Below are 54573 nucleotides of genomic sequence, written 5' to 3'. Positions count from 1 at the left end.
GCAACCACGCGCAGGGCGTCGCGCTCGCGGCGTCGCGAGCGGGCGTGAACTCGAAAATCGTCATGCCGGAGTACGCGCCGATTTCGAAGGTGAAAGCCACCGAGCGCTACGGGGGCGACGTGGTCCTCTACGGCAACGACTACGACGAGGCGCAGGCCAAGGCCCACGAAATCGAGGCGGACGAGGGCCGGACCTACGTCCACGCCTTCGACGACGAGTACGTCATGGCCGGACAGGGAACTATCGGCCTCGAAATCGCGGAGGACTGCCCCGACCTCGACACCGTGGTCGTCCCCATCGGCGGCGGCGGCCTCATCTCCGGCATCTCGACGGCCATCAAAGCGCAGTTCCCCGACGTCCGCGTCATCGGCGTGCAGGCCGAGCAGGCCTCCAGCGCCGCGGACTCGTTGAACAAGGGGTCGATTCAGACCATCGACGAGGTCGACACCATCGCCGACGGCATCGCCGTCCGCAGAATCGGCGACAAGCCCTTCGAGGTCATCCGCGAGCGCGTCGACGAGGTCGTCACCGTCTCCGACGAGGAAATCGCCGTGGCGCTGACCTACCTGCTCGAACGCTCGAAGACGCTGGTCGAGGGCGCGGGGGCCGTCGCGCTCGCGGCGCTCGTCTTCCAGAAGTTCGACTACGAGGAGGGCGAGGTCGTCGTCCCCGCGCTGTGCGGCGGCAACATCGACATGAACACGCTGACGACCGTGGTGATGCGCGGCCTCGTCGAGACGGGTCGGTACCTCAAGATTCGGACCGAACTGAAGGACCGCCCCGGCTCGCTCGAACAGCTCATCGAAATCATCGCCGCGGAGAAGGCGAACATCTACGCCGTCAGGCACGACCGCACCTCCCGGAAAATCGCGCTGAACGCGACGGAAGTGGAAATCGACCTCGAAATGCGCGGGCCCGACCACGTCGATTCGCTCCTCGGAGAGCTCCGCGACGCGGGCTACGACGTGGAAGTCCTCGACTGACCGCGTCGCCGAGAGCGGTCGGGAACCGGGTTCGAGACCGGCCGCTCAGACGAGTCCAGTGACACCGATAAACACGAGGAGCGCACCGATGCCGCGGGAGAGCCAGACGGGAGCGTCGGACTCGCGGGACTCTTCCGAGGGCGAGCGGCGGAGGAACTCGAACCCGAACGCGTGGACTCGCGCGGGGAAAACGAGGTACGCGACGCCGAGAACCACGGCTCCGGCGTACCCGGCCTGCCACAGGAGGTTCATGTTCTAAATCCGAACTGTCCGGACATATCTTCGTCGATTCGTGGAATCCGACGAACGCCGCTTTTGGCTCTGTTGAAATCCCCAGCCACTGATAGTTTTTCGAGGCCGTGCTGAACAGAGGGCGCGAATCGGCCGTACGTGTCAGGGATGATTCTTGAGACCCTTATCTCCCAGTACATCCTATTCGACGTACCGATGGCCAGCACGGAACACGAGTATGACGGCTACACCCCGATGGACTACGATGCGGACTGCGAGGCAGACGAGGTGTACCAGAGGTGTCTGTCCTATTTCCTCACGCACGCACCCATCGAGGGCGATGATACCGTAGTCGATATCGGTACGGGCACAGGTATCGTCGCGCTCGAACTTGCGTCGAAGTGTGACCACGTGTTAGGACAGGACATCTACGACGAGTGGCTCCGATACGCTCGTGAGAAGGCTGAGCGTCGCAGTATCGAGAACGTCTCGTTTGACCGCGGGTCGTTTCGTGAACCGAACGTTGAGGAACCGGTGGATGTCGTCGTTGCGAGCTACGCTCTGTACATGGCCTACAACGAGGGTGGTGAGGACGAATTACGCGCTGCCATCGACGGACTCACGGCGTTGAATCCGCGTTGCATGGTCGTGGCCGACAAGATGCACTTCGGGCCGGTGCAGTCCCCAAGCGATTACGAGACACTGCCATCGATGGGAACCATCGCTAATCTCCTCGCAGGTGCAGGCTTCACGCTCGCCGATGTCGAGATTATCACTGATTCGGTCGGTGTCATCATCGCCACCCGATGAGTGTGTGCTGAACTCATCTTGTATGTTGCGCGCACTTCCTGTCACGGTCTGAGGATTTCAACAGAGCTCCGCGTTTCTACCCGGACGATTATGTCGAATTCGGGCGGGAGACCCCGCCTACGATGATTTTCAGTTCGTGGGAAGCATGCGGGGATTGACTCTCCCCCAATACGAAGGCCTTTAACAAGGAAGTCCCCGCTTCCCGGTTCGCCTCGGCGCCAGCGACCCCGCACCCAACCATGCTCGACCCAGTCATCGCCAGTCGGCTGCAGTTCGCGCTCACGACCATCGTCCACATCATCTTCCCGGTGATGAGCATGGGCCTCGCGCCCTTCCTCATCTACTTCACGTGGAAGGATATCCGAACCGACGACCCCGTGTACGAACAGCTCAGGCGGTTCTGGACGAAGATTTTCGCCGTCTCGTTCGTCGTCGGCACCGTGACCGGCATCGTCCTCGAGTTCGAGTTCGGGACGAACTTCGCGGCGTTCTCGACGGCGGCCGGCGAGCTGTTCGGCGGCCCGCTCGCCACCGAGGGGATGATGGCGTTCATGCTCGAAGCGACGTTCCTCGGGGTGTTCGTCTTCGGCCGCGAGAAGGTCTCGGACGCCCTGTACATGGTTTCGGCCGTCGCCGTCGGCCTCGGTACGTGGCTCTCGGCGGTGTGGATTCTCGTCGCCAACTCCTGGATGCAGACGCCGCGAGGATACGAACTCGCGCGCGAAAGCGGCCAGCTCGTCGTCTCGCTCGTCGACCCCATCGCGGCGTACGCCAACCCGCGGTTCCCGTGGATGTTCGTCCACATGCAGAACGCCGCGGTGCTGTCGGTCGCGCTGTTCATGGCCGGCGTCGCGGCGTACCACGTCTGGCAGCGCGGCATCGACGCCGACGACGACCGCGAGGGCGCGCGCTTCTGGCGGAAGACGCTCAAAATCGCGCTCGTCGTCCTGCTCGTGACCGCACCGTTTCAGGCGATTCACGGCGACGCCTACGGCCGACACGTCTACGAGACCCAGCCGCAGAAGTTCGCCGCCATGGAGGCCGTCTGGGAGACCGACAGCTACGTCCCGGAGTACATCTTCGCCATCCCGACGAGCCTCGAACACATCACCGACCCGCGCGCCAAGGAACTGCTCGGCATCGGGATTCCCGGCGGGGCGTCGTGGCTGGCGAGCGGGGGTGACCCCCAAGCCGAAATCACCGGCTTGAACGAGTTCGACACGGAGGCCCCGCCGGTCGCAATCGTCTTCTGGTCGTTCCGGCTCATGGTCGCCGCCGGCTTCTGGTTCATCCTGTTGGCCTTCTGGGCGGCCTACCGCTGGTGGACCGACGACCTGTACGACGACGACCTGTTGCACAAGGCGTTCGTCGGGTCGTCGCTCCTCGGCATCTTCGCCGTCGAGGTCGGCTGGATAGTCACCGAGGTGGGCCGACAGCCGTGGGTCATCCAGGGCGTCCTCAAGACGGCAGACGGCGTCTCACCGGGGCTCACCGGCTTCGAGGCGACGCTCACGCTCGTCGGCTTCGCGGTCGTGTACTCCGGCCTGCTCGCGCTCTACACCTACGTGATTCGCCGCATCATCCGCGAGGGACCGCCGAGCGTCGACGAGACGGCGGCGGGCGCGGAGACCGCTTCCCCCGCGGGGGTGACCGGCGATGACTGACTACGGCGCGTTCGCCACCGACCCGCTCTTCGGCCTGCCGCTGCAGGAGCTGTGGTTCGGGCTCGTCTTCTTCATCCTCGGGATGTTCCTGTTCCTCGACGGTTTCGACTTCGGCGTCGGGGCCATCTTCGCGACCCGCGACGACGACGAGGAGCGCGAGACGCTGCTCGCCGCCATCGGCCCCTTCTGGGACGGCAACGAGGTGTGGCTCGTCGTCTTCGGTGGCGCGCTGTTCGCCGCGTTCCCGGCGGTGTACGCGAACCTCTTCAGCCGCCACTACCTGCTCATGTTCGCCATCCTCGGGGCGCTCATCCTCCGCGGGCTCGCCCCCGAGATGTACGAACAGCGCCACGACGAGGCGTGGCAGACGTGGTGGGGTCGGGCATTCGTCGTCGGCAGCGTGAGCGCGCCGTTCCTCCTCGGCGTGTTCGCCGCCCACTGGCTCCTCGGCGTCGAGTCGCTCCTGTCGCTGCCCGGCGTCGTCGTCGGCCTCGCCGTCGTCGCGCTCACCGTCGTCGCCGGCGTCGGCTTCCTCGCCATGAAGACCCGCGGGAGCCTCCAGCGCGACGTGGCCGACTACGGCCCGCGCGCGATGGCCGCCTACCTCGCGCTCGTCGTCGTCACGCTCGGCTACCTCGTCGCCGTCCGCCCCGACCTCGGCGTCCTCGCGCCGATTCCGCTGGCGCTCGTCGTCGTCAGCCTCGCTGCCGCGGCGGGCTACCTGCTCGCGCTCCGCGACGGGCGCTACACGCTCGCGTTCGCGACCGTGCCGGTCCTCGTGTTCGCGTTCGTCGCGCTCGTGGCGACGCTCATGTTCCCCTTGGCCGACCCCGCGACCGGATTGACCGTCGCGGACGCCATCGTCTCGGTGCTCCCGCTGAACATTATGAGCGTCGCGTCGGCGCTGTTGTTGCCGCTCGTGTTCGCCTACTTCGGCATCCTCTACTCGACGTTCAGCGGGCCAATCGAAACCGGCGAATCGTACTCCTGACCGACTGCAATCGACCCTTCCCCCACAACCAATCCACCCATGGCTACGCTCCCCAACACAACCCCAACCACCGAATCGCTCACGAAACCGCTGACCCTCCTCGGCCTCGGACTGGTCGCCGTCAGCGTCGCCGTCGCGGGGTTCGCACTCCAAGACGGCGACGTGGTCACCGCCCTCGGGATGGGACTGTTGTTCGCTTCGGGCGTCCTCACGACCGGCATCAGCCTCTCCGGGAAGTCGGTCTAACTGACGGGCTGCGACCGGCTCGCCCCGCCGCGGACCCGGTCGTTCCACCCTATTTTATCACGTCGTGGCGAAATCCACCGCGTATGAAGCGCGTCATCGAGACCGACGAAGCGCCGGCCGCGGTCGGTGCGTACAGTCAGGCGACGACCAACGGCTCGCTGCTCTACACGGCGGGGCAGATTCCGCTGACGCCGGACGGTGAACTCCTCGACGACGAGGACATCGCGACGCAGACGACGCAGTCGCTCGACAACGTGATGGCCATCCTCGCGGAGGCCGGCGCGGACGCGAGCGACGTGCTGAAGACGACGGTGTTCCTCGCCGACATCGACGACTTCGAGGAGATGAACGAGACGTACGCGACCTACTTCGACGAGGAGCCGCCGGCCCGCTCGGCGGTCGAGGTCGGCAACCTGCCGAAGGGCGTCGGCGTCGAAATCGAGGCCGTCGCCGTCGTCGACGAGGAGTAACGTGGCCCGCCGCGTCCGGTCCGCGCTCGCGTGGGGCGCAGCGAGCCTCCTCCTCGTGGGCGTCCTCGCGCAGGGCGCGGTCCTCCTCGGACTCGGCATCGACGTGTCATTCGGGGCGGTCGCCGCGGTGGCGGTCGCGTCCGGCGTCGCCGTTGGGTCCGTGACATACGTCATCGAACCGCGACTCGAACGGAAAGGAAGGGCTTAAATTATCCAGGCGGGAACGTTGCGTTGTAAGCCAGGATGGCCGAGCGGTAAGGCGCACGCCTGGAAAGCGTGTTCCCTCTGGGATCGGGGGTTCAAATCCCTCTCCTGGCGCTTCTTCCGAACTCAACTCACGTAGCAGCGCGTCTCGTCGCGCTGCGGACTGCGAGTTCGGGAGAACGCCTCTGAGGATTTGAACCAGGGAGCGAAGCGAACAGAGTGAGCGGAGTGACTGAGATTTAAATCCCTCTTCTGGCGCTTCTCTGCAAAGCCACATCTGCGACCCAAACCCCCGCCGAAAACACCAACCCAAACCCCCGCCGTTCGCGCCCGAAGCACATAGCTTCTCTCTCAATCGCCGGCCGACGAGAACCGTCGCCGAAGTCTATCGCCCCGCCCGCCAAGGACCACTTACGTCGAAACTGGCAGGGCACCCCCAGTTCGACGCGACCCGAGGCACTACCACAGACCCAACCTACGGCACCGCCACAGAAGCGACCGTATCAACTGTTCGGACAAAACATTCATCCCCATGGGATACGATACCACGATTGACAATGCCTGACACCAAGACCGGCCGCGAGAAGAAGGGCCTCAACAAGCGGACCCAGCTCACCGAGCGGCTGTACGAACGAGAGTTATCGGTGTTAGACGGAGACGACGACGAGCCCCCGCTCGACGCCGCGAACGACGACACCGACGGCGAGTTCCTCGCGGACGAACTCCCCGACGACGACTGACGGCGCGACCGCCGACCACGCGAATTTTTATCCGGCGCAGCAGAATGTGTGAGCGTGCACCACCGCGCGAACTACGCGACCGTGTTTATCGGGTCGCACCTCCACCCCGAAGGAGAGACGCTGGACCTCGACTGGGCGGACGACGCCGGAAACGAGACGGCGACGTTCGAGTTCGACGTCCCGACCGACGACCCGCGAGAGCCGTACCTCGGTATCCAGGCGTTCGACGTGGGCGAGTACGGCCACGAGATTCAAATCAACGGCGACTCGCTTTCGGGGTTCGACATCCCGCCGAGCGACGGCTGGCAGTACTGGGTCGACACCGTGACCGGCGCGAGCCTCGTCGAGGGCTCGAACACCATCCGAGTCGTCCGCGACGACGGCGGCGACGACGCGTTCGCCGTCGGAACGGTGACGGTCCACTGGAAAGAGCCGGTCGAAGAATAGCGTATAAAGAGGCTCGGCCGGGACAGAATTGTGGTGTGAAATGACGTACCACAGTAAATCCCCGAACACCCGAGAGGACGCATCTGTCGCACGGTAACCGGGATAACGCGGCGAACGCGCGGAGTTCAGTGCTCGATTCGTCGGCGAAGCCTTTTTATAGAATCACAAACAATCAAGGCCTGTCTATGAGCCAGCGAATGCAGCAGGGTCAGCCGATGATCATCATGGGCGAGGATGCACAGCGCGTCAAGGACCGCGACGCGCAGGCGTACAACATCCGCGCCGCACGAGCAGTCGCCGAGGCGGTACGTTCCACACTCGGCCCGAAGGGGATGGACAAGATGCTCGTCGACTCGATGGGCGACGTCACCATCACGAACGACGGTGTCACCATCCTCAAGGAGATGGACATCGACAACCCGACGGCCGAGATGATCGTCGAGGTCGCCGAGACGCAGGAGGACGAAGCCGGCGACGGAACGACGACGGCGGTCGCCATCGCGGGTGAACTCCTGAAGAACGCCGAGGACCTCCTCGAACAGGACATCCACCCGACGGCCATCATCCGCGGCTTCAATCTCGCCTCCGAGAAGGCGCGCGAGGAGATCGACGACATCGCAGAGCGCGTCGACCCCGACGACGAGGAACTCCTGAAGAAGGTCGCTGAGACCTCCATGACGGGCAAGAGCTCCGAGCTCAACAAGGAGCTTCTCGCGGACCTCATCGTCCGCGCCGTCCGACAGGTCACCGTCGAAGCCAACGATGGCTCCCACGTCGTCGACCTCGAGAACATCTCCATCGAGACGCAGACCGGTCGCTCGGCGTCCGAGTCCGAGCTCCTCACCGGTGCCGTCATCGACAAGGACCCCGTCCACGACGACATGCCGGTCCAGTTCGACGAGGCCGACGTGCTGCTGCTCAACGAGCCCGTCGAGGTCGAGGAGACCGACATCGACACGAACGTCTCCATCGAGAGCCCCGACCAGCTCCAGAAGTTCCTCGACCAGGAGGAGGCTCAGCTGAAGGCGAAGGTCGACCAGATCGTCGACTCCGGCGCTGACGTGGTCTTCTGCCAGAAGGGCATCGACGACCTCGCACAGCACTACCTCGCAAAGCAGGGCATCCTCGCGGTCCGCCGGACGAAGAAGTCCGACATCCGCTTCCTCAAGAACATCACCGGTGCGGCGGTCGTCTCCGACCTCGACTCCATCGAGGCCGCCGACCTCGGTCGCGCCTCCATCCGCCGCGACGAGGCCGACGAGCTGTTCTACGTCGAGGGCATCGGCGACGACGTCCACGGCGTCACGCTCCTGCTCCGCGGCTCCACCGACCACGTCGTCGACGAACTCGAACGCGGCGTTCAGGACGCCCTCGACGTCGTCGCGTCGACGGTCGCCGACGGTCGGGTTCTCGCCGGCGGCGGCGCTATCGAGGTCGAACTCGCCTCGCGCCTCCGCAACTACGCCGATTCCGTCTCCGGCCGCGAGCAGCTCGCGGTCGAGGCGTTCGCCGACGCGCTCGAACTCGTCCCGCGCGTCCTCGCGGAGAACGCCGGTCTCGACTCCATCGACACGCTCGTCGACCTCCGCGCGGCCCACGAAGAAGGTCAGGTCCGCGCCGGTCTGAACGTCTTCACCGGCGAGGTCGAAGACGCGTTCGACGCGGGCGTCGTCGAGACGGCTCACGCGAAAGAGCAGGCCGTCGCCTCCGCCTCCGAAGCCGCCAACCTCGTCCTCAAGATAGACGACATCATCGCGGCCGGTGACCTCTCCACCGGCGGCGACGACGACGAAGAGGGCGGCGCACCCGGCGGCATGGGTGGCATGGGCGGCATGGGCGGTATGGGCGGCGCGATGTGAAGATCGGCTAACGACTTCACACCCCCATCACCCGACGCCTGCACCGCGCGACGAATCTCTCACTTTTTGACGAAGACGGCTGTCGAACCTCCGATGAGCCGCGGCTGGACCGTTCGAACGACGGCACGCGGCGGAGACCAACCGACGAGCGTCATTGCACCGCTCCCCGACGGGCGGACGAGCGCCGACCACGTGGCGCCACCGACTGCTTAGAAGTTGGATAATTATCTCACTTTCCAAGTTACACTTGCAGTTGTGTTCAGAAATGGAACGAACTAAGTAGCAGGTACGGCAACGTGTCTCTATGCGCAAGACGCTGCTGTTGAACAAGGACGACGTTCACGAGAACGTCCAGATGCCGGAGCTCATCTCGGCCATCGAGGACGCCTTCGCCGCCTACGAGTCCGGCGACGCCCAGATGCCGCCGAAGTCCTACATCGACCTGCCGCAGTACAACGGCGACTTCCGGTCGATGCCCGCCTACCTGGACGCGGGCGACTGGGACGCCGCGGGCATCAAGTGGGTCAACGTCCACCCCGACAACGGCGACAAGTACGACCTGCCGACGGTCATGGGCACGATGATTTACTCCGACCCCGAGAACGCCTTCCCGCTGGCGCTCCTCGACGGGACGGAGCTCACGATGCTCCGCACCGGCGCGGCCGCGGCCGTCGCCACCGACTACCTCGCCGTCGAGGACGCCTCCTCGATGGGCATCATCGGCGCGGGCGTCCAGTCGTACACGCAGCTTCGCGCCATCAGCGAGGTCCGCGACATCGAGGAAGTCGTCATCTCCGACCTCGACGAGGAGCGCGTCGCCGATTTCATCGACGCCTTCGAAGACCAGTTCGACATCCGCGCGGGCTCCATCGAGGAGGCCGCCGGCTGTGACGTGCTGTCGACCGTGACGCCCGTCGAGTCGCCCATCGTCCCGCGCGACGCGGTCGGCGACCACACCCACATCAACGCGATGGGTGCCGACGCCGAGGGCAAACACGAACTCGCAGACGAGGTGCTCTTGGACGCCAAGCTCGTCATCGACGACCACGCCCAGACCACCCACTCCGGCGAAATCAACGTCCCGTACAATCAGGGCGTCCTCACCGACGACGACATCTACGGCGCAATCGGCGACATCGTCCTCGGGAACCTCGACGGCCGCACCGACGCCGACGGCATCAGCGTCTTCGACTCGACGGGGCTCGCGATTCAGGACGTCGCGGCGGCCCACGTCGCCTACGAGCACGCGTTCGAGAACGACAACGGCTACGCGTTCGACCTCCTCGGTCTCGCCGAGTAAGGTCGCCCGACCCGACGCTGCTGGCATTCACCGTTCTCTTTTGCGGTCCGACGCCCCGTGCTACGGGCTCGGCCCTCGCTGTGCGTTGAGGTAGCCGAACACCTTCGAGAGCACGTAGACGATGGCGATGAAGGGCAAGAACGGAACCATCAGGACGACGAGGATGAGAAACATCGTCCACCCGATGGAGTCCATCTCGCTGTTCGCCCGCGGTCGAGTCCCCGGCGTAACGGTGTGGTAGGCCTTCTGTGCGAGGCTCAGCGAGTCGTCTTCGCTCATGAAATAGTGTTAGTTCGGCGAGACGATAAACCGAACGCCGGACCGCGGGGTCGACCTCACCAATGTCGGTACTTCGCCCGCTCTTCGGTCGCGCCGCAGTCGGGGCACTCGTAGGTCCGCCTGTCTTCGAGGTCGGTCCGCTTTTCGTCGTCCACGCGATACATCTCGACTTCGCATGCCTCGCACAGCATGTGTTAATTATCGTATGTGATACCGTAAATCTAGGGGAGCGCCCAGATACTCGGCTCAGTGGGCGTTTTTAGCAGTGCTCGTAGCTGCATATCAGCGCTGAAAAATAGAATTCGGTCGTGCCGCGGCGCGCCCGGCTATTCGAGGTGGACCGCGGGGCGGAACGGAATCGCTTTCGAGGCGCGGTCGGCGGGGTCGACGATGTCGGGGTCGTCCTCGGCGAACACCTCGACGTCGGCGTCGAACTCGCGAGCGAGGAAGTCGGCGGCGCGCTCGTAGGTGCCGGCCTCGTCCAGTTCGAGCTGCGCGCGGAGCGTCGATTCGTCGCGCCCGCGGGTCTGGTCGACGAGGTCCTGCACGAGGTCGTTCACGTCGTTGCCCTTCTCGCGGAGGTCGGGGTCCTGCATGACCTGTCCCATGATTGCGCCGACGTTGTCGCCGTTGTCGACGACCGTCTCGAACACGTCGCGCTTCCAGTCGGCGGCGACGTAGACCCGGATGGTGTCGGGGTCGGAGTCGGTCACGTCGATGATGTCGCGCACGTCCTCGGTCAGGCGTTCGACCTGTCGCTCTTCGAGTTCGACCGACTCGTCTTCGAACTCGGCGTCCGGTTCGGGCCACGGCGCGTCCTCGGCGGGCGTGCCGGTCAACTGCTCGTGCAGCTCGTTCGTCATGAACGGGATGAACGGCGCGAGCAGGCGCAGGCGGGTTTCGAGGACCGTCCGGAGCGTCCACTTCGCCGCGGGGCGGTCGAGGTCGGTCCGGCGGCGGTACCACCGCAGCGACTCCTCGAAGTTGTAGAACGCCGCCTGACTGGCCGAGCGCGTCTCGGACTCGTCCATCCCGGTCGTCACGTCGCGGACGGTGTCCTGCAGCTTCGACAGGAGCCAGCGGTCGACCGTCTCCAGTTCGGGCCGCTCGTCCGGTCCGGGGTCGGCGATAATCTCCTGCGCGCGGTTCCAGAACCGTTCGAGCTGGTCGTGAACCGAGCCGACGAGGTCGTCGCGCCAGTCGTAGTCCTGCCACGGCTCCGCGGAGTTGAGCAGGAAGAAGCGGACGGTGTCCGCGCCGTACTCGCCGATGGCCTCGCCGGGGAGGACGACGTGACCCTTCGAGGACGACATCTTCTGGCCTTCGAGCAGGCCCATGCCCATGATGACGATTCCCTGGGGCCACTGCGGCTCGTCGAACAGTTCGCCGTGGTGGAACTGGTAGAACGTCAGGTGGTTCGTGATGAGGTCGTTACCGGAGAACCGGTAGTCGACGGGGTACCAGTAGTCCCACTCCTCGCGCAGTTCGAGCGCTTTCTCGGGGGCGTCGTCGACCGCGTCGGCCCCGTAGAACAGCGCGTCGAAGAAGTCCTGCGTGAGTTCCTCGGTCGGAATCTCCTGCAGGCGGTGGGCGATAGTGTAGTACGCCATGTAGATGGTCGAGTCCGAGAGGGGCTCGATGACGAACTGGTCGTCCCACGGCAGGCGGGTGCCGAGGCCGTAGTTGCGGATACACGGCCACCCGTTGAGCCAGTCGATGGTGTGGTGGTACTCGTCACGGGTGTTCTCGGGGATGGCGTCCAGCCCGTCGGCCACGTCGTGGGCGAGTCGCTTCCAGTCCTCGTCGTCGTACGAGAGGAACCACGTGTCCTGTTCGGCGACGACGACGTCGCCGCCACAGCGGCAGACGACCTCCTCGGAGAACTCCTGCATCACGTCGAACTGGCCGGCCTCGATGCCGTCGGCCTTGTAGTCGTCGCGGACCTCTTCGACGAGGCCGCCGGCGTAGTCGCCGTAGAACTCCTTGAGGCGACCCGCGTGGAACTCCTTGTTGTAGAGGTCCTTCGTCGCCTTTTCGAGGGCCGGGTCGTCAGAGGATTCGATTCCGCGGTTCTCGACGGCCGACTTCGCGGGAATCTCGCCGTACGTGTCGTCCTCGGAGTCGATGTCGAGAATCGGAATCGGTTCGATGTCGGCCACGTCGGCGGGGTCGATGCCGAACGATTCGAGGTAGTCGGCGTCGGCCTTGGCCTCCTGCAGCGCCACGTAGTCGTCGGGGCTGTGGGCCGGGACGGACATGACGACGCCCGTCGCGTTGTCGGCGTCGACGAAGTCGGCCGGCAGGACGAGCACGTCGTCGCCGGTGACGGGGTTTTCGACCGTCTGGCCGACGAGTTCGGCACCCTCGACGGTTTCGAGAATCTCCACGTCGCGGGCCTGATATTCGAGTTTGTCGGCCGCGTACTCGGAGACGAACCACGTCTCGCCGTCGACCTCGGCGACCACGTAGGTCGCCTCGGGGTCGATGTAGGCGTTCGTCACGCCGCGGACCGTCTCTGGGCGCAGGGTCGCCATCGGGACGACCACGTCGCCGCCGGCTCGCTCCCAGCCGAAGCGGACCAGCGTGTACTCCTGGAACTCCGCGTTCTCGCCTTCGAGCAGGTCGTGGGTCGTGACCGGCTGTTCCTCGTTCGTACAGAACTTGACGGGGTGAAGGCCCTTCTCCAGTCGCCCGCGCTCGCGGAGCGTCCGGTACTGCCACTCGACGAACTTCGAGTAGCGCTCGTTGTTCGTGGTGAACTCGCGCCGCCAGTCAACCGACAGACCGAGCGACTGCATCCCCTTCTTGTAGTGTTCCTCGATGAAGTACCGCGCCCAGCCCATGGGCGATTCGAGGTCCGAAAGCGTGTCCTCGGGGACGTTGTAGGTGTCGGTCAGAACCGAGAGCTGTTTCTCCTCGCGGTTTTTCAGGCGCTCGACCGCGCCGATGATGGGGGTTCCGGTGACGTGCCACGCGATGGGAAACAGGACGTTGTCGCCCTGCTGTCGTCGGTAGCGAGCGTACACGTCGGGAACGGTGTACGTCCGCGCGTGCCCGATGTGCATCCCGCCGCTGGGGTACGGATAGGGCACCGTCACGAACGTCGCGTCGTCGGCGTCTGCGTCCGGGTCGGCCTCGTATCGGCCGGTCTCGGACCAGCGCTCCCGCCAACGCGCTTCGAGTTCCTGCGGGTCGTAGTCCATATCCGTGGTAGTGGTACCCCGGCCTAAAATAACTCCTATACTCGACTTGTGTGGCTGTCTGATTGCGGCAGATGTTGCCACACGATGGCACGAGACGAACGGGAGAGACTGGCCGAGAAACGGCGTCGGGGCCTCGTTTCGCCAGAATCGAGACCAGTACAGAACTGACGACGCAAATCGCGACCGCAACGCGCCGACGGGCGGGCGGGCAAAGAAGCGAAAGCGGGAACGAAAGCGGCGAACGACCCGCCAAGAGAGAGCCTGTCGCGGGCGGCGCGTCGGGGACTATCGCGGGCGGCGACGCCGGCTCAGTCGATGTCGATGCGGCGAGAGTCGTCGGGTTCGACGTCGCGCTTGGGGAGGGTGACCGTCAGGACGCCGTTGTGGTAGCCGGCGGACGCGCCGTCCTCGTCGACCGACTCGGGGAGGCGAATCGTGCGACGGGCGGACTCGTGGCGGCGCTCGCGGCGGAGATACTCGCCGTCGGCGCGTTCCTCGTCGAGTTCGCGCGTCGCGTCGACCGTCAGCGTGCGGTTGGCGACCGACAGGGAGATGTCTTCTTTCTCGTAGCCCGGGAGGTCGATGGTGACGACGATTTCGCCGTCGTGGTCGGTGACGTCGATGGCCATCTCGTGGCGGACCTGCGCCATCATGCCCGAGCGGTCGAACTGCCGTCCCATCTCGTCGAACTGGCGGGACATTCGTTCGAACAGTTCCTCGAAGTCGTCGAAGGGGTTGGTACGTCGCATCATGTGTGTTTTCACCGAGGCATATGGACGCCGTCTGAGGAGATAATCGTTTCCGGAACGTGGATAGCAGTTCGCACGCTACAGCCCCCGAAACATCCGCATTCAAAAGGTGAGCCGCATCACTCGATGTCGATCTGCGTGGAGTCGTCGCCCGCGGGTTCGGCCTTCGGGAGCGTCACGGTCAGGACGCCGTTTTTGTACGACGCCGTCACCTCGTCGCGGACGACCTTGGCTGGGAGCGTAATCGTCCGGGAGACGGACCGCTGGCTCCGCTCGCGGCGGACGTACTGGTCGTCGTCGACCTCCGACGATTCCTCGTGGTCGGCCGCGATGGTGAGTCGCCGCCCGCTGACGCTCACGTCGAGGTCGTCCTTCTCGAAGCCGGGGAGGTCGGCGACGACCTCGATGGCCTCGTCGTCGTCGACGACGTCGAGGGAGATATCTTGGAACCGACCGATACCGGACTCCTCGAACGACCGGCCCATCCGGTCGAACAGGTCTTCTATCTCGTCGAACGGGTTTCGCTGCATACGCGTCCGAGTACGTCGCCGACGGCAAAGAAAGATGTGCTCAGACCCACATATCGAGAGCGTCCGGCCGGACCGCGGAACGCGGGCCGCGGGTGTTCAGTACAGCACGTGCCGCGTGTCGTACGACCCGAGGACGCGAACCCAGCCGTTGCGGGCGATGCCCTCGACCTCTTCGAGCGCCTCCTGCATCCGTTCTTCGTAGAGGCCGGCGTCGGCGTCGATGTGGAACAGGTAGTCGCCGAGGCGGTTGCCGCTCGGGCGCGACTCGATGCGCGAGAGGTTGATGTCGCGTTCGGCGAACGCTTCGAGCAGTTCCAAGAGGAGACCGGGGTAGTTGGCGTTGGGGTAGACGACGAGCGAACTCTTGCCGCCGGCGTCCGAGCGGGCGGACTCGGGCGCGATGACGAGGAACCGCGTCGCGTTCGACGACTGGTCCTGGATGTCCTCGGCGATGATTTCGAGGTCGTCACCCACGTTGTCGGGGTGACCGATGCCCGCGACCGACGGGTCCGCGCGGGCGCGTTCGACGCCGCGGGCCGTGCTGGCGACGGCTTCGAGCTTCGCGTCGGGGTAGTTCTCTTCGAGGTAGGACCGACACTGCGCGAGCGCCTGCGAGTGGCTGGCGACGACGTCGAAGTTCGCGCTCTGGGCCAACAGCGCGTGGCGGATGGGCGTGACGATCTCCTGGACGACGCTCACGTCCGAGTTCGCCACGGCGTCGAGGCTCTCGGTGACGCTCCCTTCGATGCTGTTTTCGATGGGAACGACGCCGCGCTCGAACGACCCGTCGGCGACCGCTTGGACGATAGAAGTGACCGATTCTCGGAAGGCGACGTCGTCGGCGACCGCGCGGGCGGCGCGATGGGAGTACGTGCCCGCCGGGCCGAGCGTGACTGCCTGCATGCCACCCCCTTCACGAAGCGGCGACAAAAGACCGTCGGGGCAGGCAGATTCGGCCTATCGCTCCGCGCAGAACTCGACGAAGTTTCGGAGGATGGTCAGCCCGGTCTCGCCGGACTTCTCGGGGTGGAACTGCGTGCCGAAGACGGTTCCCTCCTCGTTGGCGACGACCGCGGGGAACTCCACGCCGTAGTCGGTCGAGGCGACGACCGCGTCCTCGTCGTCGGGGTCGGCGTAGTACGAGTGGACGAAGTAGGCGTACTCGCCGTCGACGCCCTCGACGAGCGGGTGGTCGCGCCGGACGTTGAGTTCGTTCCAGCCCATGTGCGGGACCTTCTGTCCCTCGTCGAAGCGGACGTTGCGACCGGGGATGAAGTCGAGCCCCTCGACTTCGCCCTCGCCCGCGTGGTCGGCCTCCTCGGAGGAGGTAAGCAGCATCTGCATCCCGAGACAGATACCGAAGATGGGCGTCCCGTCGGCGGCGGCCTCGGCGAGCGGTTCGCGGAAGGGGCCGGCGTTCTCCATGCCCTCGGAGAACGCGCCGACGCCGGGGAGGACGATGCCGTCGGCGTCGTCGAAGTCGGCCGGGTCGTCGGAGACGACGACGTTCGCCCCCGCGCGTTCGAGCCCGCGCATGGCGCTCCGGAGGTTTCCGAGCCCGTAGTCGACCATCACCACGTCGGCGAGGGTCTCTTCGGGCGACTGTGTCGTGCTCATGCGTACACGTGCGAGACCGGGAGGCAAGTGAGTTTCCGTCGCGGCGACGGTCGCCCGATGACCGCGGGACCGACCCGGCATCACAAAATCGCCCGACTGTTCTATGTTTACTCACAGAGTACGCAATATGACTTTATATCTATGTATCTATACGGAGAAAGAATAGGAAGATTTAACCTCAGTGTGTCTGAGTGTTCTGACGAATCACATGTCTTCCCGACGGAGTTTCCTCAAGCAGACCGGCGCGCTCGGCGCGCTCGGTGTTTCGGGGTTGAGCGGGTGTATCGGCAGCGTCACGGGTGGGTCGGACTCGGTCAACTTCCTCCTCACGCCGTCCGAATCGGACGTCGACATCCAACAGCAGTATCAACCGCTGTTCGAGTACCTCGAGTCCGAGACGGGCGTGACCGTCGAGTCGTCGGTCGCCGCGGACTACGCCGCGGTGTACCAGGCGTTCAAATCCGGGCAGGCCGACCTCGCCGACTCCTCGCCGACCATCGCCATTCAGGGCGGCAACGAGGACGTCACCGAGGTCATGGGTATCCGCGTGGCCTACGGCGCGGCGAAGTACTTCTCCATCATGACGACGACGCCCGACAGCGGTATCGAGGAACTCACCGACCTCGAAGGCGAGACCATCGCGTTCGCCGACCGCCTCTCGACGAGCGGGTCGCTGTTTCCGCTGTACATGTTGAATCAGGCCGGCCTCGACACGGGCAACGCCCCCGACGGCGAGCCCGTCGACTTCACCGGACAGTGGTCCGACCACGCGACCGCCCGCGAGACGCTCGTCAACCGCGACGAGGTCGTCGCCGCCGGCACGGGTGCGTTCTCGACCGCGCCGCACGTCCCGGAAGACCAATTCCCCCAGCAGTTCCTCGACACCTCCGCCGAGAACGACGGCGACCTCGGAACCGCGGACCCCGAACTCCAACTGCTCGCGGTCTCTGACCCCATCCCCCGCGCGCCGATAATCGTGCGTTCCGAACTGGAGTCGGAGATGAAGTCGTCGATGACGGACGCGCTCACGAGCGTCACGCAGGACGACCTCATCAACGAGGACCTCGGCGAGGACCAACAGCTCTGGTTCACCGGCGTCGAGCCGGGGACCGTCGAGGACTACCAGCCGATTCAGAACGTCATCGACACGCTCGGAATCTCTCTCGGACAGTAATCAGCTCACGAACAATTCCATTGCAGTATCATTTTGGCGGTGCCGCGCCCACGAACCGTAGACGCGGGAAGTCCGCCCACACACTATGAGTACCATCGAAGTACGTAACCTCACGAAAGCGTTCGGCGACGTCCGGGCGTTGGACGACGTCTCTTTCACCATCGAGGACGGCGAGTTCGCCGTGCTCCTCGGGCAGTCGGGGGCGGGAAAGTCCACGCTCCTTCGCTGTCTGAACGGCCTGACGAACCCGACGTCCGGCGAGATTCGAATCGACGGCGAGCCGGTCAAAGGCCCGCGCGACGACGTGGCCATGATCTTCCAGCAACACTACGTGTTGGGACAACTCAGCGCCTACGGCAACGCGCTGACCGGCGCGCTCAACCGCACCTCGTTCTTCCGTAGTCTCGTCGGCTGGCACGCGGAGGAAGACAAGTTCGAGGCGCTCCGCGCGCTGGAGACGGTCGGACTGCTCGACCAAGCGAACCAGCGGACCCGGAGCATGAGCGGCGGCCAGCAACAGCGCGTCGGCATCGCCCGCGCGCTCGTCCAGGGGCCGAACCTGCTTTTGGCCGACGAACCCGTCGCCAGCCTCGACCCCGCCAGCGCCGAGACGGTGATGGGGTACATCCGGAGCGCGGCTGCGGAGCGCGACCTCTCGACGCTCGCGAGCCTCCACCAAGTGAACCTCGCCCGCGAGTTCGGCGAGCGGTTCCTCGCGCTCCGCGACGGAGAACTCGTCTTCGACGGCTACCGCGAGGACCTGACCGTCGACGTCATCGACCGCATCTACGGCGACGTCCAGACCGCGGACATCCGCGAGGGGACCGAGGTGAGCGCATGAACGGCGGCGACGCGGCCTCAGACGGGGGCTCGCGAAACGGCGAGGACCGACCCCGCGACGCGCGAACCGACGGCGGCACCGAAGCCCGGTCGGGGACGCTCGACCGCGCGCTCCGAGACCTCACCCTCACGAAGCGCATCAAGTGGGGAATGGCGTTCGCCATCTCGGTCGTCTTCGGCTTCTTCTTCTTCGAGGCGCTCTCGGAGGTCGGCTTCTCGGTCGCGGAAATCCTCTACTACTGGCCCGAGTTCCAGGAGGCGCTCGGGGACTTCTTCCCGCGGACGACGCTGTTCGGTCTCCCGTTCGTCGACTTCGGCTCCTACTGGCAGTTCATCCAGGAGCGGGACCTGTTCGGCGCGGCCATCGTCACGCTGGCGATGGGCTTCGCCGGAACCGTCCTCGGCATCCCCGGCGCGCTCCTCCTCGGCGTCCTCGGCTCCGAGCGCGTGACGCCCTACCCGTTCAACTTCATCTTCCGCGGCACGATGAGCGTCATCCGCGCCATCCCGGCGCTCGTCTGGGCGCTCATCTACATCCCGCTCGGCGGCGTCTCGCCGTTCACGGCGACGCTCGCCATCGGGACCGACACGATGGGCAACCTCGGCCGCCTGTTTACCGACGCGCTCGAAGAGGTCGAAGACGGACCGATAGAGGCCATCGAGTCGACCGGCGCGAACCGCCGGCAGACCGTCGTCTTCGGGATGCTCTCGCAGGTCTTTACGCCCTTCATCGCGTGGACGATGTACATCCTCGAAATCAACACGCGCATCGCCGTCACGATGGGGCTCATCGGCGGCGGCGGTATCGGCTACGTCCTGCAGACCCAGCGGAGCCTGTTCAAGTACACGAACATGATGGCGACGATTCTCGTCATCTTCGTGCTCGTCGTCTCCGTCGAGTTCGTGAGCCAGCGCGTTCGCTCGTACATCCGCGGCGAAGAAGAAGAGGGTATGAGCGTCCTCAAACTCGTCATCGAGTTCCCCCAGCGGATGGCCCGCTCCATCTGGGAGTAACTCCGGCGACCCAACCGAGACGGTCGCTCCCGCGGTACGGTTTTTATCGGTTCCCCGCGTCTCACAGCGTAGCCCATGCCGTCGTCGCCGCGTTCCGTTCCCTCGCCGCCGCACTCCGCCGCTTCGGGGTCGCGTCTCGCCGCCTCGCCCGTCGCCCTCGCCGCGCTCGTGGCCGCGAACCTCGTCCCCCTCGTCGGCGTCGTCTGGTTCGACTGGAGCCTGAAGGCGCTGCTCGTCGCTTACTGGCTCGAAAGCGGCGTCGTCGGTCTCCTGAACGTCCCCAAGATTCTCGCCGCCAGCGGCCGCGGCGACGGCGGGTCGAGCATCAACGCCACCATCAACGGTCGGCGGGTGGACCTCTCGCCGCCCGAATCGCCCCGCGACGGCTTTCACTTCTACCCCACGAACGCCCCCATCGCGGGCTTTTTCGCCATGCACTACGGGATTTTCTGGGTCGTCCACGGCGTGTTCGTCTGGTCGTTCGACGCCTTCGCGGGCGGGGCAGCCGGCGCGGTCGGCAGCGTCCCGCTCGGCGCGGTCCTTCTCGCGGCGGGTGCGACGGTCCTCAGCCACGGCGGGTCGTTCGCCGCCAACTTCGTCGGCCGCGAGGAGTACCGGAGCGTCTCGCCCGGCACGCAGATGTCCGAACCCTACCGCCGGGTCATCGTCCTCCACCTGACCATCATCCTCGGCGCGTTCCTCGTCGCCGCCTCGGGCGCGCCCGCCGCGGCGCTCGTCGTCATGGTCGTCGTCAAAACCGCGCTCGACGCGGGCGCGCACCTCAGAGAACACGCCCGCGCCGAAAAACGGGCGGAACGGCCCGAAGAACCGGCGGGCGAGCGAATCGAAGTCAACGACGCCTCGGCCTGAACGTCGGGGTGGACGGGCGCTCTCGCGGGCTCAGAAGTCGCCGAGGCTGGCCTGTCCGTCCGAGGAGTCGGAGAGTCCCGAGAGGTCGGCGGCGCGCGCGATGGTCTCGAAGAAGCCCTCGCGCTGGCTCCGGTCGTAGAGCGTCGCCGCCGGATGGACAGAGAGGAGGACGCGGTAGGAGGCGTCGCCGACGCGGGCGTCCACGACCGACCCGGACTCGCTCGTGATGGCGACGCCGCGGTCGAGCAGGTGCTGCGATGGCACTTTCCCGAGCGTGACGATTAGCTCGGGGTCGACGAGTTCGAGTTCGCGGGCGAGATAGCCCCGACAGTTCGACAGTTCGTCGCTCGTCGGGTCGCGGTTGTCCGGCGGGCGGCACCGCACGCAGTTGGTGATGCGAACGTCGGCGCGGGCGAGGCCGGCCTCGCGGAGCGCGTCGTCAAGCACGGAGCCGGAGCGACCCACGAACGGCTCGCCGCCCTCGTCTTCCTTCGCGCCCGGCGCTTCGCCGAGGAAGAGCAGGTCGGCGTCGTCGGGGCCGACCCCGTTGACGATGCGACTCCGCGAGTCGACGAGTTCGGGGCACTGCTCGCAACCCGTCACGCAGAGGCCCTCCATGTGTTCCATACTCGGTTCGAGGGCGGGGACGGCTTAATCCCCGGCGAAGCGTCGCGCCGCTCGGGCGGCCATCCGGGCCACGCGAATCGGTTCGGGACGGCCGCCGGTCGGGGTGAACCCGCGGACGACCCGCGCGGCCTCGTCGTCGTCGCAGCCGGCGGCCCGGACGAACACCGTCTCCCCGTTCACATCGAGCGGGCGGCGGGGCGGGGCCGCGCGGTACGTGGCGAGTCGTCGGTCGAGCGCCGCGCCCGAGAACTGCTCGGCGAGCGCGGGTTCGAGCCCCTCGCTCTCCTCGAAGGAGACCGAGACCACCGGGCGGTCGAGGTCCGCGGCGAGGCGCTCGACGTCGACGAGGTTGAACCACGCCGGGGCGATGCCGGAGACGAGCAGGTAGCGCACGTCTTCGCGGCCGAGCGAGGCGTACAGCGAGGCGATGGCGTCGGTCGCGTCGTCGCCGCCGACGGTGCACGTCTCGAAGGCGAGGCCGTCGACGACCCGGTCGGCGCGGACGACCGCGCCGCAGAGGACGCTCTCCGGAGACGGGTCTGTCGAAAAATGAGCGTCGTCAGCGTCGTCTGTGGGTGCGCGCGCCGCCCCGGGGGAAGATTCCGCGACCCCGAGGGCGCGAGACCCAGGCTTCACTCGTCTTTAATCTCCTGGAGCCGGTCGAGGAGTTCGTCGTTGGACGCGCCGATTTCGAAATCGACCTCGCCCTCGTGTTTCTCCTCGCTCGTCGTGACGCCGTCTTCCTCGTCGAAGTCGACGTTCTGGTCTCCTTGTTCGGACTCGTCGTAGCTCCCAAATCCCATACAGTCATACGTACACGACCGAGCCCCAAAAAGGATTTGTCGCGCGAGTTCGACGTTTGAGGGCGAGTTGCGGTGTCGCGGGGAACGTCTCGCCCGTCCGACTTTTTCCGTTCGGGCGCGTACGCGGAGGTATGGAAGTCATCCCAGTCACCGCCGACGCCGAGACCTTCACCTGCAACGCCTACCTCGTCCTCGGCGCGCGAACCGTCCTCGTCGACGCCGGAACGATGCCCGGCGTCGAGGAGGTCGTCGCCGAGCACACCGACGACCTCGACGCAGTGGTCGTCACCCACCAGCACTCGGACCACGTGGGCGAACTCGACGCGGTGGTCGAGCGGTTCGCCCCGGACGTGTACGCCTACGCCGACCACCCGCTTCGAACGCACGAACTCGAAGACGGCGACCACGTCGAGATGGGTGACGAGACGTTCGAGGTCATCTACACGCCGGGTCACGCCGACGACCACGTCTCGCTCGTGAGCGGGCGGTCGCTGTTTTCCGGCGACGTGTTCGTCTACAACGACGGTGCGTTCGACGACGGCAGTTTCGGTCGCACCGACATGCCGGGACAGTCCCGCGAGCGCCTCATCAGCAGCCTGCACACGCTCCTCGACCGCCTCCCGTCGACCGTCGAGGCGCTGTACGCCGGCCACGGCGACCCCTTCGAGAACGAGATCGGGGGCGACACCGTCCGCGACGCGCTCGAACGCGCGCTCGAACGCGCGGAGCGCCGCAAACCGAAATACCCGGAGGCCTGAGATGGCGACCGACACGACCGGGGGCGCGGGCGGCGACCTGACGCGACTGCACTACGTCGGCGTCGGCCTCGCGGCCGTGACCGGCGTGATTCACCTCGTCCTCGGGGCGGGCGCGCTGGCCGCGAACCTCGCCGATCCGCTCGGCATCGCGTTCATCGGGGCCGCGGCGGGCTTCGCCGCCGGCATCGTCGGCGTCCTGCGCGGCGACGAGCGCCTCCGCTCGCGGGTGGTGTTGCTCGGCATCCCCTTCACCGTCGGACAGGTGGTCCTCTACGTCGCACTGAACTGGCCGAATATCTTCGGAATCGGCGGCATCGTGGACAAGCTCGTCCAGCTCGCGCTGCTCGCGGTGCTGGTCGAACTGTATCGGCGAGACGCCTGAGAGAGAAGCGTGCGGGCTTACGCGGCGCGGCGTTCCTTCGACTTGGGTCGAAGGTGCTTGTAGCCGCACTTGCGGCACTGCTTTGCCTTCTGGGGGTTGCGCGCGTTGCACCGCATGCAGATCTGCTTCTCGAGCGTCCGCTTCGTCGCAGCGTCACTAGCCATGCATACGAGTCCCCCCGCCGGTCGTATAACGCTTGCGAGACACACCGCCGGCGCTCGCGGGGCTCTCGGCGGCCATCTGGATAGGTCGGAAAACGCGGCGGTCCGCGGCGCGCTTACGCGCCGGCCTGGCTCAGCGCCGATTCGATGTCGTCGCGCTGGGTGACGCCGACGAAGCGGTCGACGATGCCGTCGTCGTTCTCGACGATGAGCGTCGGGAGCGAGCGAACCTGATACTGGTTGGCAACGTCCTGTTCCTCGTCGACGTCGACCTTGACGAACTCGACGTTCTCGTAGTCGTCCTCGAGGTCGTCGAGAATCGGGTCCTGCGTCTTACAAGGGCCGCACCAGTCCGCGTAGAAGTCCAAGAGTCGAACAGTCATCGTATCCCGACGCAACTTGCCTGCCCCCGCGCATAAGGATTACTCATGGGCCCGCACCTCTCCGGTTGTGCTTCCGGTCATCCAAAACGGATTCCGACCCGTCGACCCCCAAGACGGCCGCGAGCGGACTCGTCCGATGAGCGCGATTTTTCGGCCGCGTCGAGACGCGTTCCGAGCGCGAGCCGAAACGTTTACGCGGCGGACGCACGGACGGTGGAACATGAGCAAGGGCCAGAACAGCGGCGGTCTGATGTCGAGCGCGGGCCTCGTCCGCTACTTCGACGCGGAGGACCGCAACGCGATTCGAGTCGACCCCAAGACCGTCGTCGCCACGGGAGCGCTGTTCGGCATCGGCATTCTGGTGCTGAACGCGCTCGCGCTCTGAACCGCGCCGACCGCCGAACGGACGCTTTTTGTCCGCGGCTTCCCGAGACCCCTCCATGACTACGCTACGCGCCGGCGTCGTCGCCGTGCAGGGCGACGTGTCCGAGCACGCCGACGCCGTCGAGCGGGCCGCCGCGGCCCACGGCGTCGACGCCGAAATCGTCGAGATTCGAAGCGACGGCCTCGTCCCCGACTGCGACGTGTTACTCATGCCGGGCGGCGAGTCCACGACCATCTCCCGGCTTCTCGAACGCGAGGGCATCGCCAACGAGATTCGCGCCCACGTCGACGCCGGGAAACCCGTCCTCGCCACCTGCGCCGGCCTCATCGTCGCCTCCCGCGACGCCAAGGACGACCGCGTGACCACGCTCGACCTCCTCGACGTGACGGTCGACCGCAACGCCTTCGGCCGGCAGGTCGACAGCTTCGAGGCCCCGCTGGACGTGGCCGGCCTCGACTCGCCGTTCCCCGCGGTGTTCATCCGCGCACCCCTCATCGACGAGGTCGGCGACGGCGTGGAGGTGCTCGCCGAGTGGGACGGCAACCCGGTCGCCGTCCGCGACGGCCCCGTCGTCGGCACCTCGTTCCACCCCGAACTGACGCCCGACAGCCGTATCCACGACCTCGCGTTCTTCGACGAACTGGCGGTCGAAGTCGACGCCTGAGCGGAGCGCTCGACCGGCGGCGCGGACTCCCCGACGGGGGTGCCGCCGGTCACCGGAACCAGAGGGTCTTTTTCCGCGCCCGCCCGTCGTGCGACCATGGACGCCGACACCCCGACCGACGAGGTCTTAGACGAACTCTTTGCGACTATCGAGTCGCGCAAGGCGGAACTCCCCGAGGACTCCTACACGACGACGCTGTTTACCCACGAGAAAGGCGAGAACTACGTCCTCGAAAAGCTCGGCGAGGAGATGACGGAGACCATCCTCGCGGCCAAGGACGACGACCGCGAGGAACTGCTCTACGAGAGCGCCGACCTCGTCTACCACCTGCTCGTCCTGCTGTCGATGAAGGACGCCTCGCTCGACGACCTGCGCGAAGAGCTGAAAAACCGCTTCTGAGACGGTTGACCGCGACCGCGATTGCGACGCCGCCGCCATTCGCCGCTCGCCGCCCGCAGTTCCCGGACGAGACGGCCCGATTGCAAAGCACCAAGAGCGTGCATCCACGATAGCGCACTCTCTCGATGCACGTCTCCCGAACCCGCGTCCGCCAGTTCGCTCCCGCGCATCTCACGCCCCACCGCGCCGCGACCGTCTCCCGAGGGTCGGCCGCGTGAGTCGGCTGTTCGGCGGCGACGAGCCGTCAGTCGAGTTCGTCGCCGGGAGCCTCATCGCGGGCGTCTTCTTCGGCGGCGTCGGCGCGGGCGTCGCCTTCCCGACGCTGCCGACGCTCGGTCCCATCATCGGTATCACGCCGTTCGTGGTCGGTCTCATCCTCTCGGCGAACCGGTTCACCCGACTGGTCGTGAACACGCCCGCCGGGCAGATACTCGACCGGATGGGGACGCGCCGGCCGATGATAGCCGGGTTCGTCGTGCAGGGGCTGTCGCCGTTCGGCTACGTCCTCGGGCTAAATCCCGGCCCGATTCCGCTCGACAGCGCGACTATCTTCCTCCTGTCGCGGGCCTGCTGGGGCGTCGGCTCGGCGTTCGTCTTCGTCGGCGCGTTCAGCACCATCACGCACGTCACCTCGGGCGAAAACCGCGGGAAGTGGGTCGGCTACATGCGCGGCGGCCAGAGCCTCGGGTTCCCCGCGGGCCTCGTCGTCGGCGGCCTCGTCACCGACGCGTTCGGCTACGCCACCGCGTTCGCCGTCGCGGGCTGTGCGGGCCTGTTCGCCGCCCTCGTCGCCATCTCCGTCCTCCCGGACGTGAAGACCGACGTGACGGCGGCGAGTTCGCTCCGCGACGTGCCGCGACTGGTCGGCTCCGACATCCGCATCTTCACCGTCGGCACCGTCAACTTCGCCGTCCGCTTCCTGTTTGCGGGCGTCCTCCTCTCGACGGCCGTGCTGTACGCGACGGCGAACGATATCTCGCTCGGCGGGCTCTCCGGGGCCGGCGTCAGCGGCGTCGTGATGGCCGTCGGCGTCGTCGCGTCGAGCGTCACGACGCTCGTCGTCGGGCGGTACTCCGACCGTCTGTCGAACCGCGCGGCGCTGACGCTGCCCGCGCTGGGCGTCCTCGCGTCCGGGTTCGCGCTGTTGGCGCTCGTGCCGACGCTCCCCTCGACGCTCGCGGGCGTGGCGCTCATCGGCATCGGCGTCGGCGGGTCGAACCCGCCGCTGTTAGCCTATCTCGGCGACCTCAGCCCGGCCGACGACGTGGGCAAACTCGGCGGCGTCTACAACGTCTTCGGCGACTCGGGGTCGACGCTCGGCCCGCTCGTGGCCGTCCCGCTGGCCGAAGTGGTCGGCTTCCGCGTCGAGTACCTCGCCTGCGTCGCGCTCGTCGTCGTCGTCGGACTGCTCGTGGCGCGGACGCTCTACGGGGAGGCGGCGACGGTGCCGCGGTCTGAACTGTCGTGAGAAATCGCGCCGGGTGCGGGTCGGACGCCGCTACTTGAACTCGATGCCGAGGTCGTGCATCCCGTCGTTGTTCTGTGCGACGTTGATGAGAAGCGGCGTCACCGCTTCGATTTCGGCGGCGTTGGCGAGGCCGCCGCCGTCGAGCGCGCGGAGGCCGTCGATGCCCTCGGCGAGCAGGCGCACGGTCTCCTTTGCGTCCTCGTCGTCGGCGACGAGCAGCGTGTCGATGCCGAGGTCGGCGTCGAGGTCGGCCAGTCGACCGGCCGCGAGGTTGTGGAACGCGCCGACCACCGGCACGTCGTCGGGGGCCGCGTCGGCGACGAGCGCCGTCACGCTCCCTGCTTTCGGCGGGTGGTAGTGGAAGCCGTCGTCGTCGCGCTTGATGCCCGCGGCGGGCGTGACGAGCACGTCTCCCTCGGACAGGGAGTCGGCGACGGCCTCGACGGTGTCGGAGACGTGGTACGGCGGCACGGCGAGGACGACCACGGAGGCGCGGTCGGCGGCCATCTCGTTCGTAAAGCCGTTTACCTTCACGTCGCGGCCGCGGCTTGAGAGTTCGGTCTCGTACTCGTCGGCCTTCGCGCGGGCCTTGTCGGGGTCGCGCGACCCGACGATGACCTCGTGGTCGGTGTGGTAGGCCCAGCGGAGGGCGAGGCCCTCGCCGATGTCGCCGGTCCCACCGAGGAGTGCGATTCGCATACTCACACCTCCGGACCGAGCCGACCTAAAGGGTTGTGCGACCGGTCGGTTCTGCCTGTGTCCGCGAGGAGAAAGCGCTATGAGTTCAAAAAACTGCCACGAAAGCGTGAACGAACCGAGGTACGTTCAGGCGCTGACGCTGTGGTTCGTCGTGCTGATTTTCATGCAGACTGCGCCGGGTATCGACGGGGTTCTCGGAACCGCGCTCGGTGTCTTCTGTATCGCGCTGGTATGGGTGCTTCCGGTGTACATCGCCGTCAGGCTGGTCGACGACCTCGGCGCGCGGTTCGAGAGCCGGTCCGGCTGAGGCGTCAGGCGTCGTCGTCGGACTCGACGAGCGCCTGTACCCGCTCGAAGCCGTCGCGGTAGACGAGCCACCACGCGACCACCGGAGCCAACAGCAACAGCGGCCCGACGAGGAACAACTGCGTGAACGGGTCCGGCGGGAGGAGGTACGTCCCGACGACGACCACGAGCGCGTCGAGCGCGAGCAGCGTGACGACGAAGGCGCGGAGGTGTCCCATCAGCGGCCCTCCGGCGGCGAAACGGGAGTCGGAGTCAGCGTCGGAGCCATCAGTCGAGGAGGTCCGGAACTTCGTTCACGTCCTCGACGACGGCGGTCGCGCCGATTTCGGAGAACTTCTGTCGGCCGTCGTCGCCGGTCAGGCCGCCCGAGAGGACGCCGACGCCGTAGTAGACGCGGTCGGGGTCAGCGGCATCGGCGTTCAGCGCCGTCTTCACGTCGTCGAGGGTGTCGCCGACGAAGACGACCGACTCGGCTCCGAGGCGCTCCGCGACCGTCACGAGCGCGGCCGGGTGGGGCTTTCCCTCCTCCCAGTCGTCCATCGTGAACCGGTGGTCGTCGGCCACATCGAGGGCGACGCGGTCGAGCGCGATGTCGGCCTCCGCGCTGGGCCGGCCGGTGACGACGCCGAGTTCGCGGTCGCCGAGGGCGTCGAGCGTCTCCTGACGGAGGAGCACGGGTTCGTCGTGGATGTAGCCCGGGGCCTCGAACGGCGGGTCGCCGCCTTCGAGGTCGCGGTAGCGGTCGCTTCCGAGATAGAGCGCCTGAAACGTCTCGCGGAGCGCCTCGGGATCCCACTCGTCGAAGACGACGCTCGGGTCGGAAAATAGGGCTTCGACGGTCGCCTCGGCGGCGGCGAGGCCGCCGCCGCGGGCCTCGATGTCGTCGGTGAACTCGGCGACCGACAGGTCGGTCTCGCGGGCGGCGAGGACGTACAGCGCCGCCGCGTACGTCAGTTCCCAGTCGTTGTTGAAGCCGCCGGCGTCCTTGAACAGTTGGACCTCGTCGCGGGAGATGGTCGTGCCGTAGTGTCGGTCAACTGATTCGACGATGGCGCGCCGGTAGGAGTCGGCGACGTCGACGAGCACTCCGTCGATATCGAAGACGACAGCGTCCGCGTGCATACCGGAACCGCGCGGCGAGCGGGCAAGTGCCTTACTCTTGGGGCCGGGCGGGCTAGTCCCCCCGGGCGCGCTGGCCCCGCCGTCCGCGCTCGGCGACGTACAGCGTGTCGCCCGGAAGCGTCTCGCGGGCGACCGGAATCGAGGGTTCGTCGTAGCCGAGCGTGGTGAACAGGAAGTCGGCGTCGGCGCGGCGGGCGACCTCCGCGGCGGGCCGGTGAAGTTCGACGGGGACGTTCAGAGCGTAGACGACGCCGGCGTCGGCGTAGGGACCGAGGTCGGGGGCGTCGGCGCGGGCGAACACGTCGTCGCGGACAAACGAGACACCCTCGGGGACGGGGAACTCGTGTACGTCGACGGCGACCACGTCGACCCCGCGGTCGGCGAGGGCAGCCGCCACCGACGGCTCCCGGCCGACCCCGACTTCGACCGCGCGGTCGTACCCCGACAACCGTGCGACGAGCGCGTCGCGCAGCGATTTTTTCACGTCGGGATATTTATGAAGCGTCCCCGCTTAATCCCTCGCATGCTCGTCGATATCGTGCCTATCGGGGATATTTCTGCGGCCGTCAAGCGGGAGGCATCCGCCGGACTCCGCTCCGTCTACGACTGCGACGTGACCGTGCACTCGAATCAGGCGATTCCCGAGGGCGCGTTCGACCGGAGCCGAAACCAGTACCGGGCCGAGCAGTTCATCGAGCTGGCGAGCCGCATCGGTCGCGGCGAGAAGAACATCGGCATCACGGAAAAGGACCTCTACTACCGCCGCCGAAACTACGTCTTCGGCCTCGCGTACCTCAACGGCAACGGCTCCGTCATCTCCACGTACCGCCTCCAGACCTCCACGGACGGCGGCATCACGAACAAGCCCGCCGACGAGGTGCTGTCCGACCGCGTGCGAAAGGAGGTCGTCCACGAAATCGGCCACACCCTCGGCCTCGAACACTGCGACAACAACAAGTGCGTCATGTCCTTCTCGCCGACGGTCCGCGAGGTGGACGTGAAAGAAGAGAACCTCTGCGGCACCTGCAGTCGGCTCGTCCACTAGTTCTCCGAACGCGAGCGCCGTCTCACCCTTTTTCTCGTCTCGGCACCTGTATTCAGGTATGAACTTCGTCGTTGCAGTAGACGGCTCTGCGGCCGCCGACAGAGCGCTCGACCACGCGCTCACGATGCTCGAACCGCTGGGTGCGACGGTCACCATCGTCCACGCGGTCGAACCGCAGGTCCTCGTCGAAGGCGGCGAGGAACCCGTCGCGGGGGTCGCCAGAACCGGCGACCGAATCGTCGCCGAGAGCCTCGAAGACGCGGAATCGCGCGCCGAACACGTCATACAAGCGGCCGCCGAACGCGCCGCCGACGCGGGCGTCGAAGCGACCACGGAACTCCTCTACGGCGACCCCGTCGAGGCGATTCCGACCTACGCCGACGAGTCAGGTGCCGAGGGCATCTTCGTCGGCCACCGCGGCCTCTCGAAACGCTACGAGGGGCTGGTCGGGAGCGTCGCCAAGGAACTGGTCGAGCGGGCGTCCTGCCCCGTCACCGTCGTCCGCTGAATGCGCCGACTCGACGGGCGGGAGGGCGGCGGACAGCCCCTCAGGACCGCCCTCGCCCTCTCGGTCGTGACCGGCGAGCCGTTCGAGATGACGAACGTCCGCGGGAACCGCTCGACGCCCGGGCTGAAGGCCCAGCACGTCGCCTGCGTCTCCGTCGCCGCGGCCGTCTCGAACGCCGACGTCGCCGGCGACGAGGTCGGGTCGTCGACGCTCCGCTTTTCCCCCCGCAACGTCCGAGCCGACCCGGTCGAGGCGGCCGTCGGCACCGCCGGGAGCGCGACGCTCGTCTGCGAGACGCTGCTCCCCGCGGCCGTCGCTCTCGACGACCCGCTCTCGCTCACCGTCACCGGCGGCACCGACGTTCGGTGGTCGCCGCCTGCGGACTACCTCCGGTACGCGAAGCGTCCGCTGTGTTCGGCGTTCGGCGTCGAGTTCGGCGTCTCGGTGCCTCGTCGCGGCTTCTACCCGGCCGGCGGGGGCACGCTTTCGCTCCGCATCGAACCGGCCGAGCCGACACCGGTCGAACTGACTCGCCGCGCGGAGCCCGACGAACTTCGAGTCTACTCGGTCGCGAGCGAGTCGCTCGCTGACGCCGCGGTGGCCGAGCGACAGGTCGAGGGCGTCCGCGACGCGCTCGCCGAGGCGGGCGTCGACCTCCCGATTCGGTCGTCGGTCTCGTCGGTCGAGAGCGACTCGCCCGGTTCGGCCGTGGTCGTCGTCGCTCGGGGCGGAGAAGACGAGAGAGGCGGCGACGGCTCCGCGTCGCTCGTCGCCGGCTTCGACGCCTACGGCGAGCGCGGCACGCCGGCCGAGACGGTCGGATCGCGGGCGGCCGACTCGCTTCTCGACTGGCTCGGCGGCGACGCGCCGGTTGACCGCCACATGGCCGACCAACTGCTCGTCTGGGTCGCGCTCGCCGGGGGTCGCGTACGGATTCCCGCCGTCACGGACCACGTGCGGACGAACCTCGGCGTGATTCGTGCCTTCGGCTACGACGTGTCGCTTCGGGCGGGCGAAGACGGCGACCGCGGCGCGGGGTCGGGCGCTGGCGCAGGTCCGGGGACGGGGACGGGCGCGGTCGTCGAGTCAGACGGCGGCCGCTGACCGGAAGAACCGGCTTCGGCAGCCTCAGGGCGCGTATTTCCCGGTCAGTTGCGTCTCGGCGGTGACGTGTCCCGCGATGGCGCGTTTCAGGTCGGCTTTCGTCGCACCGGCGTCGAGGTCGAGGGAGGTGTCGAGCGCGTACAACAGGAACCGATAAGTGTGCTCGCCGTCCGGCGGGTTCGGGCCGCCGTAGTCCCGTTCGCCGTAGCTGTTGGTTCCCTCGACCGCGCCCGGCGGCGTCTCGCCCGCCTCGATGGCGTCGGTCTCGGGGTCGATGTTCCAGACCAGCCAGTGGTCCCACACCTTGCCCGCGGGTTTCACCGCGTCGGGGTCGTCCATCACGAGGGCGAGCGAGGCGGTCCCGGGGGGAACGCCGCCGATTCGGAGCGGCGGGCTCTCGTTTTCGGTCGCGTAGCCGTGGGTGCGGGGTATCGGGCTTCCGTCGTCGAACGCCGGGCTTCGGAGGGTGAGCCCGCGGCGGCGCTCGCTCGAATCACTCGATATCATTACCCGCCCGTTGGGCGACCAGCGACAAAACGATTCGTTCGGCCGAATCGACCCGTCAGCCGCCGTGAACGACGCGGATTTGGATTCCATCGGGGTCGGAGACGACGAGCGAGTCGGTCGCGCCGGCCGCGTCGCCGTCCCCGGATTCGTCCCCGTCGAACCCGCCGTCGTCGAACCCGTGGCCACCGTCGGCCAGCGACTCCCGGACCGCGTCGAGTGTCGCGGCGTCGGGGACGACGACTTCGAACCACTCGATGCCGCGGCCCTCACCGGCGGGGGCGCTTCGGGTGTTCCAACTGTTCAGGCCGACGTGGTGGTGGTACTCGCCGGCGGCGACGAACGACGCGCTGGGGTAACCCTCGTCGCGGACGCGCATGCCGAGCGCGTCGACGTAGAAGTCCCGCGAACGGGAGACGTTCGTGACTTCGAGGTGGACGTGTCCGAGGTCGGTGCCGTCGGGCGCGCGGTCCTCGCCGGCGGCGTCGTCGGCGAGCGACCCGAGGTCGAGCGCGAACGTGTCCATCGACACTCGGCGGTCGTCGGTCCACGGCCACTCCTCGCGGGGCCGGTCGTAGTAGACCTCGACGCCGTTGCCCTCCGGGTCGCGGAAGTACAGCGCCTCGCTGACGAGGTGGTCGGACGCGCCGGAGAGGGTCGCGCCGGCCTCGGTTGCGCGGGTTCTGGCGCGGGAGAGCACGTCGCCGAGCGCGCCTCGGTCGGGCACGCGAACCGCGAGGTGGAACAGCCCGGCCTCCCGGCGACCGCGCTCCGGGGCGTCGGAGTCCTCGTCGAGGACGACGACGGGAGTCTCGCCGGCCGAGAGGACCGCCCGCGAACCGTCGCGTTCGCGCTCGACCGCGAGGCCGACCACGTCGCGGTAGAACGGGACGACGCGGTCGAGCGAGCCGACGCGGAGCGCGACCCGGCCGAGGTGGGTGTCGTCCGTGAGCGAGCCATCTGATGAAGGTTGAGTCGTCATATCTCCGTCTTCGAGCGTGACCGTGAAAACGCCCGTAGTAACATCGGAGTCACTCGCGGCGCGAGGTGTAACCGAGGGTGAGGGAGCGAAGAACGGAGAACCGGGGGGGTGGAAACGCGAGCGAACGGGTCGCTATTCGGCGTAGTAGTACTCGCCGGCGCGCTTCTGCTCGCGGTCGAGTTGCGAGTCGGGCTTGTTGATGCGCGGGCGCTGGGTGCGCTCGTCGCGGCGGAACGTGATGTCGAGGTCCGACAGGAAGTCGTTCATGCCGTCGCGCATCTCCTGGGGCTTCGAGGCGTGGCCCTCGATGGACGGCTCGCCGTCGAACACCATCAGGCGGTCGGCGAGCAGGTCCATCATGTAGATGTCGTGGTCGATGACCATGACCGTCGCGTCGTGGTTCTCGGCGTAGCGGCGGATGGCCGAGGTGGCCTGCACGCGCTGTTCCACGTCGAGGTGGGCCGACGGCTCGTCGAGCAGGTAGAGGTCGGCGTTCTGTGAGAGACACGCCGCGATGGCGACGCGCTGGCGCTCGCCGCCGGAGAGGTCGGTGAGGTTGCGCTCCATGATGCGGTTGAGCTGGAGCGGGTTCGCGATTTCGGTGTTCCAGTACGACGAACCGAACTGGTCGGTGATGGACGAGAGGAACGCGTCGACCCGCATCGGCTGGTCGATTTCGATGTACTGCGGCTTGTACGAGATGTCGAGCGCGAAGTCGAGTTCGCCCACGTCGGGCGTCAGGTCGCCCGTAAAGAGCTGTGCGAGCGTCGACTTCCCGATGCCGTTGGGGCCGACGATGCCGAGCACTTCGCCGTTGTAGATGGTGCCGGCCTCGACGTCGAGGGAGAACTCGCCGTCGCCGTAGGACTTGGCGAGTTCGGGGTACTCGACGAGGGGTTCGGCCTTCGTCGTCTCGCGCGGCGCGTGCTCCTCGAAGGTGATTGCCTCCGGACGGATGCGCATGTTCTCGTTCGAAAGATACCCCTTCAGGTACTCGTTGATGCCGTTTCTGACCGACTTGGGGTCGGTGATGACACCGTACGCGCCGGGCTCACCGTAGGCGACGTGGAGCGTGTCGGCGAGCAGGTCGAGGATGGCGAGGTCGTGTTCGACCACGAGCACCGCGCGGTCTTCTTCCTCCGCGAGTTCGCGGATGAGCCGCGCGGCGGTGACGCGCTGGCCGATGTCGAGGTACGGCGAAATCTCGTCGAGGAAGTAGAAGTCGCGGTCGCGGGCGAGCGTCGCCGCGAGGGCGACCCGCTGAAGCTCGCCGCCGGAGAGCGTCTCGATGTCGTTGTCGACGACCGGGCCGATGTCGAGGCGGTCGATGTAGGAGTCGAGCGCGCCGCGCTCGTCGGTCGCCTCCAAGAGGTCGCGGGCAGAGCCGTCGAACTGCTTGGGAATCTGGTCGACGTACTGCGGCTTGCGCGCGATGGAGACCTCGCCGTCTCGAACCTGTTCGACGTAGTTCTGGAGTTCGGTCCCGCGGAAGCGGTCGAGGACGGCCTCCCACGTCGGTTCCTCGTCGTAGTTGCCGAGGTTGGGGACCATTTCGCCCGCGAGGGCGCGGACGGCCGTGGTCTTCCCGATACCGTTCGGTCCGAGGATACCCGTGACCGAGCCGGACTCGGGGACCGGAAGGCCGTACAGCGAGAAGGCGTTCTCGCCGTAGCGGTGGGTCGGGTCCTCGTCGAGTTCCGAGGGGAGGTTGATGATTTCGATTGCATCGAAGGGGCACTTCTCGACGCAGATACCGCAGGTCTCGCCGAGGCAGATCTCCTCGGAGATGCGCACCTGGTCGGGACCGCCCTGCTCGGCGTCCTCGCCGCGGAGCGTGATGCACTCTTTACCCGTCCGGTTCGGCGGACAGAAGTTCGAGCACTCGTAGCTACAGCGGTCGGGGGAACACCGGTCTAAGTCGACGACGGCGATACTATCGTCGGCCATCGTTAGATCTGAACACCCGAAGTCAGGAGGATGGCGAACGTGATGAACCAGAGCGCGAAGGTCATGAACACCACGTAGAGGTAGTCCTTCACGCCGAACCCGTTGACATCGATGCCGACGACGCGAAGCACCGGGAACTGGACGAGGACGAACGCCCCGAGGATACCCACGGCCAACTGATTGGTCGCGGCCTCGGGACTCGTCCCCACCACAGCCCCGGAGAGCACCGCGGCGGCGATGCCGGCGAGGCAGGCGAGTGTCGTGACCGTCACTCCACGAATATGACTGGAGAGACCGGTCTGCGTTTCCGTGGCCATGTGTTCCTCTGCGATATCCGGCGTCAAAAGGCGTTCGTTCCTGCGGCCGCCGCGCGGATAAAGCGTTGTCGGCCGGTCGCGGGCCAACAAGGTTTATGCTGGTAGCGCGTTTCGATTCGTAACGATGGCTGGAACAGAAGAGGAGAGTCTCGACGACCTCCCACCGAGTGCGAAGCTCGTTTTCAAAGTGCTCGAATACAACGGTCCGCTCACCCAGAAAGGCATCGTCGAAGAGTCGATGCTCTCGGCGCGAACCGTTCGCTACGCGCTCGAACGACTGGAGGGAATCGGTATCGTCGACGAGGACGTCTACTTCGCCGACGCCCGACAGAACCTCTATCAGTTGACCGATCTCGCGCCGCAGCAGGCGCAGGCCAAAGCCGACGGCGGCAAGGAAAAGGCCTGCTGCGCCGAGTAACTAGAACCGCCGCGGAACCACCGCACGCTTCGCAGTCGGTGTCGGAAGAGACCAGTTGCGACGCGTCGCCCCGGTCGAAAACGACCGACAGACGACGAAAACGACGATTCGGCCGTTCTCCTAGGCCGGAACGACCGTAATCTGCTGTTTTCTATCGATAGCGTTCTCCAGTTCCTCGGCGATGGCGCTACCGCGCGAGACCTGAATGTCCCCGCCGCGGCCGACCGTCGCCGTGAACAGGTATTCGTCGTCCGCGCGGACCTCGACGGTCTCGCCGACGTGGCCGTCCATCCGGACGATGACGTGCCGCGAGGTGACCTCGGGCGTCACGACGACGCCCTCGCCGGTCCCGCCGCCGGAACCGGACGCACCGGACTGACCGCCGGCGTTCGCGCCCGCGCGCTGTCCCGACGACGAGGGCTTTTCGTCGTGGGTCCGCACGTCGATATCGATACCGAGGCGGTCTTCGACGTCCGAGATGCGGCCGCCGCCCTTCCCGATGACGTAGGAGATGTCGTCTTCCTCGACGTAGACGACCGCGCGGTTCTGGCCCTTCAGGTCGACGTCGACGTGGCCGCGGGCGATAGAGCGAATCTCGCGTTCGATCTCCTGTTTCGCCAGCCGGGAGACGCCGCTTTCTTTCTCTTCTCCGCCCTCGCCGAGCGGGACGGTGACGACCTGCCGGTTGAACGTGTAAATCTCGTACTTCGGCGTGCCGGTCTCGAAGTCCCGAATCTGGATGACCGGGCGGGCGAGGTCCTCCGCGAAGAGGCCCTCGGGCACCTTGACCTCGGTGCTCACGTCGTACACCGTGTGGACCTCGCCGTCCTCGATGTAGACGACGGTGTCGACGACCTGCGGAATCATGCCGAGTTCGACCCGGCCGACGAGGCGCTGGAGCGCGTCGATGGCGCGGGTGGCGTGGACGACGCCGACCATGCCGACGCCCGCGAGGCGCATGTCGGAGAACACCGAGAAGTCCTCGGTCTTTCTGACCTCGTCGTAGATGGTGTAGTCCGGGCGCACGAGCAGCAGGGAGTCGGCCGTCTTCGCCATGTCGCCGCCGAGGGCGGTGTACTGGGTGATGTCCGGGCCGACCTGCAGGTCGCGGGGCTTTTCCATCGTCTTGACCGCGTAGTCGCTGTCGTTGAGGAACTCGGCGACCGCCTGCGCGAACGTGGACTTCCCGGCACCGGGCGCCCCCGCGATGAGGACGCCGCGCTGGCGCTCGGCGAGTCGGTCGCGGAGTTCGTCGGCGAACTCGTAGTCGTCGAGTTCCGTCTTGACGATGGGCCGGACGGCGGTGATTTCGATGCCGTCGGCGAACGGCGGGCGAGCGACCGCGATGCGGTAGTCGCGGAACTGGACGATGTCCATGCCCGGCTCGGAGAGTTCGACGAAGCCGTCGGTGGCGGCGCGGGCGGAGTTGATGATGTCGTCCGCCCACTCCTTCATCGTCGCCTCGTCGGTCGGCTCGTCGGCGATGGGCTGGTAGTGCATCTCGCCGACCGCGCCGCGTTTGGCCTTCGGGCGGGTGCCGGTCTTGAGGTGGACCGACATCGTCTGGTCGTCGAAGAAGCGCTCGATGATGAGCCCGCCGGAGCCGCGGACCGCGGCCTCGACGTACTCGACCGAGACGCCCTTCGCCTTCGCCACTTCGGCCTGCACCACGTCGCTCGTCAGGAGCGTCGCCGACCGCTCGGTGGCGATGTCGCGGATGAGCGCGTCGATGTCGCCCTCGCCGGCACCCTTCGTCTCGCCGGAACTCGGGCGGCGACCGACGTACTTGAGGTCGATGACGCCGTCGTCGGCGAATTCCGCGAGACGCTGGAGTTCGGAGAGGCCCTCCCAGCCCGTGTCACGGCCGTCGTTGGCCTGCGATTCGAGTTCGCTGACGACCGCCTCGGGGACGAGTACGTCGGCACCCTCGTAGGTGCCGTCGTCGACTCGCTCGGACACGCGACCGTCGATGACCGCGCTCGTGTCCGGCACTATCTTCATGCGCGTGGGTTTGGGCGGGTGACGGATAAGGTTGTAGATAAAAGCGGTGACACCGCCGACGGGGCGGCGGGTGGGACCGCGGCTCTCGACTTCGATTCAGTCGTCGCCGGGCGCGACCGCTCGCTTCCCGCCGATGACTTCGAACGACCCGACGAGGCCGTCGAGGTCGGCCGCCCGCGACGACAGCACCTCGGTCTGGTCCGCGAGGTCACCGATGGACGTGGACTGTTCCTGTGCCGTCTCGACGACGGTCCGCGACTGACCGGAAGTCTCCTCGGAGATGTTGGCAACGTCGTCGACGCGGGCGGCGATATCCGCCGCCGACGTGGCCTGCTGGTCGGTCGCGGCGCTCACCTCGGCCACACTGGCGTCGATGTCCGTCACCATGTCCACGATGCTCTCGAACTCGCCGATGGCCTCGGTGACGGTCTCCAGGCTGTCGGCGACCTGCCGGTTCATCTCCCGCACGTCGGCGAGCGTCTCCTCGGAGTGGTCGGTGATGTCGGCGATGAGGCCGGACACCTCGTCGGCCGAGTCGCGAGTCTCCTCGGCGAGCGACTTGACCTCCTGAGCGACGACGCCGAAGCCGTCGCCGGCCTCGCCCGCGTGGGCGGCCTCGATGGCCGCGTTGATGGCGAGCAGGTCGGTCTGGGACCCCACGTGCTCGATGAACGCCGCGATTTCGTCTATCTCCTCGATACTCTCCGTGAGTTCGGCGACGGCGTCGGCGGTGCGGTCGATGCGAGCCTCCACGGTGTCCAGCTCCCGCATCGCCTCGGTCGCCGCGTCCCGGCCGACCTCGCCGCGCTCGGAGGCCGTCTCGGCGGTGGTGGCGACCTCGTCCGCGGAGGCGGCTATCTCCTCGACGGTCGCCGAGAGCGTGTTGAGTTCGTCGGAGACGGTCTGGAGGTGCTCGGTCTGCGCCCCCGCGCCGTCGGAGATTTCGGTGACCGAAGCGGCGACTTCCTCGCTGGCGGCGTCGGCCCGGCGGACGTGCTCGCGGGCGGTCGAACTCATCTCCGACACCGCCTGCGCGAACGACTGCACCTCGCCGATGGTCGACGAGAGGGTGCGGACGAGGTCGTTGTAGGTCGCCGCGACCTCCTCGTATCGCTCGTCGTCGACGCCCCAGTCGTCGGTGTCGATGGTGACGGTGAGGTCTCCCGCCTGCGCCCGCGAGGTCGCCTCGGCGAACGCTTCCACGAGGTGCTGGAGGTTACGCGTGTAGTCGGCGAGGTCGCGCTGCATCCGGTCGAGCGCGTCGCCGAACTCGCCCGGTAAGTCCTCGTCGAGCGCCGGGTCGTCGAACCGCTGGTCGGCGAGCGCGCCCGCCTGCGAGGCGACGATACAGAGGTGGTCGTGCATCGCGGCGAAGTCGTCGGCAAGCCGAGCCACCTCGTCGTTCCCGGTCACGTCCGGGGGCCGGGCCGAGAGGTCGCCCGCCGCGACGCCCGCGGCCGCCGACGAGATGGACTCGATAGGCGAGACGATGTCTTTTCGCGTGATGATAATCGTGTTGACGAACGCGAGGCCGGCACCGAACAGGAAGAGCGCCGAGAGTTCGAGTCGGAGCGCGCCGGTCGCGACCCACGGGAGCGCGGCCTGTGCGAGAGAGACCGCAAACTGGATGGCAACGGCTGCGACGACCTTTCTCTCGACCGAGTCCGAGATTCCAAGCGCGTCCATGCTTCCCCAGAGCAACCGTTCGTACGTCGAGACGAGTCGCATACTCGGACGTGCAGGGAACGCACAATAAGCCGGGCCGTGCATTCTCGAATATTGATAACGGCGGGTGCCGCGTGGCGACAGTCGTCCTCGGCTGCGGCGGGCCCACGCGCGGACTGCCGGACGCCACACGCTTTTGGAGCGACCCCTCGACGGGCCCGCATGGACGAACTCCGCGACCTCACGGCGGCCCTCGTGTCGGTGCCGAGCCACGAAGACGAGACCGCCGTCGGCGACCGCATCGAATCGTGGCTCCGCGAGGAGACCGACGCCGACGTGACCAGAGACGACGCGGGGAACGTCGTCGCCCGCGTCAACCCCGGCGTCGGCGAATCGCTCGCGCTCGTCGGCCACCACGACGTGGTCCCGCCGGCCGACCGACAGACAACGGACGACGGCGACTACGTGGTCGAGACCCGCGACGGCCGACTCTACGGCCGCGGCTCGGCGGACATGAAAGGGGCCGTCGCGGCCTCGATGCTCGCCTTCCGCGACGCCACCGCCGAGGTCGATTCTGAGGTCGTCTTCGCCTCGTTCGTCGGCGAGGAAATCGGCGGGGAAGGCGTCCGCGCCGCCCTCGACGACGGCTTCGAACTCGACTACGCCGTCGTCGCCGAGGGGTCGACGAACTACACCGGTCCCGACCGGACCGACGTGGTGGTCGCCCACCGCGGCCGCCGGGCGAGCACCCTCGTCGCGTCGGGGACCGCCTGCCACGCCAGCGAACCCGAGCGCGGCGAGAACGCCGTCTACCGCGCGACCGACGCCGTGGACGTGGTCCGCGACCTCTCGGTGCCGGACGCCGAGGTCCTCGGCCACCCCGTCTCGGGGAGCATCGCCGTCACCGAAATCGACGGCGGGAGCGCGTGGAACGTCATCCCGGACCGCTGTGAAGTGACCATCGACGAGCGGACCGTCCCCGGCGGCTTCGCCGACCTCGCGCGGACGGCGGAACTCGAGGGCGTCGAGTGGGTCGTCGAACAGGACCTCCCGCCGATGGCGTGCGACGACGCCGACTTCGCCGAGCGCGTCCTCGACGCCGCCCGGTCGGTTCACGAGGCCCGCAGCGACGCGGAGCCGGAGCAGACGACGAAGCCCCACGCGACCGACGCCGGATGGCTGGCGCAGGCCGGGACGACCTGCGTCGTCTACGGCCCCTCGGAGCCCGGCGAGGCGCACACGAAAAACGAGAGCGTGTCGCTCGACGTGCTGGCGCGGTGTTACGAGACGTACCGTGGCCTCGTGGAAGACTGGTGAGAGCGGTCAAAACACCCCGCGACGACGCCTGAACACACCACCCGCGACGACTCCCGACAAACCACCGGGCGGGACTGAAAGGGGCCGCGAGCGAGGGCGAACCCCGGCGGCGTGAGCACCGCAGGCCGGAGGCCGAGGAGCGCGCGTCGCCGCGGGAGTCGTCGCTCGCGGGGGCTTTCGCGGTGGTATCGACCGCGGCTGTTACGGCGGCGGGGGCGATTCCGGTATCCTCGGGGACGGAGCGACAAGCGACAACCGCGTATCAAAAGCCCACCACGGATAACCGGCTCCTGCGATTTAATACGCCTCCGAGACCACCATTCGTACTATGGCGCAATCCTCCGCAGAGTCCGACTCGGAGTCGGCGTACGACCAACTTCTCCAGAAGTACAAGCGAATCGCCAACGTCGAGAACGCCGGCGGCATCCTCTCGTGGGACCAGCAGGTCATGATGCCCGACGAGGGGACGCCCGCGCGCTCCCAGCAGATGTCGGCGCTGTCGGCGCTGAGCCACGAACTCCTGACCGACGACGAGTTCGGAGAACTCCTCGACTCGGCCGAGGCCGACGACCCGACCGACGAGCAGGCCGACGTGCTGCGCGAACTCCGCCGCGACTACGAGCGGGCGGCCCGCGTGCCGAACGACCTCGTCGAGAAGATTTCCGCGGCGTCCTCGGAGGCCATCCCGGCGTGGAAGCAGGCGAAGGCCGAAGACGACTTCGAGACGTTCGCGCCGCATCTGGAGAAGCACGTCGAACTGAAGCGGCAGTACGCCGAGCACATCGACCCCGACCGCGACCCCTACGAGGTGCTGTTCGAGGACTACGAGCCGTGTCTGCCCCTCGAACAGGCCGAGGAGATTCTCGCCGAGGTGCGCGAGGTGCTCGTCCCGATGATAGAGGACATCCGCGAGTCCGACGTCGACCTCGCGGTGGACGCCTTCGAGGGCGAGTTCCCCGAGGAAGACCAGGAGACGCTCGTCCGCGACGGGCTCTCGACGCTCGGCTACCCGTGGGAGCGCGGCCGCCTCGACACCGCCCCGCACCCGTTCTCGTCGGGGACGCAGTTCGACGCCCGCGTGACGACCCGCTACGACGAGTCCGACGTGCTCGGGTCGCTGTTCTCGACCGTCCACGAGTTCGGCCACGCGCTGTACACGCTCGGCCTGCCGGACGAACACTACGCGACGCCGCTCGGTGAGAACCGCAACCTCTCAGTCCACGAGTCGCAGTCGCGGCTCTGGGAGAACCACGTCGGGCGCTCGCGGGCCTTCTGGCGGCACTTCCTGCCCACGCTCGAAGACCGGTTCCCGGAGGTCGACGCGACGGTCGAAGAGGCCTACGAGGCCGCCAATCAGGTGTACGACGACAACCTCATCCGCGTCGAGGCGGACGAACTGACCTACCACCTGCACATCGTCATCCGGTTCGAACTCGAACGCGAACTCATCGCCGGCGACCTCGCCGTCGAGGACGTGCCGGAGGCGTGGAACGACAAGTACGAGGAGTACCTCGGCATCCGCCCGGACACCGATTCCGAGGGCTGTCTGCAGGACATCCACTGGGCGTACGGGAACTTCGGCTACTTCCCGACCTACTCGCTCGGCTCCATCATGGCCGCCCAACTGTTCGCGGCCGCCGAGGAGGACATCGACGACCTCGACGGGAAACTGGCCGACGGCGAGTTCGGCGACCTCCGCGAGTGGCTCCGCGAGAACGTCCACCAGCACGGCCGGCGCTACGAGACCAACGACCTCGTGAAGCGGGCCACCGGCGAGGACTTCGCCGCCGACGACTTCCTCGGCTACGTCGAGTCGAAGTACGGGTCGCTGTACGACCTGTAGGCGAGACTGACAGTCCGCCGCAGTCCCCCGATTTTCGACGCTTCGGAGTCGTCGCAGGAACTAAATAGGGGTATGCCATATCATACCACGTATGGCCTCAGCACCCAGTGACGACTTGTTCGACCAGTTCTTGACCGACCGCGGTCACGAGACAGAACCGGTACGCTGGGACCGATCCTATAACAAGCTGCAGTGTCCCGACTGCGGGGCCCTGCACGACATGGGCGCGGCGACCTGCTCCGTCTGCGGGTGGGTGCCGGAGGCCTGACGCGTCCGAACTGACCAAGCCACAAGCACCTGTTCTCGACGGTTTCTCACCCGTTCGGTGAGCCGTCCGCGAACGCCCGGCGAGTACGACTGCTCCGGGCGCGTTCGCCCTCGTCAGAAGCACGTCGCTTATCACCGATAAGGCCGTGAACGTGCACAATGAGCGAATCCGACGTGACCGTCACCCGGCTGTTCGGCGGCCCGGGAAGCGGGAAGACCACGGCCTTGCTCGACAAGGTCGAGGAGATTCTCGAACAAGACGGCGTCACCATCCGCGACATTCTCGTTGTCTCTTACACCCGAGCCGCGGCGGCCGAGGTCCGCGACCGGCTCGCGGAGCGACTCGACATCAACCCGCGGTCGCTGAAGGGGAACGTCTCGACGATGCACGCGAAGGCGTACGAACTCTTGAGCCTCTCGCGGAACGACGTGGTCGGCGAGAACGACAAACAGGAGTTCTGCGAGGAGTACGGCGTCGAGTTCGAAGACGAGTACGGCGGCGCGGGCCGTCGGACCGCCCGCTCGACCACCATCGGGAACAAGGTCATCGCCACGAGCCAGTGGCTCCAGCGCACCCGCCGCGACGTCTCCGACTGGTACGACGTGCCGTTCCAGTGGAACGTCGAAGAGGTCCGCCTCCCGCCTGAGGTCGACCCGAACGCGCAGGAAGGAAACAAGTACACGCCGACGTGGCCCTCCGACGACGACCGCATCGACATCCCCGAGGCCATCCGCGCGTGGCGCGCCTACAAGGGCGAAAACGGGCTGGTCGGATTCGCTGACATGCTCGAACGCGTCAAGCAGCGCGCGCTCGTCCCCAACGTCGACTACCTCGTCATCGACGAGTTCCAGGACATCACGACCCTCCAGTACGACGTGTACGAGGAGTGGAAGCCCCACATGCGGGGCGTCCTCATCGCCGGCGACGACGACCAGGTCGTCTACGCGTGGCAGGGTGCGGACCCGAACCTGCTTCTCGACGCCGAACGCGACAACGACGAGATTCTCCCGAACTCCTACCGCCTCCCGTCGAACGTCCTCAACGTCGTCAACCGGGAGATTCGCCACATCGACAAGCGACAGGAAAAAGACCTCAAGCCCCGCAAGGAAGGCGGCGCGGTCGAGGCCGTCGAGAGCCCGTCGATGCTCGAACTCGCCCGGAACGTCCGCTACACCGTCGAGAAAGACGAGGGCACCGTGATGGTGCTGTTCCGCGCGCGCTACCAGATGTTCCAGTTCATCGACGAGTTCCTACCGTCGGGCATCCCCTTCTCGACGCTGACCGACCAGCGCATGTGGACCGACCGACTCACGCAGTACGTCCGCGCGGTCGAGGCGCTGGAGGCCGAAGAGCCCGTCGACGGGCTGGAGGCCCGCCGGCTCGCCGACATGCTTCAGGACTCCGCGTTCGGCACCAACGACCGCGACGACCTCTTCGACGCCATCGACGACAGACAGGAGGAAGCCGGCGTCGACGACATCACGAACATCGAGTTCACGCCGAAGGAGATCAAGAACTTCGCGCCGTTCGCCCCCGACAGCGCGTCCGCAAGCGACATGGTGCGCAAGGTGACGAGCTTCCAGCGCAAGTCCGTCAACGCGTACTTCGGCGGCGACTACGAGGGGATGGACCCCAGCCGCGTCCGCGTCGGCACCATCCACTCCGCGAAGGGTCGCGAGGCCGACCACGTGTTCATGGCGACCGACCTGACCGAGAAGGTCGTCGAGCAGATGGCCGCCTCCGTCTCCGACGAGGAGCTCGAAGCCCGCGGTATCGAGGAGTTCACCGCGACGACGAGCCCCGTCCCGCTCATCACCGACAACGAGCGCCGCGTCTTCTACGTCGGGATGTCCCGCGCCCGAGAGCGCCTCATCGTCCTCGAAAACCTCGTCACCGGCGCGCCGACGCTCCCCATCAGCGTCCTCCTCCACAACGAGATTCGCGAGGACCCCGCACAGGAGCTCGTCGACGACGCGCAGGAACCGCCCGCGCCCGAACCCGAGGCGTAACGTCCCGTGCGAGGGAGACCTCGCGGCGGCGACGCCATCGACGCTGCCGTCGACGAGCGAGACACCGTCGGCTTCGTCGCCGTCTGCCGCGGCCCCGACCCGACGAGTCGCTACCTCACGGGTCGGGACTTCGACTGCGACCTCGTGTTCGTCCGCGTCGCCGGCGAGACGCATCTCCGAGTCCCCTCGACCGTCGAACCGCCGTCGCTCCCGGTCGCCTCGGTCCGCGTCGACGACAGGCCCCCAGGGAAGGCCGCCGCGGCCGTCCTCGCGGAACACGCCGCTTCCGAAGGGACCGTCCTCGCACCCCGGACGATTCCGCACGACGCCGCGCTCCACCTCGAAGCGGCGGGCTACGACCTCGCGTCGACCGCGGCGGTCGGAGACGCCCGTGCGGTGAAAGACGACGCCGAGCGCGACGCCATCGAGGCCGCCCAGCGCGCGGCGACCCGCGGCGTCGGTCGCGCGGCCGCGATACTGTCGGCGGCGACGGTCGAAGCGGCCGACGACCGCGACGGCGGCTCCGTGGGCGACGACCGCGGCGACGATGGCGAAGCCGTCCTCTCTTGGGACGATGCGCCGCTGTCGAGCGAGCGACTCCGCCGACAGGTGAACGCGACGCTCGCGGCCGAGGGCGTCGATTACACGGGCGCGACGACGGTCCGGGCGGGAACCCGAGGCGGCGGGAACGAACCGGTGGAACTCCGACCGGGCGAGCCGATAGTCGTCTCGGTCGGCCCGCGCGGCCCGACGGGCTACCGCGGCGCGCTGGCCCGAACGTTCGTCGTCGACCCCGACGGCGGGTGGGAGCGCCGGGCGCACGTCGCCTGCGACGCCGCCAGAAAGGTCAGTCTGGTCGAGGCCGACCCCGGTGACGACGCCGGCTTCCTCGGGAGCGAACTCCGCGCGGAGACCGCCGCGTTCGGCTTCTCGATGGCCGACGAGGTGACGAGAGACGTGGGCGGCGGCATCGGACTCGCGGCCCGCGAGGACCCGCCGCTCGACGGCGACAGAGAGCTCGTCGCCGGCAACGTCCTGCGGGTCCGGTCCGCGGTCACGCACCCGGACCACGGGCGAGTCGAACTGACGGACGTGCTGGTCGTCGGCGAAGACGGGCCGCGACTGCTCGGCGACGCGCCGACCGGTCTCGACCCGAGTCGCTGGTAGCTACTCCTCTTCGTCCGGGTCTTTTGCCACGCCGCCGATGACTTTCTCGGCCGCGAGCGAGGGGATGTCCTGCGGCATGGTGAGGAACTTCGGGAGCGCGACCATCAGCACCGCGAGAAGGAGCATCGCGCCGCCGAAGACGGTCTGACCGTCGGCGAGGAGCGTGAGTCCGAAGCCGCCGACGGGGATGGCGAAGATGAGGGTCGCCGCGAGACCGACCATCTCCAAGATTCCGAGTCGCATCGCCCGAGGGTACTCCGCGGGCAACTAAAAGCGTCGCGACCGGCAGCGAACGGGGGCGTCGGGCGACGGTCGGAGCCAAACGACCCGTCGCCGTGGCCGACACTCTCGCGGGGTAGCATTAAGCCGCCTCCGAATCGACTGCCCGCATGGTCGCCATCACGTCCGGGATGCTCGTCGTCTTCGGTCTCGTCGTCGTCACGATGGCGCTTTTCGTGACGGAGGCGGCCCCGCCGGACGTGACGGCAATCGGCGTCATCGTCGCGCTCGTCGTGCTCGAACCGTGGACCGGGGTCGACCTCCAGACGGGGCTGTCGGGGTTTTCGAGCGCCGCGACCATCACCATCCTCTCGATGTACGCCCTCAGCGAGGGGATTCGACAGACCGGCGCGATTCGCGTCCTCGGCGACGCGGTCGCCTCCTTTACGAACGGGAGCGAGGGCCGACTGCTCGCCGCGGTCGTCGGGCTCACGGGTCCCATCGCGGGCGTCGTCAACAACACGCCGGTCGTGGCCGTGTTCGTCCCGATGGTTTCGGACCTCGCCGACCAGGCGAACATCTCGCCGTCGAAGCTCCTCATCCCGCTTTCCTACGCCTCGATGCTCGGCGGCACGCTCACGCTCGTCGGGACGGCGACGAACCTCGTCGCCAGCGAGGCCTACGCCGAGGCGACCGGGTTGCCGCCGTTTTCGATGTTCACGTTCACCCCCCTCGGCGCGGTGGTGTTCGTCGTCGGCGCGGGCTACCTGCTGACGGTCGCGCCGCGGCTCCTGCCCGAGCGAATCGAGCCCGGGAACCGAACCGGCAACTACGGCGTCGAGCCGTTTCTCGCCCGCGTGCTCGTCCCCGCGCGGTCGCCGCTCGTCGGCATCCCGGCGGGCGAGGTTTCCGACGACACCTACCGCGACCTCAACGTCGACATCCTCGACGTGCTCCGCGGCGGCGAGCACTTCATCGCCGCCGACTCCGACCGCGAGGTCGAGTCGCGGGACATCCTGACCATCCGGGGCGACCCGGCGACGATTCGGCGCTTCTGCGACCTCGCGGACCTGCGGTTCCTCCCGCGCGCGTCGGTCACCGACGCCGAACTCGACCGCCCCGACCGCGTGGCGCTCGTCGAACTCGTCGTCCCCCGCGAGTCCGGACTCGTCGGCGAGACCATCGGCGGGGCGCAGCTCCGCGAGCGGTACGACGCGGCCGTGCTCGCGGTCCGGCGGCGCGGCGGCGACCTCATCCGCGAGCACTTCCGAGACGTGGACCTCCAGGTCGGCGACTCGCTGCTCCTCCAGACGACGAACGAGACGGCGCGGTACCTCCGGGACAGCGGCGACTTCGTCGTGACGAGCGAGGTCGCCGACGAACTCATCGAGGACAACGGCGAACCGTCACCCACGGCGCTCCGCGCGTTCGCCGTCGTCGCGGCGGTCATCGGACTGGCCGCGATCGGCGTCGTCCCCATCGCCATCGCCGCGCTCGGCGGGGTCGCCGCGATGGTCTCGCTCGGCTGTCTGTCGGCGAGCGACGCCTACGATGCGGTGAGCTGGAACGTCATCTTCCTCCTCGCGGGTGTCATCCCGCTCGGTCGGGCGCTCCAACTGACCGGCGGCGTCACGCTGCTCTCGGAGTACGTTGGCGTCGCGGCGACCTACCTCCCCGTCATCGTCGTGCTCGCCGCGTTCTACCTGCTCACGGGCCTGTTGGCGAACGTCATCACGCCGGTCGCGAGCGTCGTCCTCCTGTTGCCGGTCGCCGTCGACACCGCGTTCGGCCTCGGCGCCGACCCCTTCGGCTTCGCCATCGCGGTCACCTTCGGCGGAAGCACGGCGTTCATGACGCCCATCGGCTACCAGACGAACCTGATGGTGTACGGCCCCGGCGGCTACCGCTTTACCGACTACCTCCGCGTCGGCGCGCCGCTCCAACTGTTACTCACGGTCGTCACGACTGCCGGAATCGTCCTCATCTGGGGACTGTGAGGCCGCCGCGGCGACTCACTCGGCTCGCTTTTGCGTCTCGCCCGCGTTCCGTCGCTGCTCCGACTCCGACCGGACGCCGTCGCGGACGCCGTCACCGTTCGACGGGTCGTAGCCCGCGGGACCCGACGGGAGCGTCTCGGGGTCGTCGACGCTCAGGCCCGTGGTGACGAGCAGTCGGAGACCCCGGCGGACCGGCATGTCGAGTTCGCGAATCTCGTCGGGCGAGACCATGATGAGCGCCCCGGCGGTCGGGTTCGGGCTGTGCGGGACGAACACGGTAAAGAGTTCGTCGTCGGACACCGCCGAGACCGACGGGGGAGCCTCGTTGGTGACGAAGCCGATGGAGAACAGCCCCTCGCGCGGGTACTCGACCAACACCACGCGGTCGTAGCCGGCGGTCGGTTCCGTGAGCGATTCAGAGACCTGCCGGACGCCGAAGTAGATGGTGCGGACGAGCGGGAGGAGCCGAACACCGCGCTCGAAGCTCCCGAAGAGCCGCTGTCCGAGACTCATCGACGCGAGGTAGCCGAGAAGTGAGACGGCCACCGCGATGATGAGCGCCGACAGCACCTGCGAGATGAAGACGATGTCGCCGGAGTAGTTGAGCGCCTCGGCGAGGAATGGCGACACCTGACGGACGACCGGACGGAGCGCGGCAGTGATTCGATTGAACGCGAACTGGAGGACGAACACGGTCACGGCCAGCGGGGTGACGAGAATGAGACCGGTGACGAAACTGCTCCGCAGTCGGGCCAGAACGTCCATACCGACTCTCCGGACGACGAGCGTAAAATTGTATGGGCGAGAGTGTCACAGAAACGTGATAGAGAACGGAAACGATAGGCATTAAGTTCACCCGTCCGAAGCCGCGGGTATGTTCACGGGAATCGTGGAGGGGCCGGGCGAAATCGTCGACGTGGCCGACACCGACGGCGGTCGCCGCCTCCGCATCCGCACCGATCTCGCGTTCGACGACCTCCACCACGGCCAGTCAATCGCGGTCTCGGGCGTCTGTCTGACCGTCGAGGCGTTCGGCGACGACTGGTTCGAGGTGTTCCTCGCGGCGGAGACCGTCGAGAAGACCTACCTCGGCGACGTGGGCGAGGGCGACCGCGTCAATCTCGAACGCGCCCTCGCGGCCGACGACCGCTTCGACGGCCACATCGTCCAGGGCCACGTCGACGGCACGACGACGGTCACGAACGTCGAGCGCGTCGGCGACGACTGGTTCTTCGAGTTCGACCTCCCAGAGCCGCTGGCAAGCTACGTCGTCCAGAAGGGCACGGTGTGTCTCGACGGCATCAGCCTCACCGTGGCCGACCGCCGCGAGGACTCCTTCGCCGTGGCCATCATCCCGACGACCTACGACCTGACGACGCTCTCCGAAAAGGAGGTCGGCGACCCGATTCACGTCGAGGTCGATGTGGTGGCGAAGTACGTCGAGTCGATGCTCGACGGCTACGCCGAGCGGTTGGTCGCCGAGTAGGGCGGCCGGTTCTTTCGTTTCGTACGTTCCCGCGCCGTCGCCGACTCAGTCCTCGAACTCGGTCTGCTCCGACGCGAACGACGCCGCGCTCGGCCCGGGCGCGTGAGCGCTGTGGTAGGCCTGACTGTAGCTGCGGAGCTTCCCGATGAGGTAGAGCCCGAAGATGCCGTCGTAGATGATGACGTAGACGAGGAAGGCCGCGAGACCGCCGATGCCGGTTATCCCCGCGATGACGGACGAGCCGAGGCCGACCGTCGAGTTGTACGTCGCGTGGACGAGCGCCGCGAGGATGAGGCCCTTGATGACGATGGGCCCGGCGTGTTCCTTGTTGAACTTGGCGAGACCGAGGTAGTAGCCGGCGATGGCCGAGTAGATGACGTGACCCGGACCGGCGAGCGCTCGGACCGCGGTAATCGTCCCGCCGGCGGCGATGATACCGACGCCGCCGGACCCGACATCGAGTCCCGACGAGGTGAGGTTCCGAGTGATGTACAGGGCGTTTTCGATGGTTGCGAAGCCGAGACCGGCCATCGCGCCGTAGACCGCGCCGTCGATGACGGCGTTGAAACTGTCGTGGGAGTAGGCGTACAACCTGACCGCGAGGAGCTTGACGGTCTCTTCGACCGGACCGACCACGAGGAAGTAGAACACGATACTGCCGAGGAAGCCGATAGACAGCTGGAACTCGGCCGCGATAGTCTGACCGACGTTGCTCAGAAGCGAGTTGAGAATCGCGGCGAACGTGGCCGTGAGGACGCCGAGGAGGAACGTCACCACGAGCATCGATAGCGGCTCGTTTTGGGTCACGTCGGAGTAGTAGACGTAGCCCGCGAGCGCGAGCGCCGGAAGTGCCGAAAGCAGGGTGAGCGCGCCGACCTGCGGGTCCGTGAGCGCCGAGAGACCGCCGATACCGACGAGGATGAGCAGCGCGGCGAGGACGACCACCGCGCGGGTCGACGCGACCAGCACCCGGTAGAGCGCGACCGCGAGCCCGTCAACCGAGGTTCGTTCCTCCCACGTGGCGATGTCGTAGAGGTCGTCCGAGCCGTCGGACGCCTGCTCGACTGGGTCCTGCTGGTCCATCACGTGGGATAAAGGGTATCGCATCTGGTAATAGCTTCGGCCACGGCATCCCGCGACCGACCGGCCGAACGGTCAATAGTCGGGTGACCGGCGACCGAGTAACCGATGACCGACTGGCCGACGACCGTTCGTCTGGCCCAGCGACCGACTGCCGACCGTACGACGTTAATGCCTCCGCTCCGAAGGGCGGGTATGCACTTCGACCCCCGCGAACAGGCGGCGCTCCGCGAGGTCGGCCTCGACACCGACGATCTCCGGGCCGCGTCGGACCTCGTGAGCGACGCAGTCGAATCGGACGCAGACGCCATCGCCGCGTTCTTCGGCGACGGCGGCACGGTCTACTCGGACATGGAGATGGCCCACAGCGCGAGTGACGTGCAGGAACACGCCGTCGACCACGTCGACCTCTACACCCACGGTGCAGACCTCCGCGGCTACCTCAAGTTCGACTCGTGGGGCGTCCCCATCGAGGGCGGCCGCGTGCTCACCGAGGAGAAAATCGAACTGACGCTCGGCCCGACGGTCGACGCTCGCGTCACCTTCGCCCGCGACGCCGACGAGCTATGAGAGTCCGCGTCCGCGGCATCTACGCCACCGCGCTCACGGGCATCTTTCTCGACGACGGTCACGACGTGGTGCAGGCGTCCGGCCCGATTCGGGAGCGCTTCGACGCCGAGTTCGACTCGTCGGACCACGACGTGTCGGTCGAGACGACGCGGAACCGACAGGGCGTCGGCGCGAGCGGCGCGACCGAGGCGGTCGCGACGGCCACAGAGCGACTTACCGAGCTCGGCATCGACACCTTCGCGTGGGACGACCCCGCGCCGACCGGCGCGGTGTTCGACGCCCGCGTGACCGACACCCTCGGCGGCGGCGCGGTCTGCGACCTCGGCGAGACCGAGGGCTACCTGTCGTACGGCGACATCGACGGCCGCGTGGACGTCGGCGACGAGGTTCGCGTGCAGGTCGCCGAGTCGGCCCCGCCGTGGGCCTCCCGCCGCGCCGAACTGACCGGCGACATCCGCGCCGTCGCGGGGCTGGCGACGCTCGACCCCGATTCGGAGGGCGTCCGCGTCGACACCCGCGACGAGGCCGCCGCCCGCGAACTGGCGGGAATGACGGACCTGCTCGGCGGTGACCCGCCCGAGGGCTGGGGAATCCGCTGGCACCGCGACGCCGTCGACGCCGACATGAGCGCCCTGAACGACGCGCTCGACCGGGCCGCCGAGGTGGCCGCGGAACTCGACGACGCGCTCTCCGAACCCGTCGACGCCCCGCGGGCGGTCGCGGCTCCCACCGCGACGACGTGGGTCTGGTTCGGCCGCGAGACCCGGTTCGAACTCGACGCCCAGCGCCGGGCCGTCGAGACGACGATGCCCGGCCACCACCGGACGAAGGCCGCCTCGCCGAAGGCCTCCGCCGGCGTCGACCTCGCGGAGTCGCTCTGCGAGTCGGTCGGCGACGGCGAGTTCCCCTTCGACGTGGTGACCGCGCAGTTCGGCCCGCTGGAAGGCGACGACGTGGAAATCGGCCACGGGAAGCCGGACGGTCGGCTCATCACGCTCGGCTCCGGCGAGGTGACGGACCGCGACCCCGAGGGAACGGTGGAGCTCCGGCGCGGCATGACCGGCGGCGGTACCTACGACGCCCTCGGCGTCGACCGCGAGTCCGGGGACGTGGCGGTCACGAAGTTCCGCGAGGGGCGCTGGTGGTACCCGACGGTGTACCGCGACGCCGACGGCGGTGTCAAGGGGACCTACGTCAACATCTGCACGCCCGTCGAGTGCTTCCCCGACCAGATTCGGTACGTCGACCTCCACGTGGACGTGGTGAAACACGCCGACGGGACGGTCGAGCGGGTCGACGACGACGAACTCGACGAGGCCGTCGAGGCCGGCCACATCTCCGAGGAACTGGCCGAGAAGGCGCGGTCGGTGGCGTCGAGTCTGGAGTCGGCGCTGTCGGGGTAGGCGTCGCAACTCCGGAAGACGGTCAGTCGTCGTTGCCGGGGAGGACTCAGACGTCGTGGTGGCGGGAGTCGTCGAAAATACGTACTGAGAACCGCGGAACAGGGTGCGAGTGTTGGAGGGAACCGTACGGCTACGACCGGAGGGAGTAGCCGCCTTTTTTGGTCCAGATCTTTTGGCGGGGTTCGAGGCAACGAAGTTGCCGAGGGCCCCGTGAAAAAAGGTGGGTTAGAAGTGACCCGGCCCCTCGTCGCCGTACTGCAGTTCGCCGCCGCGGCCGCCCTCGACGGTGCTGCTGCCGTGGTCGCCGGAACTGGGGACCTTGACCTGCACGTCGGTAATCTCGTCGAACGTCATGATGAGGTCCGACTGGATGTTCTGGGCGGTGATGTTCGAGATGCCGCACCCGGCGCACGCGCCCCCGAGTTCGACGACGACTTCCCCCGATTCCGCATCGGCCTTGCGCACGACGCTGTTGCCGCCGTGCATCTGGATGATGGGCATCTGGCCGACCATCCACGTCTCGACGCGCTCTTTGAGGCTCTCCGACTCGTCGCTCATACCCCGACGCTTCGAGCCCCACGGATTAGAATGAAACGGTTCTCCCAACGCGCCGGCCGGCGAGAGAAAGGCTGTCTCGGTCGTTCGTGATAGATTCGGCGGGAGAACCACGGAAGCCAGTGAATCGGCGCATCGGGCGTTGGAGCCGGTCGCCCGCGGTCGCGCCGCCCTCAGTCGCGCCGCCGGTGACGACGGGCCAGCCAGCCGGCGACGCCGAGGGCCGCCGCGCCGACACCGAGTCCGAACCCCGGCGCGTCGGTCGTCGATGTCGATTCCGACGACTCGCCTCCGGCTTCGGGCGCAGTCGTCTCGGTCGGCGTCGGCGTCGGCGTGTTGACGAGCGATTCGGTGGTTGTCTCGGGACCGAGCGTCGGCGGGTCGCGCTGGTCGCCGGCGTGGTCGGGGAACGTGTAGAGCGCGGGCGACGCGTCGCCGACGCCCCAACTCGACGCGACGAACACGCCCTCGTCGGCGAAGGGGTAGGCGTACCGCGCGGTCCAGAAGCTCGCGCGCTCGGGGTCGCGCCACCACGCGAGTTCGACGGGGTCGGTCGGGTCCGACACGTCGTGGCGTTTGACGCCGCCGCGGTACCACGAGGTGTAGAGCCGGTCGTCGCGGAAGTCGAAGTTGTGCGCCGTGGTCCAGACGCCGCCGACCGTCGGGTCCGGACTGGCCGGCGGCTCGATAGTCGAGAGCCGTTCCGGGGTCGCGGGGTCCGACACGTCCCAGAGTTCGACGCCGCTCGGCCCGCCGACGAGGTCGGTCGTCCCGTCGTCGCGTTCGACTTCGACGGCCCACGACTCGATGCCGACGCCGAGGAGGTCGCCGGAGTCGTCGGTGGCGACGTAGTGGTGGTTGCCGGGCGGCGTCCGCCCCTCGCGGCGGCGGTCGCGGGCACCCAACCCCGACAGCTCCTCGGGGTCGCCGGGCGAGACCGACCCGAGGACCGACGGCGACGCGGGGTCCGAGAGGTCGACGAGCCACGTCCCGGCGTCCCAGAGGGCGACGTGCGCGACGCCCTCGCGGACCCACACGTCGTGGACGGACCGGACCGAGGCGGGTACGTCGGCCCAGCGGTCGTCCGCGGAGACGACCGACCAGCGGCCGAGTTCGTCGCCGGTGTCGGTGTCGAGAACGACCAGCGGGTTCCGGTCGCCGTCGTTGGCGGTGAGGTACGCCCGCCCGTCGGCGGCGAAGCAGTTGTGAATGGGGAACTCCGTCTCGTGGAACGCGATTTCCTCGGGGGTCGCGGGGTCGGACACGTCGACGACGAGGACGCCCGCCGGCGCGCCCGGAATCGGGTTGGCCGGGCCGACGACGAGGAGCGTGTCCCCGTCGAGCTTCACGTCGTAGATGCCGCGGAAGGGACCGTCCTCGCGGTCGGAAAGCGGGTCGCGGCGCTCGGCGAGGAGTTCGGGGTGGTCGGGCGCGGCGATGTCGACGACAGCGTAGCCGCTGGTCGCGGCGACGAAGACGGTCTGGCCGTCGGCGGAGACCACGGCCTCTTTCGCGCCGTCGATATCGATGCGACCCAGCGGCTCGAAGGGACCGGGATGGGCGGTGATGGGGCGGGAACCGGCGACGGAGACGGTCGTGGCGGCGACCGCGCTCACGCCGATGGAGCGGAGGAACTGGCGGCGGTCCACGGTGAGTCTGAGAGTGCCGAGGAGAAAAATCGGACGGAGGTCCTTGGGTAGCGGGAAGGCCTGGGGACCGGGGGAAAGCGGGGACCGCTCAGTCTGCACTGGGTTGCGTGAGAACTGAAGCGACGCCGATGGGGATGGGTG

The 54573-nt window shown here is 67.5% G+C and carries 62 protein-coding genes and 1 tRNA gene (1 of these 63 only partly in view); 36 read left to right on the top strand and 27 right to left on the bottom strand.

All coding sequences use genetic code 11. The features are described from left to right. Positions 1 to 983, top strand: partial view of a threonine ammonia-lyase gene (gene ilvA / locus BN984_RS08650; protein ID WP_008091686.1) — the 3' portion only. Its footprint begins 229 nt before the window's first position; only the last 983 of its 1212 coding nucleotides appear in the window; its start codon lies off the left edge, out of view; it ends in the stop codon at positions 981 to 983. A 45-nt stretch (positions 984 to 1028) separates the two neighbouring features. Here ilvA and BN984_RS08645 read toward each other — a convergent pair whose 3' ends face one another. After that, positions 1029 to 1235, bottom strand: a complete 207-nt coding sequence (locus BN984_RS08645) for a hypothetical protein (RefSeq protein ID WP_008091685.1) — start codon at positions 1233 to 1235, stop codon at positions 1029 to 1031. A 147-nt stretch (positions 1236 to 1382) separates the two neighbouring features. On the opposite strand from BN984_RS08645, the gene BN984_RS08640 reads away from it, so the two are divergent. The 11 genes from BN984_RS08640 (at position 1383) to BN984_RS08590 (ending at position 9945) form a co-directional block, all read left to right on the top strand. Continuing rightward, positions 1383 to 2024 carry a class I SAM-dependent methyltransferase gene (locus BN984_RS08640; protein WP_049968038.1) on the top strand — a complete coding sequence of 214 codons (642 nt, stop codon included), beginning with the start codon at positions 1383 to 1385 and terminating at the stop codon, positions 2022 to 2024. A gap of 239 nt (positions 2025 to 2263) precedes the next feature. Continuing rightward, on the top strand, positions 2264 to 3688 hold the full coding sequence (locus BN984_RS08635; protein ID WP_008091682.1) for a cytochrome ubiquinol oxidase subunit I: 1425 nt from the start codon (positions 2264 to 2266) through the stop codon (positions 3686 to 3688). Continuing rightward, positions 3681 to 4679 carry a cytochrome d ubiquinol oxidase subunit II gene (locus BN984_RS08630; RefSeq protein ID WP_008091681.1) on the top strand — a complete coding sequence of 333 codons (999 nt, stop codon included), beginning with the start codon at positions 3681 to 3683 and terminating at the stop codon, positions 4677 to 4679. Before BN984_RS08635 ends, BN984_RS08630 begins: the two co-directional genes overlap by 8 nt. A gap of 39 nt (positions 4680 to 4718) precedes the next feature. Next, positions 4719 to 4925, top strand: coding sequence for a hypothetical protein (locus BN984_RS08625; RefSeq protein ID WP_008091679.1), 207 nt, complete (start codon positions 4719 to 4721; stop codon positions 4923 to 4925). Positions 4926 to 5008: 83 nt separating this feature from the next. Then, positions 5009 to 5395 (top strand): RidA family protein, encoded by a 387-nt coding sequence (locus tag BN984_RS08620; protein ID WP_008091676.1) that lies wholly within the window; start codon positions 5009 to 5011, stop codon positions 5393 to 5395. 1 nt (position 5396) lies between these two features. Next, positions 5397 to 5603 (top strand): hypothetical protein, encoded by a 207-nt coding sequence (locus tag BN984_RS08615; protein WP_004973426.1) that lies wholly within the window; start codon positions 5397 to 5399, stop codon positions 5601 to 5603. 29 nt (positions 5604 to 5632) lie between these two features. Beyond that, a tRNA-Ser gene (locus BN984_RS08610) sits at positions 5633 to 5713 on the top strand. Positions 5714 to 6156: 443 nt separating this feature from the next. Beyond that, entirely contained in the window at positions 6157 to 6339 is a 183-nt protein-coding gene (locus BN984_RS08605; protein WP_008091674.1) for a hypothetical protein, read from the top strand. Positions 6340 to 6393: 54 nt separating this feature from the next. Next, positions 6394 to 6786, top strand: a complete 393-nt coding sequence (locus BN984_RS08600; RefSeq protein WP_049968037.1) for a DUF7383 domain-containing protein — start codon at positions 6394 to 6396, stop codon at positions 6784 to 6786. 215 nt (positions 6787 to 7001) lie between these two features. After that, the gene (gene thsB, locus BN984_RS08595; protein ID WP_008091670.1) at positions 7002 to 8645 is read left to right on the top strand and encodes a thermosome subunit beta; all 1644 of its coding nucleotides are present in this window, start codon (positions 7002 to 7004) and stop codon (positions 8643 to 8645) included. A gap of 304 nt (positions 8646 to 8949) precedes the next feature. Beyond that, complete coding sequence (locus BN984_RS08590) at positions 8950 to 9945, top strand: ornithine cyclodeaminase family protein (RefSeq protein ID WP_049968036.1); 996 nt, start codon at positions 8950 to 8952, stop codon at positions 9943 to 9945. Positions 9946 to 10005: 60 nt separating this feature from the next. Here the strand turns inward: BN984_RS08590 and BN984_RS08585 are convergent, their stop codons facing one another. The 6 genes from BN984_RS08585 to hisH all read right to left on the bottom strand — a co-directional run bounded on the left by BN984_RS08585 (position 10006) and on the right by hisH (position 16323). Further along, a complete protein-coding gene (locus BN984_RS08585) occupies positions 10006 to 10224 on the bottom strand; it encodes a DUF7535 family protein (RefSeq protein ID WP_008091667.1) in 219 nt (72 codons plus the stop codon). Positions 10225 to 10550: 326 nt separating this feature from the next. Next, positions 10551 to 13427 carry a leucine--tRNA ligase gene (gene leuS / locus BN984_RS08580; RefSeq protein WP_049968035.1) on the bottom strand — a complete coding sequence of 959 codons (2877 nt, stop codon included), beginning with the start codon at positions 13425 to 13427 and terminating at the stop codon, positions 10551 to 10553. Positions 13428 to 13735: 308 nt separating this feature from the next. Then, the gene (gene hsp14 / locus BN984_RS08575; protein ID WP_008091664.1) at positions 13736 to 14179 is read right to left on the bottom strand and encodes an archaeal heat shock protein Hsp14; all 444 of its coding nucleotides are present in this window, start codon (positions 14177 to 14179) and stop codon (positions 13736 to 13738) included. Positions 14180 to 14295: 116 nt separating this feature from the next. Continuing rightward, complete coding sequence (gene hsp14, locus BN984_RS08570) at positions 14296 to 14706, bottom strand: archaeal heat shock protein Hsp14 (RefSeq protein WP_049968034.1); 411 nt, start codon at positions 14704 to 14706, stop codon at positions 14296 to 14298. 96 nt (positions 14707 to 14802) lie between these two features. Next, positions 14803 to 15609 carry a prephenate dehydratase gene (gene pheA / locus BN984_RS08565; RefSeq protein WP_004973442.1) on the bottom strand — a complete coding sequence of 269 codons (807 nt, stop codon included), beginning with the start codon at positions 15607 to 15609 and terminating at the stop codon, positions 14803 to 14805. 54 nt (positions 15610 to 15663) lie between these two features. Next, positions 15664 to 16323, bottom strand: coding sequence for an imidazole glycerol phosphate synthase subunit HisH (gene hisH / locus BN984_RS08560; protein WP_004973446.1), 660 nt, complete (start codon positions 16321 to 16323; stop codon positions 15664 to 15666). A 208-nt stretch (positions 16324 to 16531) separates the two neighbouring features. Here hisH and BN984_RS08555 point away from each other — a divergent pair, with 208 nt between their 5' ends. The 4 genes from BN984_RS08555 (at position 16532) to BN984_RS08540 (ending at position 20221) form a co-directional block, all read left to right on the top strand. Continuing rightward, complete coding sequence (locus tag BN984_RS08555; protein ID WP_049968033.1) at positions 16532 to 17497, top strand: phosphate/phosphite/phosphonate ABC transporter substrate-binding protein; 966 nt, start codon at positions 16532 to 16534, stop codon at positions 17495 to 17497. A gap of 85 nt (positions 17498 to 17582) precedes the next feature. After that, on the top strand, positions 17583 to 18338 hold the full coding sequence (locus BN984_RS08550; protein ID WP_008091661.1) for a phosphonate ABC transporter ATP-binding protein: 756 nt from the start codon (positions 17583 to 17585) through the stop codon (positions 18336 to 18338). After that, the gene (phnE, locus tag BN984_RS08545) at positions 18335 to 19351 is read left to right on the top strand and encodes a phosphonate ABC transporter, permease protein PhnE (RefSeq protein ID WP_008091660.1); all 1017 of its coding nucleotides are present in this window, start codon (positions 18335 to 18337) and stop codon (positions 19349 to 19351) included. Before BN984_RS08550 ends, phnE begins: the two co-directional genes overlap by 4 nt. 75 nt (positions 19352 to 19426) lie before the next feature. After that, complete coding sequence (locus BN984_RS08540; protein ID WP_049968032.1) at positions 19427 to 20221, top strand: DUF6498-containing protein; 795 nt, start codon at positions 19427 to 19429, stop codon at positions 20219 to 20221. A gap of 30 nt (positions 20222 to 20251) precedes the next feature. Here the strand turns inward: BN984_RS08540 and BN984_RS08535 are convergent, their stop codons facing one another. Genes BN984_RS08535 through BN984_RS08525 form a run of 3 tightly spaced genes read right to left on the bottom strand, consistent with a single transcriptional unit; the run spans position 20252 to position 21651 of the window. Next, complete coding sequence (locus BN984_RS08535; RefSeq protein ID WP_008091657.1) at positions 20252 to 20848, bottom strand: uracil-DNA glycosylase; 597 nt, start codon at positions 20846 to 20848, stop codon at positions 20252 to 20254. Between the two features lie 24 nt (positions 20849 to 20872). Continuing rightward, positions 20873 to 21484: an endonuclease dU gene (locus BN984_RS08530; RefSeq protein ID WP_049968031.1), complete on the bottom strand. Its 612-nt coding sequence runs from the start codon at positions 21482 to 21484 to the stop codon at positions 20873 to 20875. Continuing rightward, entirely contained in the window at positions 21481 to 21651 is a 171-nt protein-coding gene (locus BN984_RS08525; RefSeq protein ID WP_004044482.1) for a DUF5786 family protein, read from the bottom strand. The genes BN984_RS08530 and BN984_RS08525 overlap by 4 nt, the downstream gene beginning before the upstream one ends. Before the next feature lie 131 nt (positions 21652 to 21782). Here BN984_RS08525 and BN984_RS08520 point away from each other — a divergent pair, with 131 nt between their 5' ends. Then, positions 21783 to 22409, top strand: a complete 627-nt coding sequence (locus BN984_RS08520; protein WP_008091652.1) for an MBL fold metallo-hydrolase — start codon at positions 21783 to 21785, stop codon at positions 22407 to 22409. A 1-nt stretch (position 22410) separates the two neighbouring features. Then, positions 22411 to 22791: a hypothetical protein gene (locus tag BN984_RS08515; RefSeq protein ID WP_004973454.1), complete on the top strand. Its 381-nt coding sequence runs from the start codon at positions 22411 to 22413 to the stop codon at positions 22789 to 22791. Between the two features lie 17 nt (positions 22792 to 22808). Here BN984_RS08515 and BN984_RS08510 read toward each other — a convergent pair whose 3' ends face one another. After that, positions 22809 to 22955, bottom strand: coding sequence for a 50S ribosomal protein L40e (locus BN984_RS08510; RefSeq protein WP_004044485.1), 147 nt, complete (start codon positions 22953 to 22955; stop codon positions 22809 to 22811). Between the two features lie 113 nt (positions 22956 to 23068). Continuing rightward, complete coding sequence (gene trxA / locus BN984_RS08505; protein ID WP_394325024.1) at positions 23069 to 23350, bottom strand: thioredoxin; 282 nt, start codon at positions 23348 to 23350, stop codon at positions 23069 to 23071. Positions 23351 to 23555: 205 nt separating this feature from the next. Between trxA and BN984_RS08500 the strand changes: the two genes are divergently transcribed. From BN984_RS08500 to BN984_RS08485, 4 genes are all read left to right on the top strand, one after another. Beyond that, positions 23556 to 23720 carry a preprotein translocase subunit Sec61beta gene (locus tag BN984_RS08500; RefSeq protein WP_049904986.1) on the top strand — a complete coding sequence of 55 codons (165 nt, stop codon included), beginning with the start codon at positions 23556 to 23558 and terminating at the stop codon, positions 23718 to 23720. Positions 23721 to 23775: 55 nt separating this feature from the next. Next, positions 23776 to 24384: a pyridoxal 5'-phosphate synthase glutaminase subunit PdxT gene (gene pdxT, locus BN984_RS08495; RefSeq protein WP_008091619.1), complete on the top strand. Its 609-nt coding sequence runs from the start codon at positions 23776 to 23778 to the stop codon at positions 24382 to 24384. A gap of 96 nt (positions 24385 to 24480) precedes the next feature. After that, positions 24481 to 24783 (top strand): phosphoribosyl-ATP diphosphatase, encoded by a 303-nt coding sequence (gene hisE / locus BN984_RS08490; protein ID WP_049968029.1) that lies wholly within the window; start codon positions 24481 to 24483, stop codon positions 24781 to 24783. 214 nt (positions 24784 to 24997) lie between these two features. Continuing rightward, complete coding sequence (locus BN984_RS08485; RefSeq protein ID WP_008091616.1) at positions 24998 to 26251, top strand: MFS transporter; 1254 nt, start codon at positions 24998 to 25000, stop codon at positions 26249 to 26251. Between the two features lie 30 nt (positions 26252 to 26281). Here BN984_RS08485 and npdG read toward each other — a convergent pair whose 3' ends face one another. Beyond that, the gene (gene npdG / locus BN984_RS08480; protein ID WP_008091614.1) at positions 26282 to 26950 is read right to left on the bottom strand and encodes an NADPH-dependent F420 reductase; all 669 of its coding nucleotides are present in this window, start codon (positions 26948 to 26950) and stop codon (positions 26282 to 26284) included. 106 nt (positions 26951 to 27056) lie between these two features. On the opposite strand from npdG, the gene BN984_RS08475 reads away from it, so the two are divergent. After that, complete coding sequence (locus BN984_RS08475; RefSeq protein ID WP_049968028.1) at positions 27057 to 27257, top strand: hypothetical protein; 201 nt, start codon at positions 27057 to 27059, stop codon at positions 27255 to 27257. Between the two features lie 4 nt (positions 27258 to 27261). Here the strand turns inward: BN984_RS08475 and BN984_RS08470 are convergent, their stop codons facing one another. The 3 genes from BN984_RS08470 to BN984_RS08460 are packed head-to-tail and all read right to left on the bottom strand — an operon-like array spanning position 27262 to position 28862. Then, positions 27262 to 27474, bottom strand: coding sequence for a DUF7534 family protein (locus BN984_RS08470; protein WP_008091611.1), 213 nt, complete (start codon positions 27472 to 27474; stop codon positions 27262 to 27264). Positions 27475 to 27523: 49 nt separating this feature from the next. Next, positions 27524 to 28378, bottom strand: coding sequence for a TIGR01548 family HAD-type hydrolase (locus tag BN984_RS08465; RefSeq protein WP_049968027.1), 855 nt, complete (start codon positions 28376 to 28378; stop codon positions 27524 to 27526). A gap of 52 nt (positions 28379 to 28430) precedes the next feature. Beyond that, the gene (locus BN984_RS08460) at positions 28431 to 28862 is read right to left on the bottom strand and encodes a UPF0146 family protein (protein WP_008091607.1); all 432 of its coding nucleotides are present in this window, start codon (positions 28860 to 28862) and stop codon (positions 28431 to 28433) included. A gap of 39 nt (positions 28863 to 28901) precedes the next feature. On the opposite strand from BN984_RS08460, the gene BN984_RS08455 reads away from it, so the two are divergent. The 3 genes from BN984_RS08455 to rtcA are packed head-to-tail and all read left to right on the top strand — an operon-like array spanning position 28902 to position 31035. Beyond that, on the top strand, positions 28902 to 29423 hold the full coding sequence (locus BN984_RS08455) for an archaemetzincin family Zn-dependent metalloprotease (RefSeq protein ID WP_004969113.1): 522 nt from the start codon (positions 28902 to 28904) through the stop codon (positions 29421 to 29423). Positions 29424 to 29481: 58 nt separating this feature from the next. Then, a complete protein-coding gene (locus BN984_RS08450) occupies positions 29482 to 29931 on the top strand; it encodes a universal stress protein (RefSeq protein ID WP_008091603.1) in 450 nt (149 codons plus the stop codon). Further along, positions 29932 to 31035: an RNA 3'-terminal phosphate cyclase gene (gene rtcA / locus BN984_RS08445; RefSeq protein WP_049968026.1), complete on the top strand. Its 1104-nt coding sequence runs from the start codon at positions 29932 to 29934 to the stop codon at positions 31033 to 31035. Between the two features lie 24 nt (positions 31036 to 31059). On the opposite strand, the gene BN984_RS08440 is transcribed toward rtcA, so the two are convergent. The 4 genes from BN984_RS08440 to BN984_RS08425 form a co-directional block, all read right to left on the bottom strand. Then, positions 31060 to 31542, bottom strand: a complete 483-nt coding sequence (locus BN984_RS08440) for a YbhB/YbcL family Raf kinase inhibitor-like protein (RefSeq protein ID WP_008091600.1) — start codon at positions 31540 to 31542, stop codon at positions 31060 to 31062. Positions 31543 to 31597: 55 nt separating this feature from the next. After that, positions 31598 to 32521, bottom strand: a complete 924-nt coding sequence (locus tag BN984_RS08435) for a VOC family protein (protein WP_049968025.1) — start codon at positions 32519 to 32521, stop codon at positions 31598 to 31600. A gap of 132 nt (positions 32522 to 32653) precedes the next feature. Then, a complete protein-coding gene (locus tag BN984_RS08430) occupies positions 32654 to 34468 on the bottom strand; it encodes a ribosome biogenesis/translation initiation ATPase RLI (RefSeq protein WP_008091598.1) in 1815 nt (604 codons plus the stop codon). 2 nt (positions 34469 to 34470) lie between these two features. After that, positions 34471 to 34785 carry an EMC6-like membrane protein gene (locus BN984_RS08425; protein ID WP_008091597.1) on the bottom strand — a complete coding sequence of 105 codons (315 nt, stop codon included), beginning with the start codon at positions 34783 to 34785 and terminating at the stop codon, positions 34471 to 34473. A gap of 124 nt (positions 34786 to 34909) precedes the next feature. Here BN984_RS08425 and BN984_RS08420 point away from each other — a divergent pair, with 124 nt between their 5' ends. Next, positions 34910 to 35203 (top strand): MarR family transcriptional regulator, encoded by a 294-nt coding sequence (locus BN984_RS08420; RefSeq protein WP_004044502.1) that lies wholly within the window; start codon positions 34910 to 34912, stop codon positions 35201 to 35203. A 120-nt stretch (positions 35204 to 35323) separates the two neighbouring features. Here BN984_RS08420 and BN984_RS08415 read toward each other — a convergent pair whose 3' ends face one another. Both BN984_RS08415 and BN984_RS08410 read right to left on the bottom strand, forming a co-directional pair. Next, complete coding sequence (locus BN984_RS08415) at positions 35324 to 37204, bottom strand: PINc/VapC family ATPase (RefSeq protein ID WP_008091591.1); 1881 nt, start codon at positions 37202 to 37204, stop codon at positions 35324 to 35326. A gap of 96 nt (positions 37205 to 37300) precedes the next feature. Then, the gene (locus tag BN984_RS08410; RefSeq protein ID WP_008091589.1) at positions 37301 to 38932 is read right to left on the bottom strand and encodes a methyl-accepting chemotaxis protein; all 1632 of its coding nucleotides are present in this window, start codon (positions 38930 to 38932) and stop codon (positions 37301 to 37303) included. Between the two features lie 159 nt (positions 38933 to 39091). On the opposite strand from BN984_RS08410, the gene BN984_RS08405 reads away from it, so the two are divergent. The 5 genes from BN984_RS08405 to BN984_RS08390 all read left to right on the top strand — a co-directional run bounded on the left by BN984_RS08405 (position 39092) and on the right by BN984_RS08390 (position 45473). Then, complete coding sequence (locus tag BN984_RS08405; protein ID WP_008091586.1) at positions 39092 to 40186, top strand: M20 family metallopeptidase; 1095 nt, start codon at positions 39092 to 39094, stop codon at positions 40184 to 40186. Between the two features lie 328 nt (positions 40187 to 40514). Continuing rightward, positions 40515 to 42029, top strand: coding sequence for a carboxypeptidase M32 (locus BN984_RS08400; protein ID WP_049968024.1), 1515 nt, complete (start codon positions 40515 to 40517; stop codon positions 42027 to 42029). 91 nt (positions 42030 to 42120) lie between these two features. Beyond that, on the top strand, positions 42121 to 42297 hold the full coding sequence (locus tag BN984_RS20110; RefSeq protein ID WP_004973500.1) for an HVO_0416 family zinc finger protein: 177 nt from the start codon (positions 42121 to 42123) through the stop codon (positions 42295 to 42297). Positions 42298 to 42455: 158 nt separating this feature from the next. Next, the gene (locus tag BN984_RS08395) at positions 42456 to 44306 is read left to right on the top strand and encodes a UvrD-helicase domain-containing protein (RefSeq protein WP_008091581.1); all 1851 of its coding nucleotides are present in this window, start codon (positions 42456 to 42458) and stop codon (positions 44304 to 44306) included. 6 nt (positions 44307 to 44312) lie between these two features. Beyond that, on the top strand, positions 44313 to 45473 hold the full coding sequence (locus tag BN984_RS08390) for a M24 family metallopeptidase (RefSeq protein ID WP_049968023.1): 1161 nt from the start codon (positions 44313 to 44315) through the stop codon (positions 45471 to 45473). Here the strand turns inward: BN984_RS08390 and BN984_RS08385 are convergent, their stop codons facing one another. Continuing rightward, entirely contained in the window at positions 45474 to 45716 is a 243-nt protein-coding gene (locus tag BN984_RS08385; RefSeq protein ID WP_008091577.1) for a DUF7533 family protein, read from the bottom strand. A gap of 146 nt (positions 45717 to 45862) precedes the next feature. Between BN984_RS08385 and BN984_RS08380 the strand changes: the two genes are divergently transcribed. Further along, positions 45863 to 47689 carry an SLC13 family permease gene (locus tag BN984_RS08380; RefSeq protein ID WP_008091575.1) on the top strand — a complete coding sequence of 609 codons (1827 nt, stop codon included), beginning with the start codon at positions 45863 to 45865 and terminating at the stop codon, positions 47687 to 47689. A 15-nt stretch (positions 47690 to 47704) separates the two neighbouring features. Here BN984_RS08380 and BN984_RS08375 read toward each other — a convergent pair whose 3' ends face one another. Beyond that, the gene (locus tag BN984_RS08375; RefSeq protein ID WP_008091573.1) at positions 47705 to 48454 is read right to left on the bottom strand and encodes a DUF502 domain-containing protein; all 750 of its coding nucleotides are present in this window, start codon (positions 48452 to 48454) and stop codon (positions 47705 to 47707) included. Between the two features lie 109 nt (positions 48455 to 48563). Between BN984_RS08375 and BN984_RS08370 the strand changes: the two genes are divergently transcribed. Beyond that, a complete protein-coding gene (locus tag BN984_RS08370) occupies positions 48564 to 49175 on the top strand; it encodes a riboflavin synthase (protein WP_049968022.1) in 612 nt (203 codons plus the stop codon). A 45-nt stretch (positions 49176 to 49220) separates the two neighbouring features. Here the strand turns inward: BN984_RS08370 and BN984_RS08365 are convergent, their stop codons facing one another. Beyond that, entirely contained in the window at positions 49221 to 50258 is a 1038-nt protein-coding gene (locus BN984_RS08365) for a PrsW family intramembrane metalloprotease (protein WP_008091568.1), read from the bottom strand. 192 nt (positions 50259 to 50450) lie between these two features. Here BN984_RS08365 and BN984_RS08360 point away from each other — a divergent pair, with 192 nt between their 5' ends. Both BN984_RS08360 and BN984_RS08355 read left to right on the top strand, forming a co-directional pair. Beyond that, complete coding sequence (locus tag BN984_RS08360; RefSeq protein WP_008091567.1) at positions 50451 to 50825, top strand: DUF7532 family protein; 375 nt, start codon at positions 50451 to 50453, stop codon at positions 50823 to 50825. After that, positions 50822 to 52228 (top strand): DUF402 domain-containing protein, encoded by a 1407-nt coding sequence (locus BN984_RS08355; RefSeq protein WP_049968021.1) that lies wholly within the window; start codon positions 50822 to 50824, stop codon positions 52226 to 52228. The genes BN984_RS08360 and BN984_RS08355 overlap by 4 nt, the downstream gene beginning before the upstream one ends. A 225-nt stretch (positions 52229 to 52453) precedes the next feature. Here BN984_RS08355 and BN984_RS08350 read toward each other — a convergent pair whose 3' ends face one another. Then, positions 52454 to 52786: a NifU family protein gene (locus tag BN984_RS08350; protein ID WP_004058105.1), complete on the bottom strand. Its 333-nt coding sequence runs from the start codon at positions 52784 to 52786 to the stop codon at positions 52454 to 52456. A gap of 170 nt (positions 52787 to 52956) precedes the next feature. Then, positions 52957 to 54432, bottom strand: a complete 1476-nt coding sequence (locus BN984_RS08345) for an LVIVD repeat-containing protein (protein WP_008091558.1) — start codon at positions 54430 to 54432, stop codon at positions 52957 to 52959. Positions 54433 to 54573 lie beyond the last annotated feature (141 nt).

This window comes from Haloferax prahovense (genome assembly GCF_000723845.1).
Lineage (GTDB): Archaea > Halobacteriota > Halobacteria > Halobacteriales > Haloferacaceae > Haloferax > Haloferax prahovense.
This window is presented reverse-complemented; position numbering and strand designations above follow the sequence as displayed.

Coding starts and splice junctions, on each gene's coding strand:
- BN984_RS08645 (WP_008091685.1), bottom strand. CDS start 1,235: ATGAACCTCCTGTGGCAGGCCGGGTACGCCGGAGCCGTGGTTCTCGGC.
- BN984_RS08640 (WP_049968038.1), top strand. CDS start 1,383: ATGATTCTTGAGACCCTTATCTCCCAGTACATCCTATTCGACGTACCG.
- BN984_RS08635 (WP_008091682.1), top strand. CDS start 2,264: ATGCTCGACCCAGTCATCGCCAGTCGGCTGCAGTTCGCGCTCACGACC.
- BN984_RS08630 (WP_008091681.1), top strand. CDS start 3,681: ATGACTGACTACGGCGCGTTCGCCACCGACCCGCTCTTCGGCCTGCCG.
- BN984_RS08625 (WP_008091679.1), top strand. CDS start 4,719: ATGGCTACGCTCCCCAACACAACCCCAACCACCGAATCGCTCACGAAA.
- BN984_RS08620 (WP_008091676.1), top strand. CDS start 5,009: ATGAAGCGCGTCATCGAGACCGACGAAGCGCCGGCCGCGGTCGGTGCG.
- BN984_RS08605 (WP_008091674.1), top strand. CDS start 6,157: ATGCCTGACACCAAGACCGGCCGCGAGAAGAAGGGCCTCAACAAGCGG.
- thsB (WP_008091670.1), top strand. CDS start 7,002: ATGATCATCATGGGCGAGGATGCACAGCGCGTCAAGGACCGCGACGCG.
- BN984_RS08590 (WP_049968036.1), top strand. CDS start 8,950: ATGCGCAAGACGCTGCTGTTGAACAAGGACGACGTTCACGAGAACGTC.
- BN984_RS08585 (WP_008091667.1), bottom strand. CDS start 10,224: ATGAGCGAAGACGACTCGCTGAGCCTCGCACAGAAGGCCTACCACACC.
- leuS (WP_049968035.1), bottom strand. CDS start 13,427: ATGGACTACGACCCGCAGGAACTCGAAGCGCGTTGGCGGGAGCGCTGG.
- hsp14 (WP_008091664.1), bottom strand. CDS start 14,179: ATGATGCGACGTACCAACCCCTTCGACGACTTCGAGGAACTGTTCGAA.
- hsp14 (WP_049968034.1), bottom strand. CDS start 14,706: ATGCAGCGAAACCCGTTCGACGAGATAGAAGACCTGTTCGACCGGATG.
- pheA (WP_004973442.1), bottom strand. CDS start 15,609: ATGCAGGCAGTCACGCTCGGCCCGGCGGGCACGTACTCCCATCGCGCC.
- hisH (WP_004973446.1), bottom strand. CDS start 16,323: ATGAGCACGACACAGTCGCCCGAAGAGACCCTCGCCGACGTGGTGATG.
- BN984_RS08555 (WP_049968033.1), top strand. CDS start 16,532: ATGTCTTCCCGACGGAGTTTCCTCAAGCAGACCGGCGCGCTCGGCGCG.
- BN984_RS08550 (WP_008091661.1), top strand. CDS start 17,583: ATGAGTACCATCGAAGTACGTAACCTCACGAAAGCGTTCGGCGACGTC.
- phnE (WP_008091660.1), top strand. CDS start 18,335: ATGAACGGCGGCGACGCGGCCTCAGACGGGGGCTCGCGAAACGGCGAG.
- BN984_RS08540 (WP_049968032.1), top strand. CDS start 19,427: ATGCCGTCGTCGCCGCGTTCCGTTCCCTCGCCGCCGCACTCCGCCGCT.
- BN984_RS08535 (WP_008091657.1), bottom strand. CDS start 20,848: ATGGAACACATGGAGGGCCTCTGCGTGACGGGTTGCGAGCAGTGCCCC.
- BN984_RS08525 (WP_004044482.1), bottom strand. CDS start 21,651: ATGGGATTTGGGAGCTACGACGAGTCCGAACAAGGAGACCAGAACGTC.
- BN984_RS08520 (WP_008091652.1), top strand. CDS start 21,783: ATGGAAGTCATCCCAGTCACCGCCGACGCCGAGACCTTCACCTGCAAC.
- BN984_RS08515 (WP_004973454.1), top strand. CDS start 22,411: ATGGCGACCGACACGACCGGGGGCGCGGGCGGCGACCTGACGCGACTG.
- BN984_RS08510 (WP_004044485.1), bottom strand. CDS start 22,955: ATGGCTAGTGACGCTGCGACGAAGCGGACGCTCGAGAAGCAGATCTGC.
- BN984_RS08500 (WP_049904986.1), top strand. CDS start 23,556: ATGAGCAAGGGCCAGAACAGCGGCGGTCTGATGTCGAGCGCGGGCCTC.
- pdxT (WP_008091619.1), top strand. CDS start 23,776: ATGACTACGCTACGCGCCGGCGTCGTCGCCGTGCAGGGCGACGTGTCC.
- hisE (WP_049968029.1), top strand. CDS start 24,481: ATGGACGCCGACACCCCGACCGACGAGGTCTTAGACGAACTCTTTGCG.
- npdG (WP_008091614.1), bottom strand. CDS start 26,950: ATGCGAATCGCACTCCTCGGTGGGACCGGCGACATCGGCGAGGGCCTC.
- BN984_RS08470 (WP_008091611.1), bottom strand. CDS start 27,474: ATGGGACACCTCCGCGCCTTCGTCGTCACGCTGCTCGCGCTCGACGCG.
- BN984_RS08465 (WP_049968027.1), bottom strand. CDS start 28,378: ATGCACGCGGACGCTGTCGTCTTCGATATCGACGGAGTGCTCGTCGAC.
- BN984_RS08455 (WP_004969113.1), top strand. CDS start 28,902: ATGCTCGTCGATATCGTGCCTATCGGGGATATTTCTGCGGCCGTCAAG.
- BN984_RS08450 (WP_008091603.1), top strand. CDS start 29,482: ATGAACTTCGTCGTTGCAGTAGACGGCTCTGCGGCCGCCGACAGAGCG.
- rtcA (WP_049968026.1), top strand. CDS start 29,932: ATGCGCCGACTCGACGGGCGGGAGGGCGGCGGACAGCCCCTCAGGACC.
- BN984_RS08440 (WP_008091600.1), bottom strand. CDS start 31,542: ATGATATCGAGTGATTCGAGCGAGCGCCGCCGCGGGCTCACCCTCCGA.
- BN984_RS08435 (WP_049968025.1), bottom strand. CDS start 32,521: ATGACGACTCAACCTTCATCAGATGGCTCGCTCACGGACGACACCCAC.
- BN984_RS08430 (WP_008091598.1), bottom strand. CDS start 34,468: ATGGCCGACGATAGTATCGCCGTCGTCGACTTAGACCGGTGTTCCCCC.
- BN984_RS08425 (WP_008091597.1), bottom strand. CDS start 34,785: ATGGCCACGGAAACGCAGACCGGTCTCTCCAGTCATATTCGTGGAGTG.
- BN984_RS08420 (WP_004044502.1), top strand. CDS start 34,910: ATGGCTGGAACAGAAGAGGAGAGTCTCGACGACCTCCCACCGAGTGCG.
- BN984_RS08415 (WP_008091591.1), bottom strand. CDS start 37,204: ATGAAGATAGTGCCGGACACGAGCGCGGTCATCGACGGTCGCGTGTCC.
- BN984_RS08410 (WP_008091589.1), bottom strand. CDS start 38,932: ATGCGACTCGTCTCGACGTACGAACGGTTGCTCTGGGGAAGCATGGAC.
- BN984_RS08405 (WP_008091586.1), top strand. CDS start 39,092: ATGGACGAACTCCGCGACCTCACGGCGGCCCTCGTGTCGGTGCCGAGC.
- BN984_RS08400 (WP_049968024.1), top strand. CDS start 40,515: ATGGCGCAATCCTCCGCAGAGTCCGACTCGGAGTCGGCGTACGACCAA.
- BN984_RS20110 (WP_004973500.1), top strand. CDS start 42,121: ATGGCCTCAGCACCCAGTGACGACTTGTTCGACCAGTTCTTGACCGAC.
- BN984_RS08395 (WP_008091581.1), top strand. CDS start 42,456: ATGAGCGAATCCGACGTGACCGTCACCCGGCTGTTCGGCGGCCCGGGA.
- BN984_RS08385 (WP_008091577.1), bottom strand. CDS start 45,716: ATGCGACTCGGAATCTTGGAGATGGTCGGTCTCGCGGCGACCCTCATC.
- BN984_RS08380 (WP_008091575.1), top strand. CDS start 45,863: ATGGTCGCCATCACGTCCGGGATGCTCGTCGTCTTCGGTCTCGTCGTC.
- BN984_RS08375 (WP_008091573.1), bottom strand. CDS start 48,454: ATGGACGTTCTGGCCCGACTGCGGAGCAGTTTCGTCACCGGTCTCATT.
- BN984_RS08370 (WP_049968022.1), top strand. CDS start 48,564: ATGTTCACGGGAATCGTGGAGGGGCCGGGCGAAATCGTCGACGTGGCC.
- BN984_RS08365 (WP_008091568.1), bottom strand. CDS start 50,258: ATGGACCAGCAGGACCCAGTCGAGCAGGCGTCCGACGGCTCGGACGAC.
- BN984_RS08360 (WP_008091567.1), top strand. CDS start 50,451: ATGCACTTCGACCCCCGCGAACAGGCGGCGCTCCGCGAGGTCGGCCTC.
- BN984_RS08355 (WP_049968021.1), top strand. CDS start 50,822: ATGAGAGTCCGCGTCCGCGGCATCTACGCCACCGCGCTCACGGGCATC.
- BN984_RS08350 (WP_004058105.1), bottom strand. CDS start 52,786: ATGAGCGACGAGTCGGAGAGCCTCAAAGAGCGCGTCGAGACGTGGATG.